This window comes from Oerskovia sp. PE-21s (assembly GCF_056158145.1).
Genome location: NZ_JBUXJM010000005.1, coordinates 1 through 56,580, shown reverse-complemented (window position 1 = coordinate 56,580; position 56,580 = coordinate 1). Strand labels below are relative to the sequence as shown.

The window sequence follows — 56,580 nt, the reverse complement described above, 5'->3', positions numbered from 1 at the left end:
GGCGACGGTCCCTTCCGCACCGGCCGCGGCCGAGGTCGCGCCGCTACCCGTGCCGAGCGCGGCCGGGTCCAGGGCGACTCCTCCGGCCGCGACGAGAAGCAGGACGCTCAGCGCGGCCACGGCCAGGCCTTTGCGCCGAGGCCCGGTCACGGCCTCGACGGGCGGTCCCTGGCGAGCGCCGCCGGGTCGCGCACGCACGTCCCGCCCCAGGGCGTGCGCCGCCGCGACGTCGTCAGCGGTCGGCGGGACGAACGGCGTGCGCCGCGCGCGGCGATGAGCACGCACCGCACCGACGAGCAGCGGCAGAAAGGCCACGAGCGCGCCCAACGCGGTCAGCGACGCGAGCACGTGGACCAGGCTCGGCGCGGGCAGCACGAAGAGCGCGAGCGCCCCGTTGAAGAGCACGACCCGCACGACGGCCCCTCGTTCGAGGACGGCCGTGGTCGAGCGCACGGCGGCGGGTCCCCCTCCCAGCACCACGGGCACGAGGTAGGTCAGCGCCCCGAGCAGGACCTGGGCCGCGAAGCCCGCGACGAGCGGCACGGTCACGATCCCGACGCGCGCGGAGGCCGTCTCCCAGCTTCCGCTGAGCACGAGGACACCGCTCAGCGTCGCGAGCGCCCCCAGAAGCCACCCCAGCGCGCAGGCCGCAGACCACGTCGCGAAGGTCGCGGGCGGACGCCGCCGGGCCGCGGAGACCATCGGGCGCACCGAGACCACGACGCCCGCGAGATACGTCGCCAGACCCACGGCCGCGACGGGCGGCGTGGCGACCAGGACCGCGGCGATCCCGGCCGCCAAGCCGACCGGCATGAGGACGAGGGTCGTCCGCGCGGCGCGGGGCGCGTCGTCGGCCATCTTCGTCCGTAGCATGGTCGGCCACAGCGTCAGGAGCGTGCCCATGACCGTCAGGCCCACGAACCCGAGCAGGTTGAAGCCCGCGTGGGCCAGCACGACGCGCGCGTGCCACCCCTCGTCGAGGCCGCGCGCGAGGGTCGCACCGAGCCCTGCCCCGAACGGCAGGAGCCACGCCGCGGCGACGTAGAACGCGACGCAGACCCGGAAACGGGCCGCGAGCGCCCGGCGCGACTGCCGCCACAGGGCCGTGCCGTGGGCCGCGACCGCGGCGCCCACGCCGACGGCCCCCACGAGCGTCACGGCCCACGTCGCTGTGACCATGCCCGTGACCGTCGCCGCGACCGCGACGTTGAGGAGCACCAGGCGTGCGACCTGCCAGCGCCGCGAGGCGGGAGTGATCCGGCGTCGTAGCAGCGCGTCGGTGAAGTGCTGGCTCCACACGCAGATCGCGTTCGTCACGGCGCCGAGCAGCAGCAGGTGCACGAGCAGCCAGGGCGACGCGGGGATCCACCGGTGGCCCACGGCGACGACCACGGTCGCCACGAGCCAGCCGACCACGGGCGCGTTGGCGCGCAGGTGCCACGCGCTGCGGTCGTTCAGGGGCTTGAGCGGTGCGGGCGCGGACGACAGGTCGAGCTTCACGGAGCGATCTCCTCGAGGGCAGGCGCAGGCCCGACGGCGTCGCGCGCCCCGGGCGGCGAGGCGGGGGTCGCGCTCGGCGCGAGCAGGTTCGCGCGCACCCCGACCGTGACCATGATGACGACGAACGCGAGCAGCGCCACGACGTTCACGACACCGCCGACCTGGTGGGCCACGGGCAGGTCCCGGGCGTCGCCCAGGCCCAGGCGGACCAGGAGGCCCAGGTGCAGGAGCACCGCCGGGCCGTACATCAGGGGCGTGTAGGGAAGACGGATCTTCAGCACGGCAGGCAGGATCACGGGCGCGTGCGCCATGATCATCGAGATCGTGAAGCCCAGGAAGATCGCGTGGATCACGGCGTCGTACCCGGGCCCCGTGACCTGGCGCCCGGCGAGGAGCCAGATCGTCCCGGCGACCGCGAGCCAGACGTACGCCGCGAGCAGGCACGCCGCCATGTAACGAGCGAGGCCGGTCGAGCGGATGGTGCGCCGCGCGACGTCGTGCGCCGCAAGCCAACCGCACAGTGTCAGGACCGCCGCTCCCAGGATCGCGTAGCCGACGCTCGGCCACAGCAGCGAAGCCACGCACCCGACCGCGAGCGCCCAGCAGACCCACAGGATCAGGCCCGCGCCCCGGCCGAGGAACGCGATCCGGGCGAGCTCGAGCCGCTCGCCCGCGATGGTCGCCACGACGAAGCATGCGAGCCACGGCAGCACGTCCGCGACACCCACCCCGCCGAGCCACAGCAGGGCGCCACCCGTCGCGAGCAGCGCGCCGATCAGCTGGACCAGGACCGCGTCGTCGTGCTGCCGCCGCCACAGCGGGACGTACACCGCGCACAGCGCGGCACCACCGACGACGAGGAGCACCTGCCCGACGACGAGGGGTGCAGGGCTGAGCAGGGCCAGTGCCCCCGCTCCCAGCAGCCCCGGGGCGACGAACCCCCAGCGGGTGCGCAGCGCGACGGCGCGTTCGAGCGCGATGACCGTGCCGACGAACCCTAGGACGAGCAGCACGCCGTGGACCACGGGCAGGCGCACGGTCGTGACGGGAGCGGGCAGGCCGAGCAGCAGGAGCGCCGCGTCGAGGCCCGCGAGAAGAGCGAGTCCAGCGGGCAGGACGAAGATCGCGCGGCGCGTCACGACGCCCCATGCCTGCGGGGCCCTGGCTGCGGGCGCAGGTACAGACGGCACGCGCCTGGCTCGGCGAACGGCAGCAACGAGGTGCCCTCCCGCGGAGCACCCAGGCGCTCGAGCGCCCCCTGGGCGAGACCGAGGTGCACCGCGCACACGACCTCCGGGTTGCGGTACGCGGCCTCGAGCAGCGGGCACCGGGTCAGCGCGACCGAGCCCGCGTCGTCGTCGGTCCGCGGTGCGAAGCCGAGCCTGCCCAGCAGGGAGACGACCTCGTGGCGTGCGGCGCCGTCGGCTCCTTCGTCGCTCGGCGCGTGGCCTCGGTCGCCGGACGGGGGCTCGTGAGCGTCGACGAGGTCCGCGCCCCACGCGCGACCGGCCGCCAGGGCGTCGCCGACCGGGTCGGCGCTCGACCGGGCGATCTGGGCCGCGAGCGCCGACGCGAGGCCTGCGTACTCGGCGGCGCCGGCCGTCGTCGGGGACTCCGTGACCGCAGCGTAGAGCCGCGCCGGGCGGCCGCGACCGTGCGCCGGGGCGTTCTCGCTCGTCGCCAGCCCCGCCTCGACGAGGCCCTCGAGGTGCTCGCGCACGGTGTTGGTGTGCTGGTCGAGCGCGGTCGCGACGGAGCTGACGGAGCAGGGCTCGGGCTGAGACGCGAGGACGTCGAGGACCGCGATCCGGGCCTTCGAGAGCCGCGCCGGGCGGACCGCGCGCCGCACGAGCGGCGGGCCGTACCCGGGGCGCGGGGTCGCGGGGTGCTCTGCTCGTCCAGCAGGCTGCGTATTTTCCACGGAATAAAGTGTACTAATGTTTGCCGCGTTGGAGGACCACCCCCACCGCTCCCGGAGGTCTCACGTCATGAGCAGCATCGTCCTGGCCACGTCGGCCGAAGACTCGCACGCGGTCGAGGCCGTCGTCGCCCACCACACCGAGATGAACGTGGCCCTCGGGCTCCTGGTCGAGGCCCTGATCCACGCCGTCGAGTCCGGCACCGCCGCGACCGGCCCCCACCGCCGCCTCGTCGGCTGGACGCGCTCCGACCTGCTGCCGCACGCACAGGCCGAAGAGGCGGCGATGTACCCGCACGCGCGCAGCGACGAGCACGCCCGACTCCTCGTCGACGCGATGATCGCCGAGCACGGCGTGATCGGCGAGCTGGTCGAGGCCCTCGACGCCCTCGACGCCGCGACGAACCCAGTCCGCGCCGCTGCCCACGCCCGCGCGCTCCAGGTGCTGTTCGAGTCCCACATGACCAAGGAGAACGAGCAGATCCTGCCGCTGCTCGCCCTGTCCTCCGACGTCTCGCTCGCCGGGGTCCTCGACGGGATGCACGAGCTGCTCGGCGGGCACTCCCACGGGGAAGGTGGGGAGGCGGCAGCGGGTGGCAAGCCGGGCGGCGCTGGCGGATGCGGTTGCGGCGGCGGTGCGGGGGGTGGCTGCGGTGGCGGCACCTCGGAGGGGGCGCCTGGCGCGGCTGTGGCTGCGGATTCGGAGGCGGGCGGTGCGGTACCGGTGGCCGGGGGCTCGGCCGCCGTCTCTCCCACCCGGGCCGCGGCACCTGCCGCCGCGGGGCGCCCGTGCGGCTGCGGCGGGCACGACGACGCCGGGAACCTCCCGGTGCTCGACGTCCGCGCGGTCCCCCACGCGATCCGGCACGCGACGATCTTCGGAGCGCTCGACGGCATCGCGCCCGGTGCCGGCATGGTGCTGCTCGCCCCGCACGACCCCCTGCCGCTCCTGGCCCAGGTCGACGCCCGCTGGCCGGGCACGTTCACGGTCGACTACCTGGAGCGTGGCCCCGAGACGTGGGCGCTGGCGTTCATGCGCTGAGGCCGCACGGTCGTCAGGAGCCCACCGGGGGCCGCGGCGGGCTCCTGACGACCTGCCCCCTCGAACCTTCTCGAGATGCGGCCGACTGGGGTGGGCTGCGGCTCAGGGCCCCAGCTAGCCTCAACTCGAGCTCTTGACCCCAGGCACCATCAGCACCGCCGAAACCTCCACGTCCACGGAGCCCGCTCCCGCCTCGTCACCGAACCCCTGCCCTGAGACGCGCCACCAGCACTCCCGGCCAGCGGATCACCGCACCGGTGGCCCCGCCGGACCCGCAGTGCCACGATCGGCCTCATGGGCACGAACACCACCGGATGGACCGAGGACACGGCGGAGATCGACGGGCACCGCGTGTTCTACCGGCGCAGTCCCGAGGTCCCCGACGCCCTGCCGATCGTCCACGTGCACGGCTTCGGGATCTCCGGCTCGTCCCTCCTGCCCACGGCCGAGGTCTTGGCCGCACGGGCCACGAACCTCGTCCCCGACCTGCCGGGGCACGGCCGGAGCGAACGGTGGGACTACACCCTCGGCATCCCTGGGCTCGCGCACGCCCTGATCCGCATCCTCGACGCCCTGGGACTCGAGAAGGTCGTGCTGGTGGGCAACTCGATGGGCTGCCCGGTCAGCCTCGAGATCGCGCACAGCGCGCCGGAACGGGTGGACCGCATGGTGCTCGTGTCGCCCGCCGGGGGCCGCCACAACCAGGGGCTCGCACGCGCCGTCGGCCAGCTCGCGCTCGACGGTCCCCGCGAGAGCCCGAGGATGGCACGGCTCGCGGTCCCGGACTACCTGCGGTTCGGGCCCGTCAACACGTTCAACCTGTTCAGCGAGCTCACCCGCTTCCCCTCGTTGGAGCGCATCATCACCTCGACGGTGCCGACGCTCGCCGTCGTCGGGAGCAGAGACCCGCTCATGCCACCACCTGCACGGGTCCGGGAGGTCGGCCGACTGGCGGGGGACCTGACCACGGTCGCCCTTATCGAGGGTGCTGCGCACGCGATCAACTTCAGCCATCCCGGCGAGCTCGCGCACGTGATCGGGTCGTGGCTCGACGGGGTGGAGATCGTCGACGACCCGGACTCCCCCGGCCTGACGCGCGTCCTGCAGCTGCCGCGCAGCTAGCCAGGCTGACACCGTCGGCACGTCGACGTCGGTGGCCAGGACATCAGGACGTCAGGTCGGACGCGTCCCGACGATCTGCTCGACCAGGAGCGCGTGGAGTCGTGGGTCGGCGAGCGGCCGGAAGTGCCCGGGGGTGTCGAGGACGACGTCGTGCGCGCCGTCGAGCGTGCTGCCGGCGGGGATGTGCGGGTCCCAGCGGCTGTGCACAGAGGTGATGCGTGCGTTGACGGCGCGCTCGGCCGCCAGGGCCACGATCGTCGCGTCGCTCGGGATGAACGCCCGGACGGCCGGCGCGACGAACCAGCGCGCGTAGACGGAGCCCGCGAACGGCGTGTTGATCGCGATCATCGACGCGATCCGGCCCGGGCTCTCGCGCACCATGGCGAGCTTGCCGATGAGCCCGCCCTTGCTGTGCGCGACGACGACGACGTCGTGCAGGTCCTGCTCCCGGAGGTACCGCGCGAGGAGGACGGCTCCGTCCGCGACGGGGCGCCGGTTGTCCCGGAGCTCTGGGAGGACGTGGACTGCGACCCCGTGGTCGTGCAGCAGGGTGGCCAGCGGCAGGAGGAAGTGCCAGGACTCGTACACCCCGGGCACGAGGACGACGGGTGGCCCGACAGGCCGGTCGGGGTGGCGGAGGTCGTCGGGACCCACCCGGGAGACGAGACCGGTCGCCTGCCAGCGCAGCACGCAGGCGTAGTCCCGGACGCGCCACCAGGTCCGTCGCAGGCTCAGCCCCAGACGCGGGCCCACGTCCCGGATCCCGTCGCGCATGGCTCCCCTGTCGTCGTCACGTGCGGTCACCGTCGGCGTCGGTTGCGGCCACCCTCGGCATCCGTCAGGGTCGCCCTCGGCGGCCCCCACCCGATCCTGACGCGTCAGGCGCCGAAGCGCGCGTTCGTCGGCACGATCTGCTTGCCGAGCGGCAGCAGCGAGATCGGGATCATCTTGAGGTTCGCGATGCCCAGCGGGATGCCGATGATCGAGACGAACAGCGGGATCGAGGTGACCACGTGCCCGATCGCGAGCCAGATCCCCGCGACGATCACCCAGATCACGTTGCCGATCGTGGAGAACGCCCCGGCCGTGGGCTTGTCGACGACCGTGCGCCCGAAGGGCCACAGCGCGTAGCCCGCGATGCGGAAGCTCGCGATCCCGAACGGGATGGTGACGATCAGGACGCAGCAGACGATCCCCGCCACGACGTACCCGATCGCGAGCCACAGGCCCGCGAAGATCAGCCAGATGACGTTCAGGATCGTGTTCATGCCCCGATTCTCCCCCACGGTCGACGCCGCAGCCCAACCCGGTCCCCGCCGGCCGGCCGTACGCCGCTGGTGCGCGACGCCGTCGGGCAGCGGACGCCGCGGCCCGGGCGACGGGCCCCGAAACTAGACTGCTCCCGTGCCTTCCCCCCACGACGCCCCCCTCGACACGCTCCGCACCGTCGCAGACCGCTACGCCGCGGTCCGCGCCCGCATCGACGCGGCGGCGCTCGCCGCCGGCCGGGCACCCGACGAGGTGCGGCTGCTCGTGGCGACCAAGACGCAAGCCCCCGCGGCGGTGCGCGCGGTCGTCGCCGCGGGTGCGACGCTGATCGGCGAGAACCGCGTCCAGGAGCTCGTCGCCAAGGCACCCGACCTCGCCGACCTGGTCGCGGACGGCTCGGTGCGGGTCCACATGATCGGGCACCTGCAGCGCAACAAGGTCAACCAGGTCCTCGCGACGGCCACGGGAGTCGAGTCGGTCGACTCGCTCGCGCTCGCGGAGGCGCTCGCGAGCCGCTGCGCGCGCGAGGGCCGCACGCTCGACGTCATGGTCCAGGTCAACGTGTCGGGAGAGGAGTCCAAGGCGGGGGTGGGGCCCGACGACGCCGCGCTCCTCTCCCGTCACGTCGCCGCCCTGGAGGGTCTTCGCCTCACGGGGTTCATGACGATCGGGGCGAACTCCCCCGACGCCGCGCTGGTGCGCGCCGGGTTCGAGCGGCTGCGCCGGATACGTGACGAGGTGCTCGCGAGCGGCGCCCCGGGGACGGGAGAGGCGCGCGAGCTGTCGATGGGCATGAGCGGAGACCTCGAGGCGGCGATCGCCGAGGGAGCGACGATCGTGCGCGTGGGGACCGCGGTGTTCGGGGCTCGCCCCCCGGTCGGCTGAGGCGCGCCTGCCCGCCCGTCGGGCACCGCGGCGGCGGAAGGTGGCGGGCCGCCATACTCGTCGTGCTCGAGCCCGGCCCTCTCGCCCGCGACGGGGCACGCGACCCCACGAACGGAGCACGGTGCTTTCCCCTCTCGACATCCCGACCTCCGCCCACCCCGTCACGGCCCGGGACATCGCCTACGCGACCGTGGCTCGGGAGGGGTTCCAGGTGAGTCCGATCGGCGAGTACTCGGCCGTCGGCCAGCGGGGGTCGTCGTTGATCACCTCGACCTTCGGTTACCTCACGGACCGGGCCAGCCAGCTCGTACGTGTCCAGATCAACACGTTCGCGCTGGGCGACGCCGGGGCGGTCGTACGGGTGTCTCGTGTGCGCGCCGACATCGTCTCTTTCGAGCTCGGCGTCTCACCCGCCGACAGGATCGTGGCCGAGCTGCAGTCGCTGGTCGCAGCGGCGCTGCCCGCTCCGGCGGCGCCTGTTTCGGGCGCCGGCACGAGCGACCGGTAGGGACGCCGCGCGGTGGCCCGCGACGCTCGGCCCACCGCGCGCTCAGGCCCCCAGCAGCTCGAGCGCGCGACGCACGCCGGGCGCCCCGGCCCCGCGCAACGCCTCGCGGGCCTCGTCGACGCCGACACCCGCGAGCAGCATCACGAGCGCGACGTGGATCTCGCCCCCCGCCCGTGCGAGGACCTGCTCGCACTCGTCGGTGTCGAGGCCCGTGGCCTGCACGAGCATGCGCACGATGCGGGCGCGGAGCTTCTGGTTGGTCGGGCGGACGTCGATCATGAGGTTCGAGTACGTCTTGCCGAGCCGGATCATGGTCGCGGTCGAGAAGGTGTTGAGCACGAGCTTCTGCGCGGTGGCGGCCTTCATGCGGGTCGAGCCCGTGACGACCTCGGGGCCCGTGTCGAGGAGGATCGCGACGTCGACGCGCGAGGCCAGGCGTGCCTGGGGGTTGGCGCTCACGAGCACGGTCGCGGCGCCTCGCTCGGCGGCGACGTCGAACGCGCCGCCCACGTAGGGGGTGCGGCCGCTGGCCGCGAGGCCCACGACCAGGTCCCCGGCCCGGACCTCGTCGGCGTCGCGTCGTCCGAGCTCGACGTCGTCCTCGGCTCCCTCGACCGCGAGCATCATGGCGCCGGCCCCACCGGCGAGGTGCGCCTCGAACCACTCGTCCCCCACGCCGTAGGTGGGCAGGAGCTCGACCGCGTCGAGGACGCCGAGGCGTCCTGACGTGCCGGACCCGAAGTAGTGGACCTTGCCCCCGCCGCGCAGCGCCGCCACCGCCAGGTCGACGGCCGCGGTGATGTGGTCCGACTGGGCGCGCACGGCGTCGGCGACTCCCGCGTCCTCGTCGGTGATGCGGCGCACGACCTCCGCCGTGGGCAGCAGGTCGATGTCCGTGGTGCGCGGGTTGCGCTCCTCGGTCGGCGACGCGAGACGGAGCACCTCCTGCCAGTCCTCGGCGGCGGAGGCCTGCCCGGCCGAGAGTTCCGCGCGGCTGGCGGGGCGGGTGTCGGTCATCGGTGTGTTCCCTTCGGCATCGGGGCGAGCCCGAACGGGGTGTTGGCCAGCACGAGCCGGCGGATGGGCCCGGTGAACGCGGGCCAGACGAGCGGGGTGGGTGGGGTGAGCGAGCCGAGGACCGCGGCGCGGCGCGCCCCGGTCGAGCGGCGGCGCTGGACTCCCTTGGCGGTGCCGGCGACCCCGTGCGCCGACAGGAAGCCGAGGAGCGCGAAGAGGTACGCCTCCTTGGCGTCGATGGGCATCCCAAGCTGGTCGGCCGTGAGGAGCTCGCAGCCGGCCGGCAGGTAGGCACGCAGGCGCGCGAGGAGCGTCGGGTTGTGCGCGCCGCCGCCCGAGACGACGACGCGGCGCACCTCGCGCGGAGGTTCGGCCGCGGGGTCTGACCCGGGGCGCCGGTCGGCGGGGACAGCCTGGGCCACGCTGAGCAGTCCCTCGGCGATGGTGACCGCGGTGAGCTCGGTGAGGGTCGCGACGAGGTCGGGACCGGTGAGGTCGGGGCGCACGGACGCGAGCTTGCGCGGCACGTAGGTCGCGTCGAACAGCTCGCGGCCGGTCGACTTGGGGGCCTTGGCCGCAAAGTAGGGGTCGTCGAGCAGGGCGCGCAGCGCGGCCTGGTCGACGGTCCCGGCGGCGCCCAGGGCGCCGTCGCGGTCGAACGGTTCGCCCGTGAGCTCGCGGGCCGCCAGGTCGATGAGGCAGTTGCCGGGTCCGGTGTCCCACCCGGTCACGGGCGCCTCGACCTCGCCGACGAGGGTGACGTTCGCGATCCCGCCGATGTTGAGCGCTGCGCTCAGCCCGGCCGGCGCGCCGTCGGGCGACTGCGGGTCGCGGCCGAGCCACAGGGCGTCGAGGACGCTCACGAGGGGCGCGCCCTGGCCGCCTGCGGCGATGTCGGCGACGCGGAAGTCGCTGATGACGGGTCGCTTGGTGCGCTCGGCGATCCAGGCGGCGTTGCCGAGCTGGAGGCTGCCGTGCGCGCGGGCGCCGACGACCCAGTGGTAGAGCGTCTGCCCGTGCGAGGCGACCAGGTCGACGTCGCCACCGGCGACGTCGTCGATGGCCTGGCGTCCGGCGCGGCCGAACTCCTGCCCGATGAGCGTGTCGAGCTGCGTGACCTCGCCCATGTCGACGGCGGCGGGCGGCAGCGCCTTGAGGATGCGTTCGCGCAGCGCGGCGGGCCACTCGTACTCGGTGTGCCCGAGGGGGCGCATGCGCAGGACCCCCTCGGGGCCGAGGTGGAAGTCGGCGGCGGCCGCGTCGATTGCGTCGACCGACGTGCCGGAGGACAGGCCGAGGACGATCATCGGGTCACCTCCGAGGTGAGCGCGGTCAGCTGCCCGACGGCGGCGCGCGCGTTCGCGCGTCCGGTGCCGCAGGCGACGACCACGGTGGTCTGGTCCCCGAACCAGGCGGGGACGGCGTCGGGGAAGCCGGTGTGGACCGCGACGAGGTCGGGCCGGGCGGCGCGCAGGGCGTCGAGCATGCCTGCCTCGCGGCTGCCCGGGACGGGCTCGCGCGTGACGACGACCAGCGGGCGGGTCGGGCCGTCCGCCTGCCGTGCCGAGACCGCAGCGAGCGTGTCCTCCCACCCGGCCTGGTCGGAGAAGGCGTGGAGGGTCGTGTCCGGGAAGGCCGCGAGGATCGCGGTCTGGACGTGCTGGGCGGTGCGCCCGGCGGCGTGGTCGAACCGTTGGCGCAGGTCGACGACGTCGGGCGCGGGGCCGGTCGGGTCGAGGTGCGTGGCGGGACCGTGGAGGCGCACGGCACGCTCGGCGGCCTCCTGCCCGACGACGGCGAGCGCCTCGAGCGCGGCCGTCGCCTCCACGGGACCGCAGGTCGTGCCGGCAGCAGCCTGGAGCTCGCGCACCCGGCGGACCGTGCGTGCGGTGCGTGCCGCGGACTCACGGAGGCGCTCGATCGTGACCCGGCCCTCCTCGACTGCGGCGAGGAGCGCGGTCTGCGCCTGACGGAACAGCGCCTCGTCGTCGCGGCCGACCGTCGTGCCCAGGCACAGCAGGTCCGCGCCGCCCTCGATCGCCTGGACCGCGACCTCGCCGATCCCGTCGCCGCCCGTGACCGCGCCCATGTCGAGGGCGTCGGTGATGATGGGGCCGTCGAAGCCGAGCTCGCGCGCCACGAGGGCGGCAGCGGGCTCGAGCGACACGGGTCGAGGACCGATCGCGGGCACCAGCAGGTGTGCGGTCATGATCGAGTCGATCGCCACGTCGGACTCGAAAGCCCGCACGAACGGCGGCAGGTCGCGCTCGCGGATCGTGGCGAGCGAGTCGTCGACCACGGGCAGCGACAGGTGCGAGTCCACGTCGGTCGCGCCGTGCCCCGGGAAGTGCTTGCCGCACGCCCCGACTCCCGCGCGGTGCAGTCCCTGGACGAACGCTGCGCCGTGCCGGGACACCAGGTCGGGCGTCGCGCCGAACGCGCGCACGCCGACCACCGGGTTCTCGGTCCGGGAGTTGACGTCGAGCACGGGCGCGAGGTCGAGGTCCACGCCCGTCGCGGCGAGCAGGCGGCCGAGCGCGAGCCCGACCCGCTCGGTGAGGTCCACGTCGTCGATCACGCCGAGGGCTGCGGCTCCCGGGATGCTCGACCCCGTCGCGGCCTCGAGCCGGCTGACGTCCCCGCCCTCCTCGTCGACCGCGATCAGCAGGTCGGGCGACACCTCGTGGAGCTGGGCCGAGAGCCGGGCGGTCGTGGCGACGTCGGGCGTGTTGTACGCGAAGTAGATGACTCCCGCGAGCCCCTCCTCGCAGGCCGCGAGGAGCCAGCCCGGGGCGTCCGTCCCCGTGAAACCGGGGAGCAGGACGCCGTTGACGGCGCGCAGCGCGTCGTGGTGCACGGTGGTCATCCCTTCACCGACCCAGCGGTCAGGCCGGAGGACAGGTTGCGCTGCACGAGGACGAAGAAGACGATCACGGGCAGCGTGATGAGGGTCGAGGCGGCCATGACGGCGCCCCAGTCGGTCGTGTTCTCGCCGAAGAACTTCTGCAAGCCGATCGGCACGGTGTACTTGGCCGACTGCTGGAGGAAGGTCAGGGCGAAGATGAACTCGTTCCAGGCGGTGATGAACGAGAAGACGCTCGTGGCGACGACGCCGGGGGCGACGAGCGGCAGCAGGATCTTCCAGAACATGCGGCCCCACGAGGCGCCGTCGAGGTACGCGGCCTCCTCGAGCTCGACCGGGACCGCCGCGACGAACCCGCGCAGCATCCAGATCGCGAACGACAGCGAGAAGGCGATGTAGACGATCGTCAGACCCAGGAGCGAGTTGAGCATGCCGAGGGTGCGCATCTGGAGGAACAGCGGGATGACGAGCGCCTCGAGGGGCACCATCTGCACCATGAGGACGAGCACGAGGATCGACTTGCGGAAGCGGAACCTGAACCGGCTCACCGCGACGGCCGCGAGCAGCGCGAGCACCGACGAGAACACGACCGCGCCGATCGCGACGACGATCGAGTTGCGCAGGTAGTTGCCGAACCCTCCGTCGTCGATCACGGTCACGAAGTTGTCCCACGTGACGCCTGCGGGCAGGAGCCGTGCGCCACGGGTCGCGGCCTCGGGGTCGATCGCCGAGGAGAACATCCAGTACGCCGGGAACAGCGCGAAGGCGAGCAGCGCGACGATGCCCACGACCTTGCCCGCGGTGGGCAGCGGGCGTTTGCGTGCCTTGACCCGCAGGACCTGCGGGGGGCGCGGGGCGTTTCCGTCGATCGATGCGGCCGCCGTGCGACCCGTGCGACCCGCGCGGTCGGCCGTGGGCGGGGTGCTGGACGGGGTACCGGTCAGGGCGCTCACAGCTCCTCCTCCTTGAACAGGGTGCGCATGTACACGACGGTGATCCCGAGCAGGATCAGGGTGAGCAGCACGGCGATCGCCGAGCCCATCCCGTACTTGCCCTGCGCGAAGGACTGGATGTACGACCACACGCCGAGGTTGAAGACCTCCTTGTTGCCGCCGTTGCCGCCGGGCATCAGGTAGATCTGCGTGAAGACCTTGAAGTCCCAGATGGTCGACAGGATCGTGACGACCGCGAAGACGGGGCGCAGGATCGGTGCGGTGATGGTCCAGAACCGGCGCCAGGGCGTGGCGCCGTCCATCATCGCGGCCTCGTGCAGCTCCTTGGGGATCGTCAGCAGGCCCGCGAGGACCGTGATCGCCACGAAGGGGAACCCGTGGTGCACGACGTTGAGGGTCGCGATCGCGTAGAAGCTCAGGCGCTCGGTGAACCAGTTCGTGGTCGCCGGGTCGATGAGACCGACCGAGTCGAGGACCGACGAGACCAGACCGTTGAGGGGGTCGAAGATCCAGATCCACACGTACGTGCCGGTGATGGCCGGTACCGCCCAGGCGACCATGATGGCCGTCGAGCAGATGGTGCGCCAGAACGTGCCGAGGTTGTTGAGGAACAGCGCGACGGCCGTGCCCAGGACCACCGTGAGGACGACGCACGCGACCGCGAAGCCGATCGTGTTGGGCAGGACGACGGTCCACAGGAACGAGTCGCCGAAGATCGCGGCGTAGTTGTCGAACCCGATGTAGTTCGACTCGCCCGAGGCGATCTGACGCAGGCCGTAGTCCTGCAGCGAGATCATCACGACGCGGACCAGGGGCCACAGGAGCAGCACGCCGAGGACGGCGAGCGCGGGGGCCAGGAGCAGCCAGGGGCGCAGCGGGGACTTGTGCCCGAGCAGGCCGCGCATGCCGGAGCGGCGGCGCGGGGTGGACGAGGGGGCCGGGGCCGGAGCCCGGCGCGTCAGCTGGTCGGCCGACGCGCCGGGAACCGAGTGCAGATCTGCCATGGGCTCGTCAGGACCCGAAGGTCTCGTTCATGTCGGCGGCCGCGGTGTCGGCGGCCTCCTGCACCGTGGCGCTGCCCGAGAGGATCGACTGCAGCATCGTCTCGACCGTCTTCTTGCCCTGGATCTGGCCGTAGAGCGGCGTCACCGGGACCGAGGCGCCGGCCTCGACCATCTGCTGGGCGAACGGTGCGACGAGCGGGTCGTTCTCCTCGATGACCTTCTCCAGGAGCGAGGTCTGGCCGGGGAAGTAGCCGGACTGGTTGCCCCACTCCTGCGCGAACTTGCCGGTCGTCATCATCTCGACGAACTCCCACGCGAGGTCCTGCTTCTCGCTGGCCGCGAAGACGCCCAGGTGCGAACCGCCGAGGAACGAGTCCGACAGGCCGTCGGTCTCACCCGGGATGGGGAACGCGCCGATCTTGTCGGCCATGTCCGGGACGTCCGTGAGGATCTTGCCCGGCGTCCAGCTGCCGGAGATCATCATGCCGACGTTGCCCTGCTCGAAGTTCGACAGGAGGTCGGTCTCCTTCCAGGTCGTCGCGGCCGCGGTCGACAGACCCGCGTCGGTCGCGAGGCCCGTGTAGAACTCGAGGCCCTTGACGGAGTCCGCGGAGTTGATCTCGGACTTCCAGGTGTCGCCGTCCTTGACGGCCAGGTCGCCGCCCGCACCCCAGATGAAGGGCATGGCGCCGTACTGGGAGTCACCGGCGATCGGGAAGGGGATGAGGCCCGGGTTGGCGGCCTTGAGCGTCTCGGCCGCGGCCTGGAGCTCTGCCCACGTCGTCGGGACCGCGATGCCGGCCGCCTCGAAGAGGTCCTTGCGGTAGATGACCGAGCGCACGCCGGCGTACCAGGGCATGCCGTACTGCGCGCCGTCGAGCGTCGCGGACTCGACGAGACCGGGCACGAGGTCCTCCTCGAGGCCCGCGTCCTTGATCCTGTCGGTCAGGTCGGACAGCGCGCCGACGTCGGCGAACTCACCGGTCCAGGTGGTGCCGAGCTCGGCGACGTCCGGCGTGGTGTTGCCCGCGATGGAGGTCGTGAACTTGTCGTGGGCGCTGGCCCAGGGCTGGAACTCGATCTGGAGGTCGGCGCCGGTCTCTTCCTTGAACGCGGTGGTGACCTCGTCGAAGAAGGCGTCCCCGTCGGGGTTGGTGCCTTCCATGATCCAGACGGTGAGGGTCTCGCCGGTGTGGTCGGCGGAGGCTGCGTCCCCCGTGGCCTCGCCGCCGCCGTTGTCCCCACCGCCACATGCGGTGAGGCCGAGCGCCAGGAGGAGGGTGCCCGTGACGGCCACCGTGCTGCGTCGCTGCATGCCGTGACTTCCTTTCTGGTCGGCTGCCGCGTCGCGGCCAGCCGTTCGTCCCTGCGGACCTGATCGTTCGTGGGGGCGTCGGATCGTCGACGCCCTTCGACTCTGAAACAAACTTACATCAGGTTGGGTGTTCGTGAAGATTACCGCCAACCACGGGCAGAGGGAAGCCGGTCGCGAAGTTGTGACCTGTTGGTAACCTCGGCGACCCGGCGCCACCTCCGCCGCCCGGCGGCTACCGCGTCACGGCACGCGCGCGGTCCACTCCTCGGTCCCGAACTTCGTGCGCACGAGCTCCTCGGCCTGCGCGCGCTCGTCGGACGTCACCGCGCCCTCGACCGTGCGGTAGCGCGACCGGAAGTGCGCCTTGAAGGCCTCGATGACCTCCTCGCGCGCCATGCCGGTCTGCGAGCGCACCGGGTCGACGCGCTTGTTGGCGCTCTTGGTGCCCTTGTCGCTCATCTTCTCGCGGCCGATGCGCAGGACCTCGAGCATCTTGTCGGCGTCGATGTCGTACGCCATGGTGACGTGGTGCAGCACCGCTCCCCCGCGCAGGCGCTTCTGCGCGGCGCCCGCGATCTTGCCGGCCGGGGACGCGATGTCGTTGAGCGGCTTGTAGGTGGCGTGCACGCCGACGTCGGCGAGCGCCCCCAGCACCCAGTCGTCGAGGAACGCGTACGAGCGCTCGAAGCTCAGGCCTTCGACGAGCGAGGCCGGGACGGTCAACGAGTACGTGATGGTGTTGCCGGGCTCGACGAACATCGCCCCGCCGCCCGAGATCCGGCGCACCACGGTGATGCCGTGCTTCGCGGCCCCCTCGGGGTCGACCTCGTTCTTGAGCGACTGGAAGGACCCGATGATGACGGCGGGCGCCCCCCACTCCCAGATGCGCAGCGTGGGGCCACGCCGTCCGGCGTCGAGCTCCTCGGTGAGGACCTGGTCGAGCGCGAGGTGCATCGCGGGCTGCTCGGGCCCCTCGTGGATGATCTCGAAGACGTGGTCGTCCCAGCCGGTCGCGTGACCGAGCGCGCGACGCACGGCGATCGCGACGGCCTCGGGCGAGAACCCGACCATGGTGATGTCGTCGGTCAGCACGGCCTCGATCGCACGCGTCAGGTCTGCGACGGTCGATGTCTCGGGCAGCCCGGTCAGGGCGGCGTTGATGTCGTCGAGCGCGTCGTCGGGCTCGAGGAAGAAGTCTCCGCTCAGCGCGACGCGGGACAGCCTCCCTTCGTCGGTCTCGACGTCGACCGCCACGAGCTTGCCACCGGGAACCTTGTACTCGCCTCTCATGGGCTCCACGGTACGTGCCGCGGGGCGCGACCCGGCGCTCCGCGGGTCGCCCGGACGCCGGGACACCTGGTGACCTGGCCCACAGGGACGAGTAGCCTCCAAGCAGCAGGCCGCTGACCGAGGGCCGGGTCGACAGGGCCGGCCAAGGGCACCGCAGGACCTCCGTGCGCGAGCCCGGGTGAACCCGTTGGCACTTTTCTCCGCCCCGTGGCGCCACCGTGAAACTTCATGCCACAATGAGGCGTGACCAGCGCGCAGGACCACGACCCCGCCCTCCCGGAGGCCCGTGCAGACGCCCGGACGGCGCCGACGGGCCCCTCCCGCTGGATCGTCGCGATCGACGTCGGCGGGAGCGGCAGCCGCCTCCTCGCGGCCAGGCTCGGTGACGACACCACAGCCGACGCCGGCCCCGACGCGCACCGCACGAGCCTCACCGGACGCCCGGTCGCGATCGGCCCCGGCGGCAGCGACGTCGCCGAGGTCGTGCACGACCTCGGCGCGGCGTTCGTCGCCGCCTGGGCCGAGGCCCACGGCGAGCCCCCCGTGGTCGCGGCCGCCGCGGTCGGCGCGACGGGCGTCGCGACCCTCGTCCCGGACCCGACCGTCGTGCACGACGCGCTCCGCGCGAGCCTCGGCGCCGAGCGCACCGCGGTCGCCGCCGACGCCGTGACCGCCCACCTCGGAGCGCTCGGCGGCCGTGCCGGGGCGGTCGTCGCGGTCGGCACCGGCACGATCGCCCTGGGCACGGACCTCGCGGGCACCTGGCGGCGCGTCGACGGCTGGGGACACCTCCTCGGCGACCTCGGCTCGGCGTCGTGGATCGGGGCGCACGGGCTGCGGGCGGCGCTCGCCGCGCACGACGGGCGCTCCACGGGTGGCTCGCGCCCGCTGCTCGCCGCCGCCACGACGCGGTTCGGCCCCGCCCCGAGCTGGCCCGCACAGCTCTACACCCGCCCCGACCGCGCCCAGGTCCTCGGGTCGTTCACTCCCGACGTCGCGGCAGCCGCCGCCGCGGGCGACCCGGTGTCCGCGGCGATCCTCACCGAGGCCGGCCGGCACCTGGCCGAGTCGCTCGCGGCAGCCCTCGTTCCCGGGCTGCCGCCGCGCGCCGCGGCCACGGGCGGGGTGCTCAACGCCGGTCCCGCCCTGACGGGCGCGCTCGCGCGCCGCTTCGCCGCGCTGCGTCCCGACGCCGAGCTCGTCCCTTCCGCGGGCACCCCGCTCGACGGCGCGCTGCACCTGGCCCGGCTGATGGCCGAGGGCCCCGGCGGCACCGGTGCGATCGTCGCGCACGAACCGTGGCTGAGCCTCGCGGGCCTCCCCCCGGAACCCGCATCCGCCCCGGGCCCCGAACCGACAGCCGCACCGACAGCCACCCCGCACCGATCACAGGAGATCCGACATGACAGGTGATGGACTCGTCCGCATCCGGCAGGCCCTGCCGACCCTCCGCCCGGCCGAGGCCCGGATCGCGGAGGCCGTGCTCGCGGACCCGACCGCCGTCGTCGGGTCCACGATCAACGAGCTCGCCGCGCGGGCAGGCGCCTCGCAGGCGACGGTCGTGCGATTCTGCCGGGCGATCGGCTACGCGGGCTACCCCGAGTTCCGGATCGATCTCGCCCAGGCCACGTCGCGCCGCGAGATGGAGCTCGAGCGCTCGAACGTCGCGCACGGCGAGATCAACGAGACCGACACGGCCGAGGACGTCGTCGCGAAGATCGCGTTCCACGAGGCGCGGACGATCGAGGAGACCGCGCGCATGCTCGACCTCGGCGCGCTCGAGCAGGTCGCCGCGGCGGTCGCGGCCGCGCCCAGGGTCGACGTGTTCGGCGTCGGGTCGAGCCAGCTCACCGGGCAGGACCTCGCGCAGAAGCTGCAGCGCATCGGGCTCGTGTGCTTCGCCGCGCCGGACCCGCACCTCCAGCTCCAGTCCGCGGCGCTCCTGCGCCCGGGCGCGGTCGCGATCGGGATCTCGCACAGCGGGCAGACGGTCGAGACGAACCACGCGCTCGCGATCGCGCAGGCGCGCGGCGCGACGACCGTCGCGATCACGAACTTCCCCGAGTCCCCCCTGGGGCAGGAGGCCGGCATCGTCCTGGGTACCACGGCGCGCGAGACGCAGTTCCGCTCGGGTGCCCTGTCGAGCCGCATCGCGCAGCTCGCGGTCGTCGACTTCCTGTTCGTGCGCGTCGCCCAGCGCCTGTACGAGCAGACCAGCGCCAACCTCAAGGCGACCTACGACGCGGTCCAGCCCCACCGGCTCGACGGGGAGCGCAAGGCCCGAGCATGAGCGTCTCCGCCGCGACGACGCGGGCCCTCGAGATCCGGACCGACCTCCTGACCCGGGTCGCCCAGGCGCACGACGCCTCGCACTACCTGCTGCGCCCCGAGGCGGTGGCCCGCGCCCACGACGTGCCCGACGTCGTCGCCGCCTTCGCCGAGGCCCGTCGCCGGGGGCTCCCGGTCACGTTCCGCTCGGGCGGGACGAGCCTGTCGGGACAGGCCTCGGGCGCGGGCCTGCTCCTCGACACGCGCACGCGCTTCACGCGCGTCGACGTGCTCGACGACGGCGCCCGCGTGCGCTGCCAGCCCGGCGTGACGCTGCGCTCGGTCAACGGGCGGCTCCTGCGTCACGGGCGGCGGCTCGGCCCCGACCCGGCGAGCGAGATCGCGTGCACGATCGGTGGGGTCGTCGCCAACAACTCCTCGGGCATGGCCTGCGGGACGGTCGACACCGCGTACCGCACGATCGAGTCGATGACCCTGGTCCTGCCCAGCGGGACCGTGCTCGACACGGGCGCCCCGGACGCGGACGAGCGGCTGCGGGTCCTCGAGCCCTCGCTGCACCGCGGCCTGGCCGAGCTGCGCGACCGGGTGCGCGCGAGCGCGTCGATGCGCGCCACGATCGCGCACCAGTACTCCATGAAGAACACCATGGGCTACGGCGTCAACGCGTTCGTGGACCACGACTCCCCCGTCAAGATCCTCGAGCACCTGGTCGTCGGGTCGGAGGGGACGCTCGCGTTCGTGGCGGACGTGACCTTCCGGACCGTGCCGCTGCTGCCCGCGGCCTCGACCACCCTCCTGGTCTTCGACGCGCTCGAGCACGCGACCGACGCCCTGGCGACCATCACCGACTCGGGTGCGCGGGCGATCGAGCTCCTCGACGCGGCCTCGCTCCGCGTCGCCGCCGCCGACCCGCTCGCCGACGCGTCGATGCGGGCCTTCGCGGCCGCGACGACCCAGACGGCCCTGCTCGTCGAGTACCAGGCCACCACCGCCGACGGCCTCGAACCGTTCGAGGAGGCCGCGCGCCGTGTCATCGGCGACCTCGCCCTCGTGACGCCTGCTGAGCTCACGCGCGACCCCGCGGCTCGCGGGCGCCTGTGGCGTGTGCGCAAGGGCCTGTACACCGCGGTGGCCGGCGCCCGCGCGCCGGGCAGCACGGCCTTGCTGGAGGACCTGGTCGTCCCGGTCCCCGACCTCACCGCGACGGTCGGCGACCTGGGCGGGCTCTTCGAGCGGCACGGCTACGACGACGCCGTGACGTTCGGGCACGCCAAGGACGGCAACCTGCACTTCATGATCACCCCGCGCCTGTCCGACGACGGCGAGCTCGACCGGTTCGCGGCCTTCACCGAGGACATGGTGACCCTGGTGCTCGACCGCGGCGGCTCGCTCAAGGCCGAGCACGGCACGGGCCGCATCATGGCGCCGTTCGTCCGGCGGCAGTTCGGGGACGACCTCTACGCCGTGATGCGCGAGGTCAAGGCGCTGTGCGACCCGACCGGACTGCTCAACCCGGGAGTCCTCCTCACGGACGACGACGAGGCGCACCTGGCGCACCTCAAGCTCGTGCCGCCCGTCGGGACGTCCGCGGCAGGAGACCTGGCCGAGGTCGTCGACCGGTGCGTCGAGTGCGGCTACTGCGAACCCGCGTGCCCCTCACGGACGGTCACGACGACCCCGCGCCAGCGCATCGCCCTGCTGCGCGAGATGGTCACGGCTCCTCCGTCCGAGCGCGCGGAGCTCGAGCGCGCCTACGAGTACTCGGCCGTCGACACGTGCGCCGTGGACTCGCTGTGCGTGACCGCGTGCCCGGTCGGGATCGACACGGGCAAGGTCATGAAGGTCCGGCGCGCACAACGGCACGGAGCCGTCGTCCAGCGCGCAGGGCGGGTCGCGGCCGAGCACTGGGGCGGCGCGGTCACGGGCCTGCGCGGGGCGCTCGGCGTCGTCGGCCACCTGCCCACCCCGCTCGTGACCGCGGCCTCGAAGGTCGGGCGCTCGGTGCTGGGTGCGGACGTCGTGCCGCTCGTCGGGGCGGACCTGCCCGGGCCTGGACCGCGTCGCGTGGCGTCGGCCGGGGCCGTCACCGATGCGTCCGTCGTCTTCTTCCAGTCCTGCATGGGCTCGCTCTTCTCCCCCGCCGCGGCCTCTCCCAGCCCGGGCGGCGTGGGCCCGGCGTTCCTCGCGCTGTGCGAGCGCGCCGGGATCACGGTCGCGATCCCTGAGGGGATCGCGGGGCTGTGCTGCGGCACGCCCTGGGTCTCCAAGGGTCTGACCGACGGCGCCGCCGCGATGGCCGAGCGGACCTTCGACGCGCTCTGGGCCACGACCGACGGCGGCCGCCTGCCCGTCGTCTCGGACGCGTCGAGCTGCACGCACGGCCTCGAAGGGGTCGGGTCCCACCTGTCCGGCGAGGCGCGCGAGCGGTTCGAGCGGCTGCGCGTCGTGGACGCCGTGACGTTCGTGCGCAGCGACGTCCTGCCCGCGCTCGAGGCGAGCGGCCGCTCCCCCCGGGCCGTCGGAACCACGCTGGGCTCGATCGTCCTGCACCCGACGTGCTCGTCGATCCACCTGGGGGTCGTCGGCGACCTCGAGGCGGTCGCGCGCGCGGTGGCCGACGACGTCGTGCTCCCGCTCGACGCGGGATGCTGCGGGTTCGCCGGCGACCGCGGCATGCTCCACCCCGAGCTCACGGCGGCGGCGACGCGCGCCGAGGCCGCCGAGGTCGCGGCCCACGCACGCGATCACGGCACCGCCGACGCGTACGCGTCGAGCAACCGGACGTGCGAGATGGGCCTGAGCCGGGCGACGGGGCAGGACTACGTGCACGTCGTCGAGCTGCTCGAGGCGGCCACCCGTCCCTGACGGGTCCCGCACCCCGACGTGTCAGAAGGAGCGTGACCCGGAGGTCACGCTCCTTCTGTCACGTCAGCGCCCGGTGGAGGGGCGCAGGCTCAGCGCGGCTGCACGTCCGCGTGGATCAGCCCGTAGATCGCGGAGTCCGTCAGCGCCTCCCAGGCCGCCTCGATGAGGTTCGGCCCGACGCCCACCGTCGACCAGGACGTCGCCCCGTCGGTCATCTCGATGAGGACGCGCGTGATGGCGTCCGTACCCTGCTCGGTGTCGAGGATGCGGACCTTGAAGTCGATCAGCTCGAACGCCTCGATCTCCGGGTACACACGCCGCAGCGCGAGCCGCAGCGCATGGTCGAGCGCGTTCACGGGCCCGTTGCCCTCACCCGTCTTGACGATGCGCTTGCCACCGGCGTGCAGCTTGACGGTCGCCTCCGCCGTCGCCTCGGTGCCACGTCCCCCGGCCCGTTCGACGATCGTGCGCCAGCTCTCGACCCGGAAGAACTGCGGCCGCTCGCCCGCGATCTCCTCGCGCAGCAGCAGCTCGAACGAGGCGTCGGCCGCGTCGTAGGTGTACCCGCGGGCCTCGGCCTCCTTGACCCGGTGCGTCACGCGCGAGAGGACGTCGCCCTGGTCCGACAGGTCGAAGCCCATCTCGCGGCCCTTGAGCTCGATCGAGGCGCGGCCCGCCATGTCCGAGATGAGCATGCGCATGTCGTTGCCGACGAGCGTGGGCTCGATGTGCTGGTAGAGGTCCGGGTCGACCTTGATCGCCGAGGCGTGCAGCCCGGCCTTGTGCGCGAACGCGCTCGCCCCGACGTACGGCTGGCGCGCGTACGGGGAGATGTTGGTGATCTCGCTGATCGCGTGCGCGATGCGCGTGGTCTCCTGCAGGCCGCCGTCGACGAGAAGGCTCCGGCCGTGCTTGAGCTCGAGGTTCGCGACGACCGTGATGAGGTCGGCGTTCCCCGTGCGTTCGCCGTAGCCGTTGACGGTCCCCTGGACGTGCGCGGCGCCTGCGGCCACGGCCGCGAGCGAGTTCGCGACCGCGCAGCCCGAGTCGTTGTGCGCGTGCATCCCGAGCAGCGGCTCGCCGGCACCGGCGTGCAGCCCGTGCGGGATCCCGACGGCGTCGCGCAGCTCCGTGACGATCTCGCCTACCCACTCGGGCAGCATGCCGCCGTTGGTGTCGCAGAGCGCGACGACCTCGGCCCCCGCCGCGAACGCGGCCTCGACCGCCGCACGCGAGTAGGCGGGGTCGAACCGGTAGCCGTCGAAGAAGTGCTCGGCGTCCAGGACAACGCGGCGCCCCTCGGCCACGAGGAACGTGACGGTGTCGGTGATCATGGCGAGGTTCTCGGCGCCCGTGGTCCGCAGCGCACGCTCGGCGTGGCGGAGGTCGGACTTGGCGACGAGCGTGACCACGGGCGCCTGCGATGCGACGAGCGCCCGGACCTGCTGGTCGTCGGCGGCCCTGATCCCGGCCTTGCGGGTCGCGCCGAACGCGGCCAGCACCGCGTTCTTGAGCGTGAGCTCCTTCGCGGCGCGCGCGAAGAAGTCGGTGTCCTTGGGGATGGCCCCGGGCCAGCCGCCCTCGATGAACCCGACGCCCAGCTCGTCCAGGAGCGGGGCGATCGCCAGCTTGTCGGCGACCGAGAGGTTCATGCCCTCCTGCTGCGCGCCGTCGCGCAGGGTCGTGTCGTAGACGTGGAACGTCGAGGATGCGCTCGCTGTGGCAGGAGCTACGGGGTTCACCTGGGAAGTCATCGTGCCGCTCTCTGGGGAGAATCTCGGGGTCCAGCGGTGCCGCCTGGGCGAGACCACTCTAGGTGGATCGGGCGGGACTCTTCCGCGCACGACCGGTTCCTCCTCGGTCCCACGCGCCGGGCGGTCGCTCTCGTGAAGCTCGTACCCGGCGCTTCGAAGCCCGACGGGGGTGGTGTCAGGCAACAAAAAAACCCCCCGAGGGTGCGGGAGGTTTGCGCGTCCGGTGTGGTGGCCGGGCGCGCTACTCGATAATGAGGTGGGAGACGAGGTGTGTCACAGGACACATGCTGCCACAGCAGACGCCAGGATGGAACGGTGTCCACGGACTGAGCATGCCACCCAGCGAGCGCCCGGAACGACAGCCTGCAACGACAGGAGACGCATCATGAGCGACCCGAACTTCCCGCCCCGCGGCAACGTCCCGCCGCCCGGATCCCCCGGCTACCACCCCCAGGCGGTCCCGCCCGCGATCCCGCCCACGGTGCCGCCGGACCCGCACGTCGACTTCCCGGCGCCCCACGAGCCCGTCAATCCTGCCGACCCACGCCTCGCGGTCGAGGTCGGCAGGTTCTGGGCCGGGGCCGCCGCCACGGCCCTGGTCGCCGCGCTCATCGGCCTCGTCGCCGTGATCATCCTCGAACGGATCTTCTCGTTCACGCTCGTCCCCCCGCCGGACATCTTCTCGACCGCCTCGCACCAGGCCGCGTTCGCGATCGACGGCGCGATCCTCGCCCTGCTCGCGGCCGGGCTGCTGCACGTGCTGATCCTCACGACCCCGCGCCCACGGGCGTTCTTCGGCTGGATCATGGCGCTCGTGATCGTCGTCATCACGGCCCTGCCGTTCGCGTGGACCACGGACACGACGTCAGCCGTGCTGTCGGGGCTCGTGAACCTGCTGATCGGGGTCGCCGTCTGGTCGCTGCTCGCGGGGGTCGCGGGCCGCACGATCGTGCGCCGACCGGCCTGAGCAGGCCGAGACGCTGAGTGCGGAGCAGCTGGCGCAGATCGAGTCGATCGGCGACAGCTGCTCCGCACCCAAGGGTCGGTGAACGGGCGGATCAGGCCAGGCGCGTCATCCAGCCGTGGCGGTCCGCCGCCCGGCCGTTCTGGATGTCGGTGAGCTCACCGCGGATCGCGAGAGTCAGCTCCCCCGCGCCGCCGTCGGCGATCGTGTGGTCGAAGTTCGAGCCGCCCAGGCGGCCGATCGGCGTGACGACCGCGGCCGTGCCGCACGCGAACACCTCGGTCACCGCGCCGGACCGGATGTCGGCGAGGAGCTCCTCGAGCGGGATGCGCCGCTCCGTGACCTCGTGGCCGCGGTCGTTGAGGAGCTGGATGATCGACGAACGCGTCACGCCCTCGAGGATCGACCCCGTGAGCTCGGGCGTCTCGACCGACCCGTCGGCCTTGACGACGAACACGTTCATGCCGCCGAGCTCCTCGAGGAACGTGCCCGTCGACGAGTCGAGGAAGCAGACCTGCTCGAAGCCCTTCTCCTGCGCGAGGGTCTGCGGCAGGAGGCTCGACGCGTAGTTGCCGCCGCACTTGGCGTCGCCCGTGCCACCGGCACCGGCACGGCTGAACTCGCGGTCGACCCAGATCGACACGGGCTTGACGCCGCCCGAGAAGTACGGGCCCACGGGCGAGGCGATCACGAGGTACTCGGCCTCGAGCGAGGCACGCACACCGAGGAACGACTCCGAGGCGTACATGAACGGACGCAGGTACAGGCTCGCCTCCTCGCCGCTCGGGACCCACTCGATGTCCGTGCGCACGAGCGCCGTGATCGAGCCGATGAAGTCGTCGACCGAGAGCGCCGGCAGCGCCAGACGGTGGGCCGACCGGGCGAACCGGGCCGCGTTGGCCTCCGGCCGGAACGTCCACACGGACCCGTCCTGGTGCCGGTACGCCTTGAGTCCCTCGAAGATCTCCTGGGCGTAGTGCAGCACCGCGGTCGCGGGGTCGAGCTGGAGGGGGCCGTACTTCTCGATGCGGCGGTCGATCCATCCGTCGGTCGAGTTCCAGCTGATCCGGGCCATGTGGTCCGAGAACACGGTGCCGAACTTCGGGGCGGAGATCGCGGCCGCCCTGGCCTCGGGGGAGGTCGGGGTGTCCGAGGTGCGGATGTCGAAGAGCGCGACGAGATCCTCGGCCGAGGAAGCGGGCTGCGCTGTGAGGGGGGAAGTCATGTCATGGGCCTTTCACCTGGCGACCCGGGTGGGTTCCTCGCCTAGTTTTCCATGACCGAGCGCCGTTCGGCGCCCGCAGGGCGGGCGAGAACTCCCGGGCCTTCGACGAGGACGTGGGAGCGGTGAGGACGGCAGAGGGTGCGCACCGCCGTCGGGACCCTGAGCGGGAGCCCGACGGCGGTGCGACGGCAGGTCGGAAGGACCGATCAGCCGGCGACGCGGGCGGCGAGCTCGCGCCCCACCTCGGCCGTCGACCGTACTCGGGTCCCCCGCTCGGCGAGGTCCGCGGCGACCGCGGCCTCGACGCGCTGCGACTCCTCGGCGAGGCCGAGGTGGTCGAGCAGCATGGCGACGGACAGGACCGTGGCGGTGGGGTCCGCCTTGCCCTGGCCCGCGATGTCGGGGGCCGAGCCGTGCACCGGCTCGAACATGGAGGGGGCCGTGCGGTCGGGGTTGATGTTGGCCGAGGCCGCGAGGCCGATGCCGCCGGTGATCGCGGCGGCCTGGTCCGTCAGAATGTCGCCGAACAGGTTGTCGGTGACGATGACGTCGAATCGCGACGGGTTCGTCGTGAGGAAGATCGTGGCGGCGTCCACGTGCAGGTAGTCCGTGGTGACGTCCGGGAACTCGGCGTTGACGGCCTCGACCGTGCGGCGCCACAGGTGACCGGCGTGGACCAGGACGTTGTGCTTGTGCACGAGCGTCAGGTGCTTGCGGGGGCGCGCCTGGGCGCGGGCGAACGCGTCACGCACGACGCGCTCGACGCCGAAGGCCGTGTTCACGGAGACCTCGGTCGCGATCTCGTGGGGCGTGCCGACGCGCAGCGCCCCGCCGTTGCCGACGTAAGGCCCCTCGGTGCCCTCGCGGACGACGACGAAGTCGATCTCGCCCGGGTCCGCCAGCGGGGACGTCACACCGGGGTAGAGCTTGCCGGGGCGCAGGTTCACGTAGTGGTCCAGCGCGAAGCGCAGCTTGAGGAGCAGCCCGCGCTCGAGGACGCCCGACGGGACCGTCGGGTCGCCGATCGCACCGAGAAGGATCGCGTCGTGCGTGCGGATCGCGGCGAGGTCCTCGTCGGTGAGGGTCTCGCCGGTCGCGTGCCAGCGGCGCGCGCCGAGGTCGAAGGGCGTCGTGGAGACCTTGACGTCCGAGCCTGAGAGCGCCGCCTCGAGGACCGCGAGGCCCTGCTCGACGACCTCGATACCGATGCCGTCTCCGGCGACCACTGCCAAGTCGATGTTGCGCGTCATGCCCCGAACGCTACGCCCCGGGCCAGCCCTCGGGACGCCCATCTCACGCCTTGAGCGAGTCCGAGCGAGAGAATCGCACGATCCCGCGGATCGAGCGCCGCCGCCTCGCCTGGTCGCGCTCCCATGGCAAACTCGACCGACTGCGCGACGCTGGATGGTGTAAGGAACGCGCCGCACCTGTCGACTTGCGCAATCCGCCAGAGTACGCAACTCTTAGGAAACTTTCCTAAGATGCTGGCAGAGAGGCCACCACGCCGTGTCCCGCACGCACGTCCCGGGGACCCCCGGGTTGCTCCGCACGATCAACGACCGCGCCGCGCTCGAGCTGCTGCTCGACACCGGCCCCATGACCCGGTCGCAGATCGGAGACCTCACCGGCGTCTCCCGTCCGACATCCTCCCAGATCGTGGCACGCCTGGAGTCCGCGGGTCTCATCGAGCCCACGGGAGCCGTCCAGGGAGCCCGCGGCCCGCAGGCGGTCACGTACGCCGCGCGCACCGACGTCGTCGTCGGGCTGGCGCTCGACGTCCTTCCCGGAGGGGTGCAGGCCCGCATCGTCGACGCCCACGGCACCGTCCTCGGCGGCGCCGAGGTCCCCACCTCGGACGACCGCACGGCCGTGAGCGACGTCCGCGCGGCGTGGGACGCCGCCTGTGCCGACGCACGGGTTCCCGTCGAACGGGTGGGCGCTGTCGTCGTCGGGGTGCAGGCCGCGGCCGACCCGACGACCGGAGACCTCTGGCTCGTCGGCGACCTGCCGGGATGGCCTCGCCTCGCCGTCCGATCCCTCCTCGAGGAGGAGTTCGGCGTCCCCGTCCACATCGAGAACGACGTCAACCTCGCCACGATCGCCGAGCACGACGCAGGCCGGTGCGACGACCCGAGCTTCTCGCTGCTCTGGATCGGCGGAGGCATCGGCCTCGGGACGCTCATCGACGGGCGGCTCCACCACGGCGCGACGGGCGCCGCCGGTGAGCTCGGCTATCTCCCCGTACCCGTGACCGTCCGCGAGTACGACGACCACTCGGTCAACCTCCAGGACCTCGTCGGTGGCCGGCGGTTCGAGGAGCTCGCCGAGCGGCACGGCGTGCCCGGCGACGGCTACACCGACTACCTCGCGGCCATGATCGCCGACCCGGACAGCCCCGCGGTCGTCGCGCTCGTCGAGGACTTCGGACGCCGCCTCGCCACTGTCGTCCAGCCGGTCGTCGCGGTCGTCGAACCCCACGTCGTCGTGCTCAGCGGCCCGACGTGCATCGCGGGCGGTCAACGCCTCGCCGACGTGACACGCAGCCACCTCACGGACACCGAGCAGGGAGTGGCGTCGATCGTCCCGACCCTGGCCCCCTCGGACCCCGTCCTGCGCGGCGCACAGGCGGTCGTCGCGGCCGACGTGCGCACCCTCCTGCTCGACCGCGTCTCGACCCACCTCACGGACCAGGGCACGCACGGCGTGCCGGTCCAGACGGTGCGCGCGGCCGCGGCACACCTCGGCGCCCCGGCGCCCACACACTCGGGGTAGTTCCTCTCACTGCCCCGACGGGCGGTGGTCGCGGCCTGGGACGGCGACCACCGCTCACCCCTCGGCCGTCGAGCACGGCGCCCGACGACGTCGCTCCCGTCCCGCAGCACCTCACCCGTGAGGGGCTCCGGGCACGCCGCCCCCGGGCAAGTCGGACGGCGCCGCGCCGCGGCTCACCGCTGGCGCGGGAACCGCAGCTCGAACCGTTCGCAGACCACGGGCATGTCCTCGCGGAACTCGTGGTCCACCAGGACCCGTGTGAAGTACCTCTTGTGACCGGCGCGCCAGGACTCGAGCGTCCGGTCGTCCTCACCCTCGGCCGCCGCGAAGTCCGCCGAGACCTGGTCGAACGGGACGACCTCGACCGACGTCGTGCGGATGAGGGCCCGCGGGTGCCCGTCGCCGTCGAGGATGATCGAGAGCTCGCCGACCTGCGGCAGCGGCACGTCGTCGCCGTACTCCCAGTGCGACGACGACGTCGCGGTCTTGTCGCCCGACAGCACCGCCGCGAGCAGTCCGTCGGCGAGCGCGGGGTTGTCCCCGAAGGACCACGCGGGCGGTGGCACGGTCGCCGAGATCCCGAAGCCGGTCACGACGCCCACCTTGCCCTCCCCCGCACGGACGCGTGCGGTCTCCCAGAACTCGAGGATCTCCTCGCCGCGCGGATCGTCCTCGACCGGGGCGGGGTTCTCGACCGGGGGAACGCCCGGCGCTGCCTGAGGCACCCGCTCGGTGCCCTCGCTCGTGCTGTCCGGTCCGCGGTCGTCGTGGTGGCTCATACGTCCATGGTGGACCACGGACCCCCGAAGTGCCCGTCTTGTCGTGCTTTGACCGACGGGGTGTCGGCGATTCCACCCTGTCCCCACGGTCACCGTCGGCGGGTGCGGCCGTCACCCTCGGCAGCACCCACCCGAGGTGACACGAGCACCCGAGGAGGCTCCGCCGTCGGTCATCGGAGCAGCACGTGGGCGAGCCGGACGCACAGAGGCGGGCGGCGCCTGCCTCGCGAACGTGGTCGGGTCTGGCGGGAGGCCGCCAGGCCGGACGGAAGATCGCGCGGTAGGTGCCGCCCGCCTCGAAGGTGAGTCACTCACCCGCCGAACGGCGAGGGTCAGCGACCGACAGAACCCTCGGTGTAGTCGTCGTCGCCCGACTTCGCCCACGCGAACATCCCGCGCAGCTCGCGGCCCGTGGCCTCGATCGGGTGCGCCTCGCCCTTGGCGCGGAGCTCCTTGAACTCGGGGGCGCCCGCGTCCTGGTCGTCGATGAAGCGCTTGGCGAACGCGCCGTTCTGGATGTCCCCGAGGACGGCCTTCATGTTCTCCTTGACCCGCGGGTCGATGACGCGGGGGCCCGAGACGTAGTCGCCGTACTCGGCGGTGTCGGACACCGACCAGCGCTGCTTGGCGATGCCGCCCTCCCACATGAGGTCCACGATGAGCTTGAGCTCGTGCAGGACCTCGAAGTAGGCGATCTCCGGCTGGTAGCCGGCCTCGGTCAGGGTCTCGAAGCCGTACTGGACGAGCTGCGACACGCCACCGCACAGGACGGCCTGCTCGCCGAACAGGTCCGTCTCGGTCTCCTCGGTGAACGTCGTCTTGATGACGCCGGCGCGCGTGCCGCCGATCGCCTTCGCGTACGAGAGCGCGATGTCCCACGCGTGGCCCGACGCGTCCTTCTCGACCGCGATGATGTCGGGGATGCCGCGGCCCGCGACGAACTCGCGACGCACCGTGTGACCCGGCGCCTTGGGGGCGACGAGGATGACGTCGACGCCCTCGGGGGCCTCGATGTAGCCGAAGCGGATGTTGAAGCCGTGCGCGAACGCGAGCGTCTTGCCGGCGGCCAGGTGCGGCTTGATCTCGTCGTTGTAGATCGAGCGCTGGTGCTGGTCCGGCGCGAGGATCATGATGAGGTCGGCCCACTGGGCGGCCTCGGCGACCGTCTTGACCTCGAAGCCCTCGTCGGTCGCCTTGGCGATCGACTTGGAGCCTTCCTTGAGGGCGATGACGACCTGGACGCCAGAGTCGCGGAGGTTCTGCGCGTGCGCGTGCCCCTGGCTGCCGTACCCGACGACCGCGACCTTCTTCTGCTGGATGATCGAGAGGTCGGCGTCGTCGTCGTAGAAGAGCTCTGCCACGGTGTTACTCCTTGGGTTCTTGAGGTGATGCCGAACACGATAGTTCGACGTCGGTGGGCGACGTGGGGGTGTCCACCGGGATGGACTGGGTCAGGCGGACCGGTGAGCGCGGTCGAGCGCCCGGTCGGTGATGGAGCGGGCGCCACGGCCGACGGCCACGGTGCCGGACTTGACGATCTCACGGACGCCGTAGGGGTCGAGCGCGCCCAGGAGGGCGCTCAGCTTCTCCGGGGTGCCCGTGGCCTCGATCGTCACGGCGTCGGGGACGACGTCGACGACCTTGGCGCGGAACAGCTCGACGACCTCGAGGACGCCCGTGCGGTTCGCGCCGTCGGCGCGGACCTTGACGAGCAGGAGCTCGCGCTGGACCGAGGACGCCTGGTCGAGCTCGACGATCTTGATCACGTTGACGAGCTTGTTGAGCTGCTTGGTGACCTGCTCGAGCGGGTTCTGGTCGACGTCGACGACCACGGTGATGCGCGAGATCTCCTCGTGCTCCGTGGGCCCCACGGCGAGCGAGTGGATGTTGAACGCGCGGCGGGCGAACAGGCCCGCGACGCGCGTGAGCACGCCGGGCTTGTTCTCCACGAGCACGGAGAGGGTGTGTCGGGACATGGTTGCGGCTCTCCCCGGTCTCAGTCTTCGCGGTCCCACGCGGGCGAGATGCCGCGTGCGTACTGGATGTTGTCGTTGCTCACGCCCGAGGCGACCATGGGCCACACCATCGCGTCGCGCGACACGTTGAAGTCGACGACGACGGGTCGGTCGTCGATCTCCATGGCGCGCTTGATCGCGGCGTCGACCTCGCTCTTGGACTCGACCCGGATGCCCTCGCACCCGTACGCGTCGGCGAGCTTGACGAAGTCCGGCACGCGCTGCGTGCCGCGGCCCGTGTGCAGGTCCGTGTTGGAGTAGCGGGACTCGTAGAACAGGGTCTGCCACTGGCGGACCATGCCGAGCGAGGAGTTGTTGATCAGCGCGACCTTGATGGGGATCTCGTTGATCGTGCAGGTCGCGAGCTCCTGGTTGGTCATCTGGAAGCAGCCGTCGCCGTCGATCGCCCAGACGGTCTTGTCGGGCTGGCCGACCTTGGCGCCCATCGCGGCCGGGATCGAGTAGCCCATGGTGCCGAGGCCGCCCGAGTTGAGCCACGTCTTGGGGTGCTCGTAGCGGATGAACTGCGCGGCCCACATCTGGTGCTGGCCGACGCCCGCGACGTAGATCGAGTCGGGGCCGGAGATCTCGCCGAGGCGCTGGATGACGTGCTGCGGGGCGAGGTGACCGTCCTCGGGCTCGGAGTAGCCGAGGGGGTAGGTCTCGCGCCAGTCGTCGATCTGGCGCCACCAGGCGCCGAGGTCCGGCTGCCCCTTGGCGGCGTGCTCGCGCTCGAGCTCGGGCAGCAGGTCGGAGATGACCTCGCGCAGGTCGCCCACGATCGGGACGTCGACCTCGCGGTTCTTGCCGATCTCGGCGGGGTCGATGTCGGCGTGCACGATCGTGGCGTGCGGCGCGAAGCTCGAGAGCGTACCCGTGACGCGGTCGTCGAAGCGGGCCCCGAGGGCCACCACGAGGTCGGCCTTCTGGAGCGCGGCGACCGCGGGGACCGTGCCGTGCATGCCGGGCATGCCGAGGTTCTGCGGGTGCGAGTCCGGCAGCGCACCGCGGGCCATGAGCGTGGTCACGGCGGGAGCGCCCGACAGGTCGACGAGCTTGCGCAGCTCGGCCGAGGCGTTCGCGCGGATCGCGCCGCCCCCCACGTACAGCACGGGGCGCTTGGCGGTCGCGAGCAGGCGGGCGGCCTCGCGGATCTGCTTGGAGTGCGGCTTGGTCACCGGGTGGTAGCCGGGCAGCTGCAGCTCCTGCGGCCACGAGAACGTGGTGCGTGCCTGCATCGCGGACTTGGCAATGTCGACGAGGACGGGCCCGGGGCGCCCGGTCTGGGCGATGTGGAAGGCCTCGGCGATGACGCGCGGGATCTCGTCGGGGTCGGTGACGAGGAAGTTGTGCTTGGTGATCGGCAGGGTGATGCCGACGATGTCCGCCTCCTGGAAGGCGTCGGTCCCGATGAGGGACGCGCCGACCTGGCCCGTGATGGCCACGAGCGGGATCGAGTCCATGTTGGCGTCGGCGATGGGCGTGACGAGGTTCGTCGCGCCGGGGCCGGACGTCGCCATGGTCACGCCGACGCGACCGGTCGCGTGGGCGTAGCCCGAGGCCGCGTGGCCGCCACCCTGCTCGTGGCGCACGAGGATGTGGCGGAGCTTCTTGGAGTCCATGAGCGGGTCGTACGTCGGCAGGATCGCACCGCCAGGGATGCCGAAGACGACGTCCACACCGGCTTCCTCGAGCGAGCGGACGATCGACTGCGCGCCCGTCACCTCCTCTGGCCCGACGACGAGGCTCGGGGTGCGCTCGCCGGTGACCGAGGCGCGTGCTCGGCTCTCGGGGCGGGCGGCGAGGCTCGCGGGGGACGGGGCTGGCTTCGGCGCCACGGCCTCGCCGGCGGGCGCGGGGGCGCTCGGCGTCGGCGGGGCCGGGTGGGGACCCTGGACCATCGGTATCTCCTGTTTCTCGGTGGCGACTGGCTGCCACCGGCTGGATCGAGCTCACCGTGGTGGTGCTGGTACTTCTGGTGCTCTCCGTGCTGTTCTGCCGCGGGGTGGTGCGGTCCGGTGACCGGCTCCGGAGCGGGGTGTGCCCGGAGGGGTGGTCATGACGGTCGTGGTCGTGACATGAAAAAACCCCTCGTACCCGGTGAGGGCTCTTCGAGGGGTGAGCGCGCTGACGAGACCTGGTTGCTTGGCCTCAGCCGGCGCGCTCAGGAAGTACTACGAGAAGGATCGTCTGCACGTTGTGCACACTACGCCCTCGATCCGGCGATGTCATGCGTCGAGCCGGACGTCTCAGGGAATGGGACGTCCGGCTCGACGACGGTGGTCCGGCCGGGTACGCGGGGCACCGAGGACGGGCGCTGTCCGAGCCCCTGCCCCGTGCTGTCGGGCAATGCAGTAGGGCCGGAGCCGTGGGACCAGGCACCATGGACCCATGACCACCACGATCGAGCGAATGACAGCCGACCTCACCACCGCCATGAAGGCCCGCGACGAGTTCGCCAAGAACACCCTGCGCCAGGTCATCGGCGCCGTCCGCACCGCGGAGAAGTCCGGCTCGACCGCGCGCGAGATGACCGACGCCGAGGTGCAGACCGTCCTGGCCGCCGAGGTCAAGAAGCGTCGCGAGAGCGCGCAGATCTACACCGACGCCGGCGCGACCGAGCGCGCCGACAACGAGACCCACGAGGCCGACTTCATCGAGAAGTACCTGCCCGCGAGCCTCACGCCCGCCGAGCTCGACGCGCTCGTCGCCGCCGCGGTCGTCTCGACCGGCGCCTCGTCCATGAAGGACATGGGCACGGTCATGAAGACGGCCACGGCCGCCGCGGCCGGGATCGGCCGCGTCGACGGCAAGGCGCTCTCGCAGGCCGTCCGTCAGGCGCTCGGCGCCCTCTGACCCGGCACGGGGCGACCGGCCCGCACGTCACCAGTCCTCGGCCCCCGCGAGCGACGTCGCGCGGGGCTCGACCCCCAGGACCTCGCGCAGCACCGTCAGGTCGTAGGTGCGCTCGGCCGCGAGATGGCTGATCGCGTACCGGGTCAGGCGCGGCGGCTCGGGCCGCCGCGCCCAGCGCGCGAACGCCTCGGCGCACGCGGCGAGCACCCACGCGGGGCGGGCCGGGATCCCGGCGAGCGTGACGCCGTCGTGCCCCCTGCGGCGCAGGAGCTCGACGACGACCTCGCCCAGGACCACGGGCTCGGCGTCCGCGACGTTGACCACGAGGGGCCGACCGTGCGGCAGGTCGACCGTCGCGGCCGCGAGCGCCGCCTCGACGAGCGTGTCCACGTGCGTGAGGGACTGCAACGCCGACCCGTCCCCGACGAGCACGAGCCGCCTGCCCCGGATCGCGCCCTCGATGCGCGGCAGGAGCGTCGTGTCCCCCGGGCCGTACACGGCGTGGGGGCGCAGCACGACGACGGGTCCGCGCCCGGGCGTGCGGGCGTCGGTGACGAGGACCCGCTCGGCGGCGGCCTTGGTCGCGCCGTAGGCGTTGAGGTACCGCTGGACGGGTGCCTCGGTCTCGAGTCCGCGGACCGTGGGCGAGTACGGGTCGTAGACGCTGCCCGAGGACACGTGCACGAACCGCGCCGCCGGGAACGTGTCCCGCACGGCGCGCGTGCCCTCGACGTTGGTCGCCCACGCGACGTCGGGGCGTGCCCAGTCGGAGACCGCGGCCCCCGCGTGCACGACGACGTCCAGGGCGGGCGGTTCGGCGAGCGGCCCGACGGCGAGGTCCCACGTCCGGTGCTCCGCGCCCGGGACGCGCGCGTCGCGACGCGAGAAGGTCCACACCCGGTGCCCGTCGGCCACCGCGCGTCGGGCGACCGCTCCCCCGACGAACCCCGACGCCCCGGTGACCCCGATCCGTCGGCTCATGCGGTCCTCGCCCCGGTCGTCGCGAGGTGGCGAGCGGCGGCGCGGGAGAGCGCCGCACGGTCGGGCTTGCGGCTACGCCCCGCGAGCGGCAGACGGTCGGCGTGCAGCACGAGGTCCGGGAGCGCGCCGTGGTCCAGCACGTCCGGCAGCGCGGACCGGACGCCTGCGAGCAGCGGGTGGTCGTCGGTCAGGACCGGGTCGCTTGCTCCCGGTCCCTCCTGCCCGACGGCGTCGCTCGCCCCCGGCGCGAGGGTCCCGGCGCGTGCGGCGGCGTGGTCCGAGGTGACGACGAGCACGACCTTCTCGTCGCCGTCCTCCTGCAGGACGCCCACGAGAGCCGCCTCGCCGACGCCGGGCAGCGCGGCGAGCCGCGGCTCGAACAGACCGGGGTAGATGTTGACCGTCCCGCGGATGATCATGTCTCGCGTGCGGCCCACGAGCACGATCCGACCCTGGTCGTCGAGATGCGCGAGGTCGCCCGTGCGGTGCTCGGTCACGGGTGTCCGTCCGCCGTCGAGGTGGGCGAGGTACCCCGTCATGAGGGACGGCCCGCGCAGGACGAGCTCGCCGACCGTGGGGCCGCCCGGCGTGGGAGCGTCGCCGGCGGGATCGAGAGAGTCGGCCGTCACGGCCGACGCGTCGACCCAGGCCTCGACGCCCGGCAGCGGACGTCCGACCAGGTCGCCGTCCCCGGCGTGCGCGAGCTTGTCGCTCGCCTCGACCACCGCGACGGGCAGGATCTCGGTCATGCCGTAGACCCCGATCCACCGCGTGCCGGGCAGCAGCCGGCAGGCACGGTCGAGGATCGACCGGGTCACGGGCGCGCCTCCGACGAGCCCGACCCGCGGGCCCTGCGCGGGAGCCCGGCCGGACTCGACCGCGTCGAGCAGGAGCGTGAGGTCCGCCGGCACGAGGTAGGTCCCGGCCTGCCCGGTCGCGTGCCGGGCGAACGCCACGACGTCCTGCACGGGGGTTCCCGGCGGGATGGACCAGGTCCCGCCCGCGAGCAGGGCCGGGATGCCCAGGAGCATCTGGTCGGTGTGCACGACGTCGCCCGGCGCGAGCTCGAAGGCCCCGCCCAGCAGCGCACAGCCCGCGCCGAGCGAGCCCGCGGAGTGGACGACGGCCTTCGGGTCCGACGTCGTGCCCGACGTGAAGACCACGAGCGCCTCGGCGCCGAGCGGCAGACCCGTCACGGGCGACGGTCCGACCGTCTGCCCAGCGCCCCCGTCGGCCCCGTCGGCCCCCGAGGCGAGCGCGCGAGCCGACAGCGAACGACGAGGCACCCCGGGCAGCCACGGGCCGGACCGGACGTGCCGCAGCGGCAGGCTCGCGTAGTCGGGCAGCAGGAGGCCGCGCGAGCGGGCCAGGCGCCGCAGCGGACCGCGCGAGATCGCGTAGAGCAGCGACTCGGTCATGGCCCAGCGGGGCCGCGCGGCGGCGACGCGCGCGGCGAAGAGCTCGGGCGTCGAGCCCGGGTCGACGAACACGATCACGGCTCCGAGCCGCACGACGGCGAGCGCCAGCACGATCCCCTCGGGGCGGGGACGCACCGAGAACAGCACGCGGTCCCCCGGTCGCACGCCCTCGTGGTGCAGTGCGTCGGCCGTGGCCTCGACGCGGCGGGACAGCTCGCGGTACGTGACCTCCTCGCGGACCCGGTCGGGCGTCTCGCGGTCCGTCCGCGGCACGGTCGCCCGGCCCGCGCTCCCCGTGCCCCGGCGTGCACCGCGCGGCGGGCGCGCCCACCAGCGCAGCGCCACCTCGTCGCCGCGCGCTCCCCGTGCGTGGCGGCCGATGGTCGCGAGCAGGTGCTCCGTCGTCGGGCCGGTCATCGCGTGTCCCGCCCGGGACGCGTGGCCGTCCCGCGGCCGTGGTCGACCGCGACCCGCAGGCGCCGGTAGGACGGGATGAGGACGCCCCGCGCGACCTCCCGCCCCACGACCCGCAGCGTGCGCCCCGCGGCCGCGACCGGGTGCAGCGCGTCGAGGACGGCACCCACCTGCGCCATCGCGAGCGGCATGCCCAGGCAGAAGTGCGGACCCGCGCCGAACCACAGGTTGCGCAGCGCCGGGTCGGCGTCGCGGGCAGGGTCGAACGGTCCGCCCGCCCGGCAGCACGTGACGGTCGCGACGACCACCCGCTCCCCCGCCCGCACCGGGACGGCCCCCACGCGGTGGGCCGAGCGCACGGACCGGAGCATCGCGGGAGTCGGGACCGTGACGCGCAGCGCCTCCTCGACCACGCGCCCGCGCAGCGCGTCGTCGGGTCCGGCGAGCAGCAGACGATCAACCCATCCGGTGTCGACCGCGAGCGCGACCAGGCGCGGCGTGAACGACTGGATGGTCTCGGTGCCCGTCATGACGAACGCCCCGACAGCGCCCAGCGCCTCGCGCTCGCTCAGGCCGAGGCCGCGCATGCGCCCCGGGACCGTCGTCGGGTCGCCGTCGCGGTACGCCGCACGCGCCGGCTCGCTCAAGGTCCCGAGCACCTCGCGGGCGTGACGCACCTGGGAGGGCGTGAGGCTGCGCCGGTGCAGTCTCACGAGGCCCACGACGGACTGTGCCGCGACCATGGCGTCGCGCACCGCCGCGTCGGTGGGGGGCAGCCCCGTCATGCGGCAGATGACCGTGCCCGCGAGCGCCCCGACCTCGCTCACCAGGTCCACGGTCTCGCCCGCGAGCAGGCGGGGGGCCAGCGTCCCGAGCGAGGCCCCGGCCTCGGTCGCGGTGAGCTGCGCGACCGAGCGCGGGGTGAACAGCCCCGACAGCGCGCGCCGCAGCGTCGCGTGGTCCTCGCCTTCCATGTTGAGCAGGACCGACGGCCCCAGCACGGGCGTCCACAGGTCCGACGGCGCCCCCGGGCCGACCTTGGAGAAGTGCTCGGTGTCGAGCAGGACCTCGCGGGCCGTCGCGGCGTCGTTCACCACGACCCCGAGCCCTGGCACCCGCACGACCGGGCCGCACCGCGCGAGCGCGCGGAACGCCGGGTAGACGAGCGGGTGGGCACCACGCTGGACGCGCTCCTCCCAGCGGTGCGCGTCGCGCACGGCGTCGCCGCCCAGGGCCGGGTGCGACCCGGCGCGCGGCGCTCGGGGCGGGGTGAGCGTCATCGGATGTCCACGACCTCGGGCCGGTAGCGGTGGTCGGCGTACCAGCCCAGGGTCCGCACGAGCCCCCAGGCGTGCGCGCGCCGCGTCGAGGCCCGCACCACGACCTCGGGGTGCGCCCCGTAGGCCGACGTCAGGCGACGCACGGCGTTGACCAGGGCGCGGTCCTCGTGCAGTTCCTCGATCGCGGTGCGGGGGAAGCCGCCCGCACGCTCGTACAGGTCCGCGGTGATCGCCATGTTGCACCCGGGGGCCATGACGTACGGGCCCAGGTAGGACGGGTCCTGGTTGCCGGGGCGGAACCTCCCGAACGTGCTCGCGATGCTCACGGCCCCCGACAGGATCGCCTGGCGCACACGGGACACCGGCAGGTCGTCGGTGCGCGCGACGATGCGCCCGGCGACGAGGTCGTGCCCGACGGCGAACGCCTCCTTCACGCGGACCGTCCAGTCCGGCGGGGGCACGCAGTCCGCGTCGGTGCGCGCGAGATGGGTCGCGCCCGCGGCGATCGCCGCGCGCATCCCCGTGTCCGCCGCGGCGCCCGTGCCCTTCTGGTCCTCGGTCACGAGCCGCCAGCGCGGCTCGTCCCAGTCCGCGACGGTCGCCCGCACGAGGTCCGGGGTGCCGTCGGTCGAGCCGTTGTCCACCACGACCAGGTCGAAGTCGCGGTCCTCCTGGACCCGCAGCGCACGCAGCGTCGCGAGGATGCCGTGCTCGCGCGCCTCGTTCAGGGCCGGGACGACGACCGCGAGACGGACCGGGGGCGGCGGTGTCCGCTGCCCGGGGGCCGTAGCCGGCCCGGCGGGGCCCGCCGGGGTCACAGCCGCACCGCCATGGCACCGATGCTGATGCCGCCGGCCAGGCCGACGAGCAGCACCACGTCCCCCGGCCCCACGCGGCCGCTCTCCCACGCGGTCGCGAGCTGGAGCGGCAGCGTCGCCGACGCGACGTTCCCGTGCTCGGCGACCGTCACGATCGTGCGCCCCTCGGGCAGGCCCAGGGCCTCGTGGACGTCCGCCAGGTACGCGACCGCGACCTGGTGCACCGCGACCAGGGCCACGTCGTCCCACGTCAGTCCCGCGCGGTCGAGCGCCTCCAGGATCACGCCCGGCCCCAGCGCTAGGAACGCGTCGCGCAGCCGCGACCCGTCGATCTCGAAGTACGTGCGGTCGAGGTCCCGGGGGAAGGCCGTCCCCCCGCCCGGGAGCATGCCGACGTCCCAGTGCGTGGACTCGGCGCCGAACGCGCTCGCGAGGATTCCCGCCGGGGGCGCGTCGTCGCTCGTGCCGTCGCCGCTCGTGCCGACCACAGGCTGGGGGGCGCGTCGCACCAGGACCGCCGCTCCGGCGTCGGACATGGTGTAGCCCGGCGCGGACAGCAGGTACGTCGCCCGGTCCGGGACGTCCCACCGGACCGCGCGCGACGGCGCCTCGCCGCACGCGATGAGGACCGTCCCGTACCGGCCCGTGGCGACGAGCGCCTCGGCGACCTCGATCGCGTTGAGGACCGAGTTGCACGCGTTCTTGACGTCCATGACCGGGGCGCGCACGCCCAGCCTGGCCGCGACGATGTGGCTCGTCGCCGGCTCGACCATGTCCTGGCTGGCCGAGGCGAAGATCAGCAGGTCGACGTCCCGGGCGTCTAGCCCCTGGGCGGCGAGGAGCTTGGCCGCGGCGGCGGCCGCGAGGTCCGAGGCGTTCCAGTCGTCGGGCAGGACGTGGACCTGCTGGACCCCGGTCAGGCGCGAGACCATGGGCAGGCGCGGCACGGCACCGGGAGCGCTCGTGCGGGCCAGGTCCCGCTCGGCGTCGGCGACCCGCACGGTGCGCTCGGGCAGGTGGACGCCCACCCCCGCGATCACGGCGGCAGGAGCCTGGCCCCGGACCGGGGCGAGCGTCGCGCGGGTCCCCGAAGGGTGCGCTGGAGGGCGGGCGATGATCGGCACCCGCGACAGCGTAGCCACGAACTCGAGCCCCACCGAGGTTGTCCACGGGTGAGAGTCGGTGCCCGTCCGTCCTCACGCCGTCGTCCGCCCTCGTCCGTCCTCGTCCACAGGACGACCCCGGACGACCACGACCGGCCGCCGGATGCGCCAGACTGTCCGTCGTGCTCCCCACGACCCGCCACGAGGTGGACCTCCTGCGCCGCGCCCGCCCCGGCATGGCCGCCGTGCTGCTCGGCGGCCATCTCTCGCGTCGCCTGCCCGGACCACCCCTGCGCAAGATACCCGGCCTGGGCTGGGTCACGGCCGACCCCGTGGTCGCCCGCACCGTCCTGGGCGACCACCGGTCGTTCACGATCGTGGGCGAGGGCGGGGTCGGGCACCTGTGGGCGCAGATCCTGGGCGACTGGGTGCTCGACCTGTTCGACGGCCCGGGGCACCACGACCTGCGCTCGCGGTCGCGCGAGCTGTTCACCGAGGGCAGCTCGGCCGAGCTCGTCGAGGGCGCGTGGTCCGGTCCTCTCGCCACGGCCCGTGAGGCGCTGCGGGCGGGCGGGACGGTCGACGTCGCCCGCCTGGCGCGAGTGCTCGTGGGCCGCATGATGATCTCGCTCCTGGGCGTGCCGGGGCCGGACGTCAGCGACGACGGCGACCCCTCGCACGGGTCCCGGCCGGTACCGGCCTCCTGGCCCGCCGACGACGACGCCCTCGCGGTCTTCGAGACCGGCGAGCGTCTCGCGACGATCGCCCTGGGGAGCGCAGGGTCGACGCACCTGTCCCCCGCCCAGGTCGCCGCGGCCCGCGAGATCGTCGCCGAGCTCACCCGAGGCGTCCCGGCGGGCTGGCGCGACGCGCCCGCCGACACTCTGCTCGGCCGCTGCCGGGAGCTGGGGCTCGGCCTCGAGGAGACGACCGGGCTCGCGTGCCTCCTCATGGTCGCGGGCACGGAGACCTCGGCCTCCGCCATGGCACGGACGACCGCCCTGCTCGTCGACACGGGCGAGCAGCACCGCCTGCTGGACCGGATGCGCGCGGACGCCGACCGGGCGGCGGCGGGAGAGGTCCGCGCCCCGGGCGAGCCCGACGCCGTCGAGAACGCCGTACGCGAGGGGCTGCGTGTCACGAGCCCCGCCTCGGTCATCGGCCGGGGAGTCGCGGCCGACGTCGAGGTCGCAGGTCGCCACCTCGCCGAGGGCGAGCGCATCATGATGCTCGTGTGGAGCGCGAACATCGGTGCCGGACCGTTCCGTGCCGACCGTCCCTACGTCCGCGAGAGCCGTCAGCTCTGGTTCGGTGCGGGGCGTCACCTATGCCTCGGGGCGGCGCTGGCCCGCGCGGAGATCGGTGCGCTCCTGCACACGCTCTGGGACGACGGCGCACCGCTGCGGGTCGTGTCGCGCAGCGCGCAGCGCGGGGTGCTGATCCCGGGCTACCGGACGCTGGTCGTGGCGCGCGCCTGAGGCCCCGCAGCGTGTCGGCACGAGCGCGCCCTCGGGGTCACCCTCGTCCTGACAGGTCGCTCGATCGTGAGACCTTGCCGGTCACGGGCTCAGTCGCGCGCCTGCCACGTGCAGATGCAGGCCTCGTTGCCCTCGACGTCCGCGAGCACCCAGAACGCCGGTGCCCGGGAGTCGGAGACCAGGTGGCCGCCCGCCGCGATGGCCGCCGTGACACGGGCTTCGGCCTGGTCGTGCGGGACGGAGACATCGAGGTGGATGCGGTTGCGCTGCGGGCGCGGCGCATCCATCTGCTGGAACCAGACCGGCGGGCCGTACCCCGCAGGGTCCGTGAGGCCCAGGCCCTCGTCCTCGGGCGGCGCCTCGGCGTAGCCGAGCACCGCACGCCAGAACGGCCGGACGGCGGGTCGGTCGAGGGCGTCGACCGCGATCTCGACCTCGAGCAGCCCGTCGGTCTCGGCCGGGTGCTCGAGCTCCTTGGCCACGAGCGAGATCCGGCGGGCCAGGGTCACGTCGCGCCGGCTCAGCCCGCCCACGTCGTGCGAGGAGACCCGCACCGTGACCGTCGCGTAGCGCAGGTCGACGTCGGGGTGGTGGTTCATGCCCTCGGCCAGCTCGCCGATCGCGTCGACGAGCTCGACCCCGGCTGTGAACGAACCCGTGCGGAAGCGGGTCTGCGCGGTGCCCAGGACGACGCGCCAGTCCTCCACCCCGTCGCTGTCGTGGAACTGTCGGGCGGTGATCGCGTCGCTCATGGCTGCTGCTCCGGTGCTGTTCGGCGCGGACGGTGGGCGTTCCTCGTCCACTATCCCGCAGCCCGGACCACGCCGCCAGCACTCGCGACCGCGGGTGCCGAGCACGGGGTCGTGGTCGTTCCGACCGGCAGAACGGCCCCCACCCCGTGCTCGACCGCGCGCAGCCCCCTACTCGAGGATCGCCCCACGCGAGGCCGACTGGACGAGCTTGGCGTACTTGGCGAGCACTCCCCGCGTGAACGTCGGGGCGAGGGGCTCCCACCCGTCCTTGCGGGCCTCGAGCTCGGCCGGGTCGACCAGCAGGTCGAGCGTCTTGCGGGCGACGTCGAGGCGGATACGGTCGCCGTCGCGCACGAACGCGATGGGCCCGGCGTCGACGGCCTCGGGGGCCACGTGCCCCACGCACAGCCCGGTCGTCCCGCCCGAGAAGCGGCCGTCGGTCAGGAGCAGCACGGTCTTGCCGAGCCCCGCGCCCTTGATGGCTCCCGTGATCGCGAGCATCTCGCGCATGCCCGGCCCTCCCTTGGGCCCCTCGTACCGGATGACGACGACGTCGCCGTCCGTGATGGTCCCGTCCTCGAGGGCGTCGAGCGCCGCGCGCTCGCGCTCGAACACGCGGGCCGTGCCCTCGAACACGTCGGAGTCGAAGCCGGCCGACTTGACCACGGCTCCCTCGGGCGCGAGCGAGCCACCGAGGATCGTGATGCCTCCCGTGCGGTGGATGGGGTTGTCGAGGGCCCGCAGGATCTTGCCGTCGGGGTCTGGGGGCGCCAGGTCCGCGAGGTTCTCACTCACCGTCCGTCCCGTGACCGTGAGCGCGTCGCCGTGGATCAGCCCCGCGTCGAGCAGCGCCTTCATCACCACGGGCACGCCGCCGATGCGGTCGACGTCGTTCATGACGTACCGACCGAAGGGCTTGAGGTCACCCAGGTGCGGGACCTTCGCGGCAACCCGGTCGAAGTCGGCGAGGGTCAGCTCGACCTCGGCCTCGTGCGCGATCGCGAGCAGGTGGAGCACCGCGTTGGTCGAGCCGCCGAACGCCATGACGACCGCGATCGCGTTCTCGAACGCCTTCTTGGTCATGATGTCGCGCGCGGTGATGCCGCGGCGCAGCAGCTCGACGACGGCCTCGCCCGAGCGGTGCGCGAAGTTGTCGCGGCGGCGGTCCGCCGAGGGCGGGGCGGCCGAGCCGGGGAGCGACATGCCCATGGCCTCGGCGACCGACGCCATGGTGTTCGCGGTGTACATGCCGCCGCACGCACCCTCGCCCGGGCAGATCGCGCGCTCGATGCGGTCGAGGTCCTCCCGGCTCATGAGCCCGCGCGAGCACGCACCCACGGCCTCGAACGCGTCGATGAGCGTGACGTCCTTCTCGGTGCCGTCGGAGAGCTTGACCCAGCCCGGCATGATCGAGCCCGCGTAGAGGAACACGCTCGCGAGGTCGAGGCGGGCGGCTGCCATGAGCATGCCCGGGAGCGACTTGTCGCACCCGGCGAGCAGCACCGACCCGTCGAGACGCTCGGCCTGCATGACGGTCTCGACCGAGTCCGCGATGACGTCGCGCGACACGAGCGAGAAGTGCATGCCCTCGTGACCCATCGAGATGCCGTCGGACACCGAGATGGTGCCGAACTGCAGCGGGTACCCGCCGCCCGCGTGCACACCTTCCTTGGCTCCCTGCGCGAGCCGGTCGAGCGACAGGTTGCACGGCGTGATCTCGTTCCACGAGCTCGCGATGCCGATCTGGGGCTTGCCCCAGTCCTCGTCTCCCATGCCGACGGCGCGGAGCATGCCGCGCGAGGCCGTGGCCTCGATGCCGTCGGTCACGGTGCGGGAACGGGGCTTGATGTCGATGTCGTCGCTGGCCATACCCGAGTATCTCCTCGCGGGGGGGCGGCGGGCCACAAGACACCCGGTGAGGCGTCCGGGCGGGTGTGGCAGGATGCCCGCGTGACTGCAACGACGCCGCACCGCGCCGCCGCCCGCCTTCGCCACCGCCGCGCGCGGACCGTCCGCCCCGGCACCGTCCGACCGTGGAGCGCCCTCGGCGTACTTCCCCTCGCGCTCGCCCTGGTGGCGTGCACGGCGCCCGGCACCAGCCCGCCCGACGTCACGGCAGGGGGTGCTGCGGATCCCCCTCCACGGGCCGTCACGGACCCCGCTGCCGAGCCCCCGCAGCCGGAGGCCCCCGAGCCCCCGGCTGCCCCGCAGGGCGCGGAGTCCCCGGAGGACGCGTTCCGTACGTGGCTCGCCGCGAGCCGCGTGCCGGACGTGGAGACGGCCTGCGGCTACCTCGCACCCGCGCTCGTCGACCGGATGGTCGCGGAGATGACGGCGCAGGGGTGGCCGGGCATCTCGGACTGCGCGTCGATGATCACGACCACGGCCGCGCTCTACGCCGCGGTGGGTGACGTCGCGGAGGTCGAGGTCACGGTGCGCGAACAGCGCTCCGACGCGACGGTCCTGGCGGTCGCCTACACGGACGGCGACTGCGGCACGGCCGTCATGGCGCCGTCGGGGGCCACGTGGGTCGTCACGGAGCAGTCCGAGGAACAGTGCTGACGCGCGTCCGGCCCTGACCGCGCGCCTCGGGTCCGCCCCGGCCCGCACCGCCCCGCGCACGACGTCGGGCCCGCACCCAGCAGGGGTGCGGGCCCGTCGGCCTACCGGGGTCGGGTCAGCGCCGCTTGAGGAGCGACACGTCGCGCACCGCGCCGCGGTCCGCGGACGTCGCCATGGCGGCGTACGCCTGGAGCGCCGGGGACACGTAGCGGTCGCGGTCGACCGGCTGCCACGGGTTCTCGCGCGCCTCCATCTTGGCGCGGCGCTCGGCGAGGACCTCGTCGGCGACGTTGAGGCGGATGAGGCGCGTGTCGACGTCGATCTCGATCTCGTCGCCGTCCTCGACCAGGCCGATCACGCCGCCGGCCGCGGCCTCGGGAGACACGTGCCCCACCGAGATGCCGCTCGAACCACCGGAGAACCGCCCGTCGGTGATGAGCGCGGTCACCTTGCCGAGGCCGCGTCCCTTGATGAACGAGGTCGGGTAGAGCATCTCCTGCATCCCGGGTCCGCCTGCGGGACCCTCGTACCGCACGACGACGACGTGGCCGGGCTGGACCTGCTTGGTGAGGATCTTCTCGACGGCCTCGTCCTGCGACTCGCAGACCAGTGCCTTGCCGACGAAGTGGAACACGTCGGGGTCGACGCCCGCGGTCTTGAAGACCGCGCCGTCCTCGGCGAGGTTGCCGCGCAGCACGGCCAGGCCACCCTCGACCGTGTAGGCGCTCGCGAGGTCGCGGATGCACCCGTTCTCGGCGTCGGTGTCGAGGGTCTCCCACCGGTTCGACGTGGAGAACGCCTGCGTCGTGCGCACCCCGCCGGGGGCCGCGTGGAACAGCTCGACGGCCCGTTCGGTGGCCTTGCCGCCGCGCACGTCCCAGTCGTCGAGCCACGCGCGCAGGGTCGGGGTGTGCACCGAGGTCACGTCGTGGTCCAGGAGCCCCGCGCGGTCGAGCTCGCCCAGCAGGGCCGGGATGCCGCCCGCGCGGTGGACGTCCTCCATGTGGAAGCTCGGGTGGTTGGGCGCGACCTTGGACAGGCACGGAACCTGGCGGCTGATGCGCTCGATGTCGGTCAGGTCGAAGTCGACCTCGCCCTCCTGGGCGGCGGCGAGGATGTGCAGGACCGTGTTGGTCGAGCCGCCCATGGCGACGTCGAGCGTCATGGCGTTGGCGAACGCGGCCTTGGTCGCGATGCTGCGCGGCGCGGCCGAGTCGTCCTCGTCGTCGTAGTAGCGGCGCGCGAGATCGACGATGGTGCGGCCGGCCTCGAGGAACAGCTCACGGCGTGCGGAGTGCGTCGCGAGCGTCGAGCCGTTGCCGGGCAGCGAGAGCCCCAGGGCCTCGGTCAGGCAGTTCATCGAGTTGGCGGTGAACATGCCCGAGCACGAGCCGCACGTCGGGCAGGCGTTCTCCTCGACCTGGGCGAGGGCCGCGTCGCTCACGTTGTCGTCGGCGGCGTAGTTGATCGCGTTGACGAGGTTGAGGGGGGTCTTGACGATGCCGTCGGCCACGACGGCCTTGCCTGCCTCCATGGGGCCGCCCGAGACGAAGATGACCGGGATGTTGAGGCGCAGCGCGGCGTTGAGCATGCCGGGCGTGATCTTGTCGCAGTTGGAGATGCACACGAGCGCGTCGGCGCAGTGCGCGTTGACCATGTACTCGACCGAGTCGGCGATGAGGTCGCGGCTGGGCAGCGAGTAGAGCATGCCCGCGTGGCCCATCGCGATGCCGTCGTCGACGGCGATGGTGTTGAACTCCTTGGAGACGCCGCCGGCCTCGCGGATCGCCGACGCGACGAGGTCGCCCATGTCCTTGAGGTGGACGTGGCCGGGTACGAACTGCGTGTACGAGTTCGCGATCGCGATGATCGGCTTGCCGAAGTCCTCCGAGCCCATGCCGGTGGCGCGCCAGAGCGCGCGGGCACCGGACATGTTGCGGCCGTGGGTGGACGTCCGAGAGCGCAGGGGGCGACTCATGGCGGTTCAGCTCCTTCACGTGGTGCTGCGGCCTGGGAGGTGACCGCCCGGACACACTACGCCCGCGTCGGGAAGACGTCGTCGGTCGTCCGGCTCGTGGTCCACGGAGGGGCAGCGCTCCCACCGGGAGCGGGATGTGCGATCCCCCTACGTAGCACCACCCATACGGGAAAACCCGTCAATCTGCCCAAAAGGTTGCAGCCGACTTCACCCGGGTGGGAGGTTGGCAGGGCTGCCCCGGTAGTGCACCGCACGCCGTCCACCCGCCGTCGCGTGCCGTCGCTCCGACGGTCGTGCCGGACCGCGGCCCTCGCAGCCAGACCTCCTCACCATCCTCCGGCGACCCCGGTGCCTCCGGCGCCCCGCGCCCCACCGGAACAGCCCCATCGACCAGGGAGACCCGACCACATGAGCCAGGCCACCGCCGCGACGAACCGGAGCGCCCGCTCCACCGCGACCGACCCCGACCCGTCCGACTCCGACACCCTGACGACCACCTCGGCAGAACGCGCCGGGGACGGGCGCGTCGTGACGAGCCCCGCCGCGCGCGGTGCCCTCGCGGTCCTGCGCGTCGCGATCTCGTTCGTCTTCCTGTGGCCCGTGCTCGACAAGACGCTGGGCCTGGGCTACGCGACGCCGTCCGAGCGGGCCTGGCTCAACGGCGGCTCGCCGACCACGGGCTACCTGTCCTCGCTCGAGGGCCCGCTGTCGGGGCCCTTCGTCGAGATGGCGGGCCCGGCCACCGACTGGCTCTTCATGCTGGGTATGGGTCTGACGGGTCTCGCCCTGCTGCTGGGTGTGGGGACGCGGATCGCCGCGGTCTCGGGCACGCTCCTCATGGCGCTGCTGTGGGTCACGACGTGGCCCGTTGCCGCTGGCTCGAACAACCCGGTCGTCGACGACCACGTCGTGACGGCTCTCGTCGTGATCGTCGTGGCCGCGACCCGCGCGGGCGAGACGTTCGGCCTGGGCCGGGTCGCGGCGCGCGTGGGCGTGCCGGCCTGGATGCGCTGACCCCCTGCCCGACGGCGGAGCGCGCCCGGGTGCGTCGGTGCACCCGGGCGCGCTGCGCCGTCGGGACGCGTGCGTCGCCGCACGGCGAGCGTCACGCGACCGCCGCAGCCTCCTCCTGCTCGTCCGCGTGGCGGATGTGGCGCGTGACCCACGGGGCGATCGCGAACAGGATCAGCGCGAACACCATGGTGATGCCGCCCACGGCACCGAAGTACGCGGTGTCCGAGGCGCCCTCGGTCACCTGGACGATCTGGGCCGTGATGGCCTGCCCCGCGGCCGGCGCGAGGAACCACAGCGCCATGGCCTGGCTCCTGAAGGCCCGGGGGGCGAGCAGGGTCGTCGCGGCGAGCCCCACGGGCGACAGGCACAGCTCGCCGAGCGTCTGGATGACGTACACGCACACGAGCACCCACGCGGGCGCCTTCTCGTCGGCGAAGATCGCCGACGCCCCCGCGAGCCACACGAACGACAGCGCCGCCAGGGTCAGGCCCATCGCGAACTTCACGGCCGTCGGCGGACGGTCCTTGGTCTTGACCCAGATCCACGCGAACACCGGCGCCAGGACCACGATCGAGAACGGGTTCACGGACTGGAAGAAGGCCGGCTCGATCGGGACGCCGAAGAACGAGAGCTCGGTGCGGTTCTTCGCGAAGCTCGAGAGCGTCGTGGCCGCCTGCTCGAAGATCATGAAGAACAGCATCGCGGCGACGAACAGCGGGATGTAGGCGGTGAGGCGGGAGCGTTCGGGGGCCGTGACCTTGGGCGAGCGGAACATCACGATGAAGTAGGCGATGGGGGCCGCGAACGCGACGTAGGACAGCGTGTCGATGAACGTCGAGATCCCGAACGCCCCCGAGACCGCCCACGCGACGAGCGTCGCGACGACGAGCCCCGCGAGGATGACGAGCCCGATCCGCACGAGCTTGGGGTACTCCTCGGGGTGGATCGGGTTCGGCACCGAGTCGCCTGCACCGCCCAGGTACTTGCGCCCCGCGACGAAGAACACGAGGGCGATGGCCATGCCGACCGCAGCGACCGCGAAGCCCGCGTGGTACCCCCACTGCCGGTTCACGAACCCGACGATGATCGGGGAGACGAGCGAGCCCAGATTGATGCCCATGTAGAAGATCGAGAAGGCCGAGTCACGACGCGGGTCGTTGCGCGCGTACAGCTCGCCCACCATGGACGACACGTTGGGCTTGAGCAGACCGGTGCCGAGCGCGACGAGCGCGATGCCCAGCATCGAGAAGCCGGCCCCCGGGATCGTCAGCGAGACGTGCCCCGCCGCGATGACGATGCCGCCGTACAGGACCGAGCGCCGCGAGCCGATGACCCGGTCCGCGAGCCAGCCGCCGACGACCGACAGCAGGTACACGCCCGTGCCGTAGATCGAGACCAGGGCGAGTCCCGTGACCTCGTCGAGCGCGAGGCCACCGTTCGCGATGGTGTCCGTCAGGTAGAAGAGGAGGATGGCCCGCATCCCGTAGTAGCTGAACCGTTCCCACAGCTCGGTGGTGAACAGGGTCATCAGCCCGATCGGGTGCCCGAAGAAGGCGTGGTCGCGCGGGATCCGCCCCGCTGCGGCGGCCGTCTCGGCCTCGAGCCGGGGATCCGGGAGGTCGGGTTGGACGGGCCTCTCGTCGTTACCGCTCATGGATCGATGCTGCCACCGGCCGTGCCCACCGGCGACTGCTGGGTGCCCGACGAGACGTCTCTGCGCGGGGCCGTGGGACACCGGCTAGCGTGGGCGGATGCCCTCCCCCGCACCGACCGTCCTGTGGTTCCGTCGCGACCTGCGCCTGGCCGACAACCCGGCCCTCGGCGAGGCCGTGGGCGAGGCGCGCGCGGAGGGGAGCGACGTCGTCGGGCTGTACGTGCTGGACCCCGTCCTCTGGGCGAGCGCCGGACCCGTGCGGCAGGCGTACCTGGCGCGCAGCCTGCGTGCGCTGCACACCGCGACGGGCGGTCGGCTCGTGGTGCGCCACGGCGACCCGCGCGCGGTCGTGCCCGCGGTCTGCGCCGAGGTCGGCGCCCGGAGCGTCCACGCCGCGGCGAGCTATGAGCCCTACGGTCGCCGCCGCGACGACGAGGTCGAGGAGGCGCTCGCCGCGGCCGGCGTGCGGCTGTGTCGCACGGGGTCGCCCTACGCGGTCGCACCGGGCCGCGTCCGCACGCAGGGCGGGACGCCGTTCCAGGTCTTCACGCCGTTCCGCACGGCGTGGCTCGAGCACGGGTGGCGCGCACCCGCTCCCCTGCCCGACGACGTCGCGTGGGCCGCGCTCGCGTCCGACGGTCTCCCGGACGCCCCCGAGCCGGGGGCGCGGCTGCCCGAGGCGGGCGAGGCCGCGGCCCTCGACCGCTGGCACGCGTTCTTGGCCGACGGCCTCGCGGACTACCCGACGGACCGCGACCGCCCGGACCTCGCCGGGACCTCGTACCTGTCCCCCGCGCTCAAGTGGGGCGAGGTCCACCCGCGCACCCTGCTCGCCGACCTCGCCTCGGCCGTGCGCTCGGGTGCGGTGCCCGGCGAGGCGGCCGCGACCTACCGTTCCGAGCTCGCGTGGCGCGAGTTCCACGCCGACGTCCTGTTCCACCACCCGGGCGCCGCGAAGCGGTCGCTGCGCACGGTGGTCCCCGAGGACGCGTGGGTGACCGGCGCCGCCGAGGACGCGCTGCTCGACGTGTGGCGCGAGGGGCGCACGGGCTACCCCGTGGTCGACGCCGGGATGCGCCAGCTGCTCGGCACCGGGTGGATGCACAACCGCGTGCGCATGATCGTCGCGTCGTTCCTCGTCAAGGACCTGCACGTGCGCTGGCAGCGCGGCGCCGAGCACTTCATGGCGCACCTCGTCGACGGCGACGTGTCGCAGAACCAGCTCAACTGGCAGTGGGTCGCCGGGACCGGGCGTGACGCCGCGCCCTACTTCCGGATCTTCAACCCCGTCACGCAGGGCCAGAAGTTCGACCCCGACGGCGCGTACGTGCGCGAGTGGGTCCCCGAGCTGCGCGGCATCGCCGGCAAGGCCGTGCACGAGCCCTGGAAGCTGGCCGGCGCCGCGCCCGGGTATCCCGAGCGGGTCGTCGACCACGCGGTCGAGCGCAAGGTGTCGCTCGAGGACTTCGAGCGCGGTCGGGGGCGATGAGGCCCCGGACATGGCAGGACGGGCGCGACCCGAAGGTCACGCCCGTCCTGACAGGCGGTGAGGAGGCTCCTCAGAGTCCCGCGCGGAACTCGTCCTCGAGGATGCTCATGACGACCGCGTCCGCCCAGCCGTCGCCGTCCCGGAACGCGTCCCGGAGCCGACCCTCCTCGCGGAAGCCCAACGACTCGTAGAGCATGCGCGCCCGCGGGTTGATGCTGAGGACGTCGAGGCTCACCCGGTGCAGGTGCGGCCCCTCGGGGTGGTCGAAGGCGAAGCGCAGCACCTCGAAGATCGCCTCGCGCCCGTACCCGCGCCCGCGGTAGTTGGTGAGCAGGACCAGACGGAGGTTGGCCGAGAGCGCGTGCTCGTCGATGTCGTTGAGGACGATCTCGCCGATCATCTCGTCGCTCACGAGCTGGCCGTCGCGCTGGGCCGCCGAGGTGATGGCCCAGTCGTAGCGGCCCTCACGGTCGCTGACCGTGGCCGCCCACTGGTCGATCTGCTCGCGCGTGAACTCCGCCGTGGTCCCCGTGAGCCGGTTCGACTCCGGGTCCTGCACGGACTCCCACATGCGCTCGGCGTCGCGAGCCTCGATGGGTCGCAGGCGCATCATCTCGCCGTAGAGCTCCGGTCCGCGCGTCACGCGACCACCTCCGTCGTCCTCCGGTGCACGGATCAGCCGATCCGCTCGATGACCAGCTCGCGGACCCGCCCGGCGTCGGCCTGGCCCTTGGTGGCCTTCATGACCGCACCGATGATCGCACCGATCGGCCCCATGTTGCCCGAGCGCACCTTCTCGACGATGTCGGGCTGCGCCGCGAGGGCTGCGTCGATCGCGGTGAGGAGCGCGCCGTCGTCCGACACGACCTCCAGGCCGCGTGCGACCACGACCGCCTCCGGGTCTCCCTCGCCCGCGAGGACGCCTTCGAGGACCTGGCGAGCCAGCTTGTCGTTGATGCGCCCCGAGTCCACGAGGGCCTGGAGCTGCGCGATCTGCGCGGGCGTGACCGCGATCTCCGCGAGCTCGGTCTCGCTCGTCTTGGCGTACCGGGCGAGCTCGCCCATCCACCACTTGCGCGCGGCCGCGGGGCTCGCACCGGCCGCGACGGTCGCCTCGATGAGGTCGAGCGCGCCCGCGTTCACGACGTCGCGCATCTCGGCGTCGGCGTAGCCCCACTCGCCCTGGAGACGGTTGCGGCGGGCCACGGGCAGCTCGGGCAGCGTGGCGCGGATCTGCTCGACCCAGTCACGGCTCGGGGCGACCGGGACCAGGTCCGGCTCCGGGAAGTAGCGGTAGTCCTCGGCGTCGGACTTCACGCGACCCGCGGTCGTGATCGACGTGTCCTCGTGCCAGTGGCGCGTCTCCTGGATGACCGTGCCGCCCTCGTCGAGGACCGCGGCCTGGCGGGAGACCTCGTAGCGGACGGCGCGCTCGATCGAGCGGAACGAGTTCACGTTCTTGGTCTCGGTACGTGTACCGAGGGGCGACTCGGGGGTCGCGCGCAGCGACAGGTTCACGTCCGCGCGGACGTTGCCGCGCTCCATGCGGGCCTCGGACACGTCGAGCGCACGGAAGATGTCGCGCAGCGTCTGGACGTACGCGCGAGCGACCTCCGGGGCGCGCTCGCCCGCACCCGTGATGGGGCGCGTGACGATCTCCACGAGCGGGATGCCCGCACGGTTGTAGTCGACGAGCGAGTACTCGGCGCCATGGATACGACCGGTCGAGCCACCCACGTGGGTGTTCTTGCCGGCGTCCTCCTCCATGTGCGCGCGCTCGATGTCGACACGGAAGATCGTGCCGTCCTCGAGCTCGACGTCCAGGTAGCCGTCGAACGCGATGGGCTCGTCGTACTGCGACGTCTGGAAGTTCTTCGGCACGTCCGGGTAGAAGTAGTTCTTCCGGGCGAAGCGGCACGACTCGGCGATCTGGCAGTTGAGCGCGAGCCCGATCTTGATCGCGTACTCGACGGCCTTGCCGTTGACCACGGGCAGCGCACCGGGCAGGCCGAGGCTCACCGGGGTCACCTGCGTGTTGGGCTCGCCGCCGAACTCGACCTCGGCCGCGCAGAACATCTTGGTCTTGGTGCCGAGCTCCACGTGCACCTCGATCCCGATGACCGGGTCGTAGCGGCGGACGGCCTCGTCGTAGTCGACCAGGTCCACGGTTGCGTGTGCGCTCATCGCGCGACCTCCAGCTCCGGGGCCTTGGCCAGCAGCGGCCCGCCCCACGTGTTCTCCAGGGCGGCCTCGAGGGCGGCACCCACGCGGTACAGACGGTCGTCGGCCTTGGCCGGCGCGAGGATCTGGAAGCCGACGGGCAGGCCGTCGTCCGAGAGTCCGTTCGGCAGCGACATGCCGGGGACGCCCGCGAGGTTCGCGGGGATCGTCGCGACGTCGTTGAGGTACATCGCGAGCGGGTCGTCGAGCTTCTCGCCGAACTTGAAGGCCGTGGTCGGGGCCGTCGGGGAGACCAGGACGTCCGCCTGCGCGAACGCCGCGTCGAAGTCCCGCTGGATGAGCGTGCGGACCTTCTGCGCGCTGCCGTAGTAGGCGTCGTAGTAGCCCGCCGAGAGGGCGTACGTGCCCAGGATGATGCGGCGCTTGACCTCGTCCCCGAAGCCCTGGCCGCGGGTCGCGGACATGACACGCTCGGCGGTGACGGGGCCGTCCTCGGGCTCGACGCGCAGGCCGAAGCGCATGCCGTCGAACTTGGCGAGGTTGCTCGACGCCTCGCTCGGCATGATCAGGTAGTAGGCGCCGAGCGCGTACTTGAAGTGCGGGCACGAGACCTCGATGATCTCGGCGCCGAGCGAGCGCAGCAGGTCGAGCGACTCCGCGAAACGCGCGCTCACGCCCTCCTGGTAGCCCTCGCCCGACAGCTCGGAGACCACGCCGACGCGCAGGCCGCGCAGGTCGCCGATCGCACCCTGGCGGGCCGCGTCGACGAGCAGCGGGAGGTCCTCGTTGATCGAGGTCGAGTCGCGGGGGTCGTGGCCGCCGATGAGCTCGTGCAGGAGCGCCGAGTCGAGGACGGTGCGCGTGACGGGACCCGCCTGGTCGAGCGAGGACGCCATGGCGATGAGGCCGTAGCGGGAGACGCCGCCGTAGGTGGGCTTGACGCCGACCGTGCCGGTCACGGCGCCGGGCTGACGGATCGAGCCGCCCGTGTCGGTGCCGATCGCGAGGGGGGCCTCGTACGCGGCGACGGCCGCTGCCGAACCACCGCCCGAGCCGCCGGGGATGCGGTCGAGGTCCCAGGGGTTGTGCGTGTTCCCGTAGGCCGAGTGCTCGGTCGAGGAGCCCATGGCGAACTCGTCCATGTTCGTCTTGCCGAGGATCGGCAGGCCCGCAGCGCGGATGCGCTCGACGAGCGTCGCGTCGTACGGAGGGATCCAGTCCTTGAGGATCTTGGAACCGGCCGTCGTCGGGAGGCCCTTGGTGACGACGACGTCCTTGACGGCGATCGGCACGCCCGCGAGCGGGTGCAGGTCCTCGCCCGCGGCGCGGCGCGCGTCGACGTCACGAGCGGTCGCGAGGGCGTCCTCGGTGCTCACGTGCAGGAACGCGTGGACCGCAGGGTCGACGTCGCCGATGCGGTCGAGGTGCGCCTGCGTCGCCTCGACGCTGCTCACCTCGCCCGAGACCAGGTGCGCGGCGAGGTCCGCGGCGCTCAGCCGCGTCAGGTCGTTGCTCATCATTCCTCCCCGAGGATCTGCGGGACGCTGAAGCGTCCGTCTTCGCTGGCCGGTGCTGCGGCGAGGACGTCCTCGACGGGCAGGGGCGGCACGGGGACGTCGTCACGGAAGACGTTGGTCAGCGGCAGCGGGTGGCTCGTGGCGGGGACGTCGGGAGTGGCGACCTCGCTCACCTGGGCGATCGCATCGACGATGACGTCGAGCTCGCCGGCGAGGCGGTCGAGCTCCTCGGGCCGGAGGTCGATGCGGGCCAGCACGGCGACGCGCGCGACCTCATCACGGGAGATGGTGGACATGGGGGCCAGTCTAGTGCCCGACGACGGCGCTCACCGGGGCGTCCCGGCCCGCCGCGCGGCGGGTCCCGCGGGTCAGGTCCGCGACTCGTGCCGGCGGGGCTTGAGGCGGTCGGGCGCGTCGTGCGCCGAGGTCCACTCGCACGTGAACGACCCGCGATACCCGAAGAGGAACCCGAACCGGTCGTTCGTCACCTCGAGGTCGACCCGGAACACCTCGTCGTTCTCGTCGTACCACTCGTGGAGGTGGGCGCGGCCGCTCAGCAGCAGAGGGAACCGGAACCCCAGGGGGCCCTCGTAGAATCGCTGCGCGCCGGACGTGAGGAGCAGGCCACCCCGGTCGTCGGCGCGCAGGTCGAGGTCGACCGCGAGATGCTGGTGCGTCCCCAGGTAGTCGACCACCGTGTCCCCCGCGAGGACCATGGTGGCGTCGAACCGGCGCCGACGACCGTGGATCACGTACTCCCGGACGAACGTCACGGTCTCCCGGCCGAGCGGGTCGCGGTACGGGTAGTTCTCGATCGTGAACGGCACGTCCAGACCCGTGTCGGGGACCAGGATGTTGCGGAGCCGACCGAGCTGGAGGAACGGCACGGTCCACCAGGGACCACGCCGGACCTCCGACATCACCCCGCGGCCGGTGCACGCCTCGCCGCTGTCGAGCCCGACCGCGAACCTGCGCTGCAGCATGGGGTGCAGACGGGCGAAGTCTGGGCCCATGGCCTTCTGGAACATGGACGTCATGGGGTCCCTCTCGGCGCGGGGAGCGAAGCCAGGGCGGACGGCGCGTCGCGCAGGTGGTCGTCCCGTCGCCTGCCGTGGGCGGGCGCACGGCGGCAGCGGGCGGCACGAGGCCGCTCGGGACGCCAGAACCACAGGACGCTGACGAGCGGCCACCTCTCGGGCGACTCACCGCGCTCGGCCCAGACACGCAGGCGGTCGAAGCTCCACGCGGTGGCCCACCCGAGGACGGGTCGGGCGACGTGGTCCAGGAGCCTGCCCCAGCCTGGGGCGTAGTCGTAGCCCGTGATGAAACGGACGCCGTCGCCGTCCGGCACGTAGCGCCAGTAGCCACGCCCCGACCGGATGGGGGACCACAGGTCCGTCGTCGCGAAACGCAGCGCGGAGGTGCGCGAACCGTCCCGGCCGCTCGTCTCGCCGATGCTCACGCCGTCCCCGGCCACGGTACGGAAGGGGACCCGCCGGGTATAGGTGAAACGCATGGCCCCGGCATCGGTCGGTGAGGTCGGCACGATCTCCGAGAACCGGACGTCCCAGCGGACGTGCTGCACGGGGTCCTGCGTGAGCTCCCAGACCGTGTCCAGAGGAGCAGCGATGCGCACCTCGACGTAGATCCCGGTCATGCGTGCAGGCTAACGGTCGAGCCGTCGTCGACGCCGCACGCCAGGGCGTGTCCGAGGGTGAGGCCGGTCGACGGGTGGT

General features: G+C 73.0%; 48 protein-coding genes (1 of these 48 only partly in view). 14 read left to right on the top strand and 34 right to left on the bottom strand.

Annotated features, from left to right (window positions below; genetic code table 11):
• The 3 genes in view from ACZDYF_RS11375 to ACZDYF_RS11365 are tightly spaced (each overlapping or abutting the next) and all read right to left on the bottom strand, a layout consistent with a single transcriptional unit that may run on beyond the window.
• Nucleotides 1-1,500: the 5' portion of a multicopper oxidase domain-containing protein gene (locus ACZDYF_RS11375; RefSeq protein ID WP_475056676.1), read on the bottom strand. Its footprint begins 1,302 nt before the window's first position; only the first 1,500 of its 2,802 coding nucleotides appear in the window; the start codon lies at nt 1,498-1,500; its stop codon lies beyond the left edge, outside the window.
• Nucleotides 1,497-2,639 (bottom strand): hypothetical protein, encoded by a 1,143-nt coding sequence (locus ACZDYF_RS11370; RefSeq protein WP_475056674.1) that lies wholly within the window; start codon nt 2,637-2,639, stop codon nt 1,497-1,499. Before ACZDYF_RS11370 ends, ACZDYF_RS11375 begins: the two co-directional genes overlap by 4 nt.
• Nucleotides 2,636-3,421: a helix-turn-helix transcriptional regulator gene (locus ACZDYF_RS11365; RefSeq protein ID WP_475056670.1), complete on the bottom strand. Its 786-nt coding sequence runs from the start codon at nt 3,419-3,421 to the stop codon at nt 2,636-2,638. Before ACZDYF_RS11365 ends, ACZDYF_RS11370 begins: the two co-directional genes overlap by 4 nt.
• A gap of 67 nt (nt 3,422-3,488) precedes the next feature.
• Here ACZDYF_RS11365 and ACZDYF_RS11360 point away from each other — a divergent pair, with 67 nt between their 5' ends.
• On the top strand, nt 3,489-4,460 hold the full coding sequence (locus ACZDYF_RS11360) for a DUF2249 domain-containing protein (protein WP_475056668.1): 972 nt from the start codon (nt 3,489-3,491) through the stop codon (nt 4,458-4,460).
• Nucleotides 4,461-4,754: 294 nt separating this feature from the next.
• Nucleotides 4,755-5,582 carry an alpha/beta fold hydrolase gene (locus ACZDYF_RS11355; RefSeq protein WP_400273260.1) on the top strand — a complete coding sequence of 276 codons (828 nt, stop codon included), beginning with the start codon at nt 4,755-4,757 and terminating at the stop codon, nt 5,580-5,582.
• 51 nt (nt 5,583-5,633) lie between these two features.
• On the opposite strand, the gene ACZDYF_RS11350 is transcribed toward ACZDYF_RS11355, so the two are convergent.
• Together ACZDYF_RS11350 and ACZDYF_RS11345 are read right to left on the bottom strand one after the other, a co-directional pair.
• Entirely contained in the window at nt 5,634-6,356 is a 723-nt protein-coding gene (locus tag ACZDYF_RS11350; protein WP_475056665.1) for an alpha/beta hydrolase family protein, read from the bottom strand.
• Between the two features lie 104 nt (nt 6,357-6,460).
• Complete coding sequence (locus ACZDYF_RS11345) at nt 6,461-6,850, bottom strand: YccF domain-containing protein (RefSeq protein WP_191788748.1); 390 nt, start codon at nt 6,848-6,850, stop codon at nt 6,461-6,463.
• A gap of 136 nt (nt 6,851-6,986) precedes the next feature.
• Between ACZDYF_RS11345 and ACZDYF_RS11340 the strand changes: the two genes are divergently transcribed.
• The gene (locus ACZDYF_RS11340) at nt 6,987-7,736 is read left to right on the top strand and encodes a YggS family pyridoxal phosphate-dependent enzyme (protein WP_475056661.1); all 750 of its coding nucleotides are present in this window, start codon (nt 6,987-6,989) and stop codon (nt 7,734-7,736) included.
• Nucleotides 7,737-7,857: 121 nt separating this feature from the next.
• On the top strand, nt 7,858-8,244 hold the full coding sequence (locus ACZDYF_RS11335) for a hypothetical protein (RefSeq protein WP_475056659.1): 387 nt from the start codon (nt 7,858-7,860) through the stop codon (nt 8,242-8,244).
• A 42-nt stretch (nt 8,245-8,286) separates the two neighbouring features.
• On the opposite strand, the gene ACZDYF_RS11330 is transcribed toward ACZDYF_RS11335, so the two are convergent.
• The 7 genes from ACZDYF_RS11330 to ACZDYF_RS11300 form a co-directional block, all read right to left on the bottom strand.
• Nucleotides 8,287-9,261 (bottom strand): N-acetylmuramic acid 6-phosphate etherase, encoded by a 975-nt coding sequence (locus tag ACZDYF_RS11330; RefSeq protein ID WP_191788745.1) that lies wholly within the window; start codon nt 9,259-9,261, stop codon nt 8,287-8,289.
• Nucleotides 9,258-10,568 carry an anhydro-N-acetylmuramic acid kinase gene (locus ACZDYF_RS11325; protein ID WP_475056657.1) on the bottom strand — a complete coding sequence of 437 codons (1,311 nt, stop codon included), beginning with the start codon at nt 10,566-10,568 and terminating at the stop codon, nt 9,258-9,260. Before ACZDYF_RS11325 ends, ACZDYF_RS11330 begins: the two co-directional genes overlap by 4 nt.
• Nucleotides 10,565-12,127 carry a glycoside hydrolase family 3 protein gene (locus ACZDYF_RS11320; RefSeq protein ID WP_475056655.1) on the bottom strand — a complete coding sequence of 521 codons (1,563 nt, stop codon included), beginning with the start codon at nt 12,125-12,127 and terminating at the stop codon, nt 10,565-10,567. The genes ACZDYF_RS11325 and ACZDYF_RS11320 overlap by 4 nt, the downstream gene beginning before the upstream one ends.
• Complete coding sequence (locus tag ACZDYF_RS11315; RefSeq protein WP_225226517.1) at nt 12,124-12,933, bottom strand: carbohydrate ABC transporter permease; 810 nt, start codon at nt 12,931-12,933, stop codon at nt 12,124-12,126. The genes ACZDYF_RS11320 and ACZDYF_RS11315 overlap by 4 nt, the downstream gene beginning before the upstream one ends.
• 140 nt (nt 12,934-13,073) lie before the next feature.
• Nucleotides 13,074-14,081 carry a carbohydrate ABC transporter permease gene (locus ACZDYF_RS11310; RefSeq protein ID WP_475056653.1) on the bottom strand — a complete coding sequence of 336 codons (1,008 nt, stop codon included), beginning with the start codon at nt 14,079-14,081 and terminating at the stop codon, nt 13,074-13,076.
• A gap of 7 nt (nt 14,082-14,088) precedes the next feature.
• Entirely contained in the window at nt 14,089-15,396 is a 1,308-nt protein-coding gene (locus ACZDYF_RS11305; protein ID WP_191788742.1) for a sugar ABC transporter substrate-binding protein, read from the bottom strand.
• Nucleotides 15,397-15,636: 240 nt separating this feature from the next.
• The gene (locus tag ACZDYF_RS11300; RefSeq protein ID WP_191788741.1) at nt 15,637-16,686 is read right to left on the bottom strand and encodes a lipoate--protein ligase family protein; all 1,050 of its coding nucleotides are present in this window, start codon (nt 16,684-16,686) and stop codon (nt 15,637-15,639) included.
• Nucleotides 16,687-16,929: 243 nt separating this feature from the next.
• Here ACZDYF_RS11300 and ACZDYF_RS11295 point away from each other — a divergent pair, with 243 nt between their 5' ends.
• Genes ACZDYF_RS11295 through ACZDYF_RS11285 form a run of 3 tightly spaced genes read left to right on the top strand, consistent with a single transcriptional unit; the run spans nt 16,930 to nt 21,840 of the window.
• Nucleotides 16,930-18,099: an N-acetylglucosamine kinase gene (locus tag ACZDYF_RS11295; protein WP_475056650.1), complete on the top strand. Its 1,170-nt coding sequence runs from the start codon at nt 16,930-16,932 to the stop codon at nt 18,097-18,099.
• Nucleotides 18,089-18,976 carry a MurR/RpiR family transcriptional regulator gene (locus tag ACZDYF_RS11290; RefSeq protein WP_191788738.1) on the top strand — a complete coding sequence of 296 codons (888 nt, stop codon included), beginning with the start codon at nt 18,089-18,091 and terminating at the stop codon, nt 18,974-18,976. Before ACZDYF_RS11295 ends, ACZDYF_RS11290 begins: the two co-directional genes overlap by 11 nt.
• The gene (locus ACZDYF_RS11285; protein ID WP_475056648.1) at nt 18,973-21,840 is read left to right on the top strand and encodes an FAD-binding and (Fe-S)-binding domain-containing protein; all 2,868 of its coding nucleotides are present in this window, start codon (nt 18,973-18,975) and stop codon (nt 21,838-21,840) included. The genes ACZDYF_RS11290 and ACZDYF_RS11285 overlap by 4 nt, the downstream gene beginning before the upstream one ends.
• Nucleotides 21,841-21,929: 89 nt before the next feature.
• Here the strand turns inward: ACZDYF_RS11285 and cimA are convergent, their stop codons facing one another.
• A complete protein-coding gene (gene cimA / locus ACZDYF_RS11280; RefSeq protein ID WP_400273254.1) occupies nt 21,930-23,594 on the bottom strand; it encodes a citramalate synthase in 1,665 nt (554 codons plus the stop codon).
• A gap of 385 nt (nt 23,595-23,979) precedes the next feature.
• Here cimA and ACZDYF_RS11275 point away from each other — a divergent pair, with 385 nt between their 5' ends.
• Nucleotides 23,980-24,561 carry a DUF6069 family protein gene (locus ACZDYF_RS11275; RefSeq protein ID WP_475056646.1) on the top strand — a complete coding sequence of 194 codons (582 nt, stop codon included), beginning with the start codon at nt 23,980-23,982 and terminating at the stop codon, nt 24,559-24,561.
• A gap of 91 nt (nt 24,562-24,652) precedes the next feature.
• Here ACZDYF_RS11275 and ACZDYF_RS11270 read toward each other — a convergent pair whose 3' ends face one another.
• Complete coding sequence (locus ACZDYF_RS11270) at nt 24,653-25,783, bottom strand: branched-chain amino acid aminotransferase (RefSeq protein WP_191788734.1); 1,131 nt, start codon at nt 25,781-25,783, stop codon at nt 24,653-24,655.
• A 206-nt stretch (nt 25,784-25,989) separates the two neighbouring features.
• Entirely contained in the window at nt 25,990-27,033 is a 1,044-nt protein-coding gene (locus ACZDYF_RS11265; RefSeq protein WP_191788733.1) for a 3-isopropylmalate dehydrogenase, read from the bottom strand.
• Between the two features lie 256 nt (nt 27,034-27,289).
• Here ACZDYF_RS11265 and ACZDYF_RS11260 point away from each other — a divergent pair, with 256 nt between their 5' ends.
• Nucleotides 27,290-28,555, top strand: coding sequence for an ROK family transcriptional regulator (locus tag ACZDYF_RS11260; RefSeq protein WP_475056643.1), 1,266 nt, complete (start codon nt 27,290-27,292; stop codon nt 28,553-28,555).
• 173 nt (nt 28,556-28,728) lie between these two features.
• On the opposite strand, the gene ACZDYF_RS11255 is transcribed toward ACZDYF_RS11260, so the two are convergent.
• From ACZDYF_RS11255 to ACZDYF_RS11240, 4 genes are all read right to left on the bottom strand, one after another.
• On the bottom strand, nt 28,729-29,334 hold the full coding sequence (locus ACZDYF_RS11255) for an ASCH domain-containing protein (RefSeq protein ID WP_364077024.1): 606 nt from the start codon (nt 29,332-29,334) through the stop codon (nt 28,729-28,731).
• 332 nt (nt 29,335-29,666) lie between these two features.
• Nucleotides 29,667-30,695, bottom strand: coding sequence for a ketol-acid reductoisomerase (ilvC, locus tag ACZDYF_RS11250; RefSeq protein ID WP_191788730.1), 1,029 nt, complete (start codon nt 30,693-30,695; stop codon nt 29,667-29,669).
• Between the two features lie 90 nt (nt 30,696-30,785).
• Nucleotides 30,786-31,310, bottom strand: a complete 525-nt coding sequence (ilvN, locus tag ACZDYF_RS11245; protein WP_191788729.1) for an acetolactate synthase small subunit — start codon at nt 31,308-31,310, stop codon at nt 30,786-30,788.
• A 20-nt stretch (nt 31,311-31,330) separates the two neighbouring features.
• Nucleotides 31,331-33,250: an acetolactate synthase large subunit gene (locus tag ACZDYF_RS11240; protein ID WP_191788728.1), complete on the bottom strand. Its 1,920-nt coding sequence runs from the start codon at nt 33,248-33,250 to the stop codon at nt 31,331-31,333.
• A 490-nt stretch (nt 33,251-33,740) separates the two neighbouring features.
• Here ACZDYF_RS11240 and ACZDYF_RS11235 point away from each other — a divergent pair, with 490 nt between their 5' ends.
• Nucleotides 33,741-34,205, top strand: coding sequence for a GatB/YqeY domain-containing protein (locus tag ACZDYF_RS11235; protein WP_191788727.1), 465 nt, complete (start codon nt 33,741-33,743; stop codon nt 34,203-34,205).
• 27 nt (nt 34,206-34,232) lie between these two features.
• Here the strand turns inward: ACZDYF_RS11235 and ACZDYF_RS11230 are convergent, their stop codons facing one another.
• The 5 genes from ACZDYF_RS11230 to ACZDYF_RS11210 are packed head-to-tail and all read right to left on the bottom strand — an operon-like array spanning nt 34,233 to nt 40,240.
• The gene (locus ACZDYF_RS11230; RefSeq protein WP_364077018.1) at nt 34,233-35,186 is read right to left on the bottom strand and encodes an NAD-dependent epimerase/dehydratase family protein; all 954 of its coding nucleotides are present in this window, start codon (nt 35,184-35,186) and stop codon (nt 34,233-34,235) included.
• Nucleotides 35,183-37,021: a class I adenylate-forming enzyme family protein gene (locus tag ACZDYF_RS11225; protein WP_475056635.1), complete on the bottom strand. Its 1,839-nt coding sequence runs from the start codon at nt 37,019-37,021 to the stop codon at nt 35,183-35,185. Before ACZDYF_RS11225 ends, ACZDYF_RS11230 begins: the two co-directional genes overlap by 4 nt.
• Entirely contained in the window at nt 37,018-38,298 is a 1,281-nt protein-coding gene (locus ACZDYF_RS11220) for a cytochrome P450 (RefSeq protein ID WP_475056633.1), read from the bottom strand. The genes ACZDYF_RS11225 and ACZDYF_RS11220 overlap by 4 nt, the downstream gene beginning before the upstream one ends.
• The gene (locus tag ACZDYF_RS11215) at nt 38,295-39,116 is read right to left on the bottom strand and encodes a glycosyltransferase family 2 protein (RefSeq protein WP_475056630.1); all 822 of its coding nucleotides are present in this window, start codon (nt 39,114-39,116) and stop codon (nt 38,295-38,297) included. Before ACZDYF_RS11215 ends, ACZDYF_RS11220 begins: the two co-directional genes overlap by 4 nt.
• Nucleotides 39,113-40,240 carry a 3-oxoacyl-ACP synthase III family protein gene (locus ACZDYF_RS11210; RefSeq protein WP_475056627.1) on the bottom strand — a complete coding sequence of 376 codons (1,128 nt, stop codon included), beginning with the start codon at nt 40,238-40,240 and terminating at the stop codon, nt 39,113-39,115. Before ACZDYF_RS11210 ends, ACZDYF_RS11215 begins: the two co-directional genes overlap by 4 nt.
• A gap of 161 nt (nt 40,241-40,401) precedes the next feature.
• Between ACZDYF_RS11210 and ACZDYF_RS11205 the strand changes: the two genes are divergently transcribed.
• Nucleotides 40,402-41,697 (top strand): cytochrome P450, encoded by a 1,296-nt coding sequence (locus ACZDYF_RS11205; RefSeq protein ID WP_475056625.1) that lies wholly within the window; start codon nt 40,402-40,404, stop codon nt 41,695-41,697.
• An 89-nt stretch (nt 41,698-41,786) separates the two neighbouring features.
• On the opposite strand, the gene ACZDYF_RS11200 is transcribed toward ACZDYF_RS11205, so the two are convergent.
• Both ACZDYF_RS11200 and ilvD (ACZDYF_RS11195) read right to left on the bottom strand, forming a co-directional pair.
• On the bottom strand, nt 41,787-42,449 hold the full coding sequence (locus ACZDYF_RS11200) for a VOC family protein (RefSeq protein ID WP_191788723.1): 663 nt from the start codon (nt 42,447-42,449) through the stop codon (nt 41,787-41,789).
• 168 nt (nt 42,450-42,617) lie between these two features.
• On the bottom strand, nt 42,618-44,318 hold the full coding sequence (gene ilvD, locus ACZDYF_RS11195; RefSeq protein WP_475056620.1) for a dihydroxy-acid dehydratase: 1,701 nt from the start codon (nt 44,316-44,318) through the stop codon (nt 42,618-42,620).
• Nucleotides 44,319-44,399: 81 nt separating this feature from the next.
• Here ilvD (ACZDYF_RS11195) and ACZDYF_RS11190 point away from each other — a divergent pair, with 81 nt between their 5' ends.
• Complete coding sequence (locus tag ACZDYF_RS11190) at nt 44,400-45,011, top strand: hypothetical protein (RefSeq protein WP_475056617.1); 612 nt, start codon at nt 44,400-44,402, stop codon at nt 45,009-45,011.
• Nucleotides 45,012-45,126: 115 nt separating this feature from the next.
• On the opposite strand, the gene ilvD (ACZDYF_RS11185) is transcribed toward ACZDYF_RS11190, so the two are convergent.
• Nucleotides 45,127-46,989, bottom strand: coding sequence for a dihydroxy-acid dehydratase (gene ilvD, locus ACZDYF_RS11185; protein ID WP_475056613.1), 1,863 nt, complete (start codon nt 46,987-46,989; stop codon nt 45,127-45,129).
• Between the two features lie 408 nt (nt 46,990-47,397).
• Here ilvD (ACZDYF_RS11185) and ACZDYF_RS11180 point away from each other — a divergent pair, with 408 nt between their 5' ends.
• Nucleotides 47,398-48,003: a DoxX family protein gene (locus ACZDYF_RS11180; protein WP_475056609.1), complete on the top strand. Its 606-nt coding sequence runs from the start codon at nt 47,398-47,400 to the stop codon at nt 48,001-48,003.
• 91 nt (nt 48,004-48,094) lie between these two features.
• On the opposite strand, the gene ACZDYF_RS11175 is transcribed toward ACZDYF_RS11180, so the two are convergent.
• Complete coding sequence (locus tag ACZDYF_RS11175) at nt 48,095-49,657, bottom strand: peptide MFS transporter (RefSeq protein ID WP_475056605.1); 1,563 nt, start codon at nt 49,655-49,657, stop codon at nt 48,095-48,097.
• 97 nt (nt 49,658-49,754) lie between these two features.
• On the opposite strand from ACZDYF_RS11175, the gene ACZDYF_RS11170 reads away from it, so the two are divergent.
• Complete coding sequence (locus tag ACZDYF_RS11170; protein ID WP_475056603.1) at nt 49,755-51,146, top strand: cryptochrome/photolyase family protein; 1,392 nt, start codon at nt 49,755-49,757, stop codon at nt 51,144-51,146.
• A 70-nt stretch (nt 51,147-51,216) separates the two neighbouring features.
• On the opposite strand, the gene ACZDYF_RS11165 is transcribed toward ACZDYF_RS11170, so the two are convergent.
• From ACZDYF_RS11165 to ACZDYF_RS11140, 6 genes are all read right to left on the bottom strand, one after another.
• Nucleotides 51,217-51,789 (bottom strand): GNAT family N-acetyltransferase, encoded by a 573-nt coding sequence (locus ACZDYF_RS11165; protein ID WP_307824168.1) that lies wholly within the window; start codon nt 51,787-51,789, stop codon nt 51,217-51,219.
• Between the two features lie 32 nt (nt 51,790-51,821).
• Nucleotides 51,822-53,330, bottom strand: a complete 1,509-nt coding sequence (gene gatB, locus ACZDYF_RS11160) for an Asp-tRNA(Asn)/Glu-tRNA(Gln) amidotransferase subunit GatB (RefSeq protein WP_138823671.1) — start codon at nt 53,328-53,330, stop codon at nt 51,822-51,824.
• Entirely contained in the window at nt 53,327-54,844 is a 1,518-nt protein-coding gene (gene gatA, locus ACZDYF_RS11155) for an Asp-tRNA(Asn)/Glu-tRNA(Gln) amidotransferase subunit GatA (RefSeq protein WP_475056598.1), read from the bottom strand. The genes gatB and gatA overlap by 4 nt, the downstream gene beginning before the upstream one ends.
• Nucleotides 54,844-55,140 carry an Asp-tRNA(Asn)/Glu-tRNA(Gln) amidotransferase subunit GatC gene (gatC, locus tag ACZDYF_RS11150; RefSeq protein WP_030152198.1) on the bottom strand — a complete coding sequence of 99 codons (297 nt, stop codon included), beginning with the start codon at nt 55,138-55,140 and terminating at the stop codon, nt 54,844-54,846. Before gatC ends, gatA begins: the two co-directional genes overlap by 1 nt.
• Nucleotides 55,141-55,212: 72 nt before the next feature.
• On the bottom strand, nt 55,213-55,881 hold the full coding sequence (locus tag ACZDYF_RS11145) for a DUF4166 domain-containing protein (protein ID WP_475056595.1): 669 nt from the start codon (nt 55,879-55,881) through the stop codon (nt 55,213-55,215).
• A complete protein-coding gene (locus ACZDYF_RS11140) occupies nt 55,878-56,501 on the bottom strand; it encodes an SRPBCC family protein (RefSeq protein ID WP_475056592.1) in 624 nt (207 codons plus the stop codon). Before ACZDYF_RS11140 ends, ACZDYF_RS11145 begins: the two co-directional genes overlap by 4 nt.
• Between the last annotated feature and the right edge of the window lie 79 nt (nt 56,502-56,580).

Bases quoted from the DNA above. Each gene is read 5' to 3' on its own strand.
- ACZDYF_RS11360 (WP_475056668.1), top strand. From the start codon at position 3,489: ATGAGCAGCATCGTCCTGGCCACGTCGGCCGAAGACTCGCACGCGGTC.
- ilvD (WP_475056620.1), bottom strand. From the start codon at position 44,318: ATGGCCAGCGACGACATCGACATCAAGCCCCGTTCCCGCACCGTGACC.
- gatB (WP_138823671.1), bottom strand. From the start codon at position 53,330: ATGAGCGCACACGCAACCGTGGACCTGGTCGACTACGACGAGGCCGTC.
- ACZDYF_RS11145 (WP_475056595.1), bottom strand. From the start codon at position 55,881: ATGACGTCCATGTTCCAGAAGGCCATGGGCCCAGACTTCGCCCGTCTG.
- ACZDYF_RS11305 (WP_191788742.1), bottom strand. From the start codon at position 15,396: ATGCAGCGACGCAGCACGGTGGCCGTCACGGGCACCCTCCTCCTGGCG.
- ACZDYF_RS11310 (WP_475056653.1), bottom strand. From the start codon at position 14,081: ATGGCAGATCTGCACTCGGTTCCCGGCGCGTCGGCCGACCAGCTGACG.
- ACZDYF_RS11180 (WP_475056609.1), top strand. From the start codon at position 47,398: ATGAGCCAGGCCACCGCCGCGACGAACCGGAGCGCCCGCTCCACCGCG.
- ACZDYF_RS11235 (WP_191788727.1), top strand. From the start codon at position 33,741: ATGACCACCACGATCGAGCGAATGACAGCCGACCTCACCACCGCCATG.
- ACZDYF_RS11350 (WP_475056665.1), bottom strand. From the start codon at position 6,356: ATGCGCGACGGGATCCGGGACGTGGGCCCGCGTCTGGGGCTGAGCCTG.
- ACZDYF_RS11275 (WP_475056646.1), top strand. From the start codon at position 23,980: ATGAGCGACCCGAACTTCCCGCCCCGCGGCAACGTCCCGCCGCCCGGA.
- ACZDYF_RS11230 (WP_364077018.1), bottom strand. From the start codon at position 35,186: ATGAGCCGACGGATCGGGGTCACCGGGGCGTCGGGGTTCGTCGGGGGA.
- ACZDYF_RS11255 (WP_364077024.1), bottom strand. From the start codon at position 29,334: ATGAGCCACCACGACGACCGCGGACCGGACAGCACGAGCGAGGGCACC.
- ACZDYF_RS11300 (WP_191788741.1), bottom strand. From the start codon at position 16,686: ATGAGAGGCGAGTACAAGGTTCCCGGTGGCAAGCTCGTGGCGGTCGAC.
- ACZDYF_RS11265 (WP_191788733.1), bottom strand. From the start codon at position 27,033: ATGACGCGCAACATCGACTTGGCAGTGGTCGCCGGAGACGGCATCGGT.
- ACZDYF_RS11225 (WP_475056635.1), bottom strand. From the start codon at position 37,021: ATGACCGGCCCGACGACGGAGCACCTGCTCGCGACCATCGGCCGCCAC.
- ACZDYF_RS11330 (WP_191788745.1), bottom strand. From the start codon at position 9,261: ATGACCGACACCCGCCCCGCCAGCCGCGCGGAACTCTCGGCCGGGCAG.
- ACZDYF_RS11355 (WP_400273260.1), top strand. From the start codon at position 4,755: ATGGGCACGAACACCACCGGATGGACCGAGGACACGGCGGAGATCGAC.
- ilvD (WP_475056613.1), bottom strand. From the start codon at position 46,989: ATGAGTCGCCCCCTGCGCTCTCGGACGTCCACCCACGGCCGCAACATG.
- ACZDYF_RS11140 (WP_475056592.1), bottom strand. From the start codon at position 56,501: ATGACCGGGATCTACGTCGAGGTGCGCATCGCTGCTCCTCTGGACACG.
- ACZDYF_RS11175 (WP_475056605.1), bottom strand. From the start codon at position 49,657: ATGAGCGGTAACGACGAGAGGCCCGTCCAACCCGACCTCCCGGATCCC.
- ACZDYF_RS11325 (WP_475056657.1), bottom strand. From the start codon at position 10,568: ATGATCGTCCTCGGCCTGTCCTCCGGCACGTCGGTCGACGCAATCGAC.
- gatA (WP_475056598.1), bottom strand. From the start codon at position 54,844: ATGAGCAACGACCTGACGCGGCTGAGCGCCGCGGACCTCGCCGCGCAC.
- ACZDYF_RS11290 (WP_191788738.1), top strand. From the start codon at position 18,089: ATGACAGGTGATGGACTCGTCCGCATCCGGCAGGCCCTGCCGACCCTC.
- ACZDYF_RS11320 (WP_475056655.1), bottom strand. From the start codon at position 12,127: ATGACCACCGTGCACCACGACGCGCTGCGCGCCGTCAACGGCGTCCTG.
- ACZDYF_RS11345 (WP_191788748.1), bottom strand. From the start codon at position 6,850: ATGAACACGATCCTGAACGTCATCTGGCTGATCTTCGCGGGCCTGTGG.
- ACZDYF_RS11200 (WP_191788723.1), bottom strand. From the start codon at position 42,449: ATGAGCGACGCGATCACCGCCCGACAGTTCCACGACAGCGACGGGGTG.
- ACZDYF_RS11270 (WP_191788734.1), bottom strand. From the start codon at position 25,783: ATGACTTCCCCCCTCACAGCGCAGCCCGCTTCCTCGGCCGAGGATCTC.
- ACZDYF_RS11285 (WP_475056648.1), top strand. From the start codon at position 18,973: ATGAGCGTCTCCGCCGCGACGACGCGGGCCCTCGAGATCCGGACCGAC.
- cimA (WP_400273254.1), bottom strand. From the start codon at position 23,594: ATGACTTCCCAGGTGAACCCCGTAGCTCCTGCCACAGCGAGCGCATCC.
- ilvN (WP_191788729.1), bottom strand. From the start codon at position 31,310: ATGTCCCGACACACCCTCTCCGTGCTCGTGGAGAACAAGCCCGGCGTG.
- ACZDYF_RS11170 (WP_475056603.1), top strand. From the start codon at position 49,755: ATGCCCTCCCCCGCACCGACCGTCCTGTGGTTCCGTCGCGACCTGCGC.
- ACZDYF_RS11240 (WP_191788728.1), bottom strand. From the start codon at position 33,250: ATGGTCCAGGGTCCCCACCCGGCCCCGCCGACGCCGAGCGCCCCCGCG.
- gatC (WP_030152198.1), bottom strand. From the start codon at position 55,140: ATGTCCACCATCTCCCGTGATGAGGTCGCGCGCGTCGCCGTGCTGGCC.
- ACZDYF_RS11220 (WP_475056633.1), bottom strand. From the start codon at position 38,298: ATGACGCTCACCCCGCCCCGAGCGCCGCGCGCCGGGTCGCACCCGGCC.